This is a genomic window from Nonomuraea bangladeshensis, assembly GCF_039529455.1.
GTDB lineage: Bacteria > Actinomycetota > Actinomycetes > Streptosporangiales > Streptosporangiaceae > Nonomuraea > Nonomuraea bangladeshensis.
Window position 1 is genome coordinate 57,672 of sequence record NZ_BAAAMV010000023.1, and the last position, 56,281, is coordinate 113,952.

The window sequence follows — 56,281 nt, forward strand, 5'->3', positions numbered from 1 at the left end:
GTGGCCGGCGCCCAGAAGGTGGTGCCGGATCTGGAGACGGCGTTGCGGCGGGTCCGCTCCTACAGCCTGCCGCGCGAGCACCGGCGCCTCCAGGAGTTCGGGCAGTCGTCGTTCATCGGCAAGATCCTCATCGTGGAGCGCGAGGCCCTGCCGGAGCGGACCACGGTCGTGCTCGTGCGTGAGCCGATCGGGTTCTGAGCGCGCACGGCGGCCCGGCCGCCCGGCGCACTCGTACGGCTGTCCCCTCCGAGGACAGCTCACCCGGACACGCGCTCGACGGCCATTCCGAAAATCCTACCTGTTTGATTGGTTATTCTGGGCGCACGAACGGTAGGAGGTCCGATGCCCAAGGCATATGTGTTCACCCAGTACGGCGGCCCGGAAGTGGAGGCGTTCGCCGAGGTCGAACGGCCGGTCCCCGGTGCCGGACAGGTCCTGGTCGCGGTACGGGCGGCCGGGGTCAATCCCGTCGACTGGAAGAGGCGGACGGGCTACCGTCCGCCGGGCGCCCCGGCCGCGGACTTCCCGGCCGTGTTCGGGGGCGAGGTCTCAGGGGTGGTCGAGCAGGTCGGGGACGGCGTCGAGGAGTTCGCGGTCGGTGACGCGGTCTTCGGCAACCCCGTCAGCGGCGGCTACGCCGAGTACGCGCTGCTTCCGGCCGGGCTGACCGCGCGCAAGCCCGACGGCCTGTCGTTCGCGGACGCGGCGACACTCCCCATCGCGGCGGCGACGGCGTACGACGGCGTGCATCAGCTGGCGCTCCCACCCGGCGCCACCTTGCTGATCACCGGCGTCGGGGGCGGGGTCGGGGTGGCGGCGGCGCAGATCGCGCAGCACACCGGTGTGAGGGTGATCGGCACCGCCGGCGCCGGCAAGAAGGACTTCGTCGAGGCGCTCGGCGCGGTCCACGTCGAGCCGGGGCCGGATGTCGCGGACCGGATCCGGGACGCCGCGCCGGAAGGCGTCGATGCGATCTTCGACCTGGTCGGCGGCAGCGCGCTGGAGGAGGTGGCCGGTGTCCTGGCGGATCGGTCGAAGCTGATCACCGCGGCCGATCGGGAGACGGTCGCGCGGCTCGGCGGCTCGCCGGTCCGGCGGGCCCGTGACCGGACGGTGCTCGACGCGGTTGCGAACCTGGCGGTGGAGGGGGTGCTACGGCCGTTCGTCACCCAGACCTTCCCCCTTGCGCAGGCACCCCAGGCGTTGCGCACGGTGGAGGGCGGCCACGCGCGCGGCAAGATCGTGATCGAGCTCGGCGCATGAGCGGTGCCCGCGCAGGGCTCCGCGGCCGGAGTCGTCGTGGGTGAGCAGGAGCCCGGCGAAGTCGTGCTCGCCACGCAGGCGGAAGCCAGGCCTGGCCACCGGACGACTCCGCGGGTCAGGCCCGCCCCCGATCGGCGAGGCCGCCCTTCGCCCCGGGAGTCAAGCCCGGCCAGGACGCGCGGCGGCACTGCGCCATGGTGATCCCATGACCAGCGAGGTCAGGTTCGAGCCCGGCCTGTACCAGGGCACCGCCGGATATTACGACCGGTTCCGGCTCCCCTATCCCGGCCCGATGCTGGCCGACCTGGCCCGCCGGGCAGCCCCGTCAGGCCGCGGACGCCTGCTCGACCTGGCATGCGGCACCGGCCAGCTCGCCTTCCCGCTGAGCGGCCTGTTCGCAGAGGTCTGGGCCGTGGACGCCGAACCCGGCATGACCGATGTGGTCCGCGCCAAGGCGCTCGCCACCGCCGCGGACCACATCCAAGCGATCACCGCGAGCGCCGAGGACCTGCGCGCCGAGCCGGGCGGCTTCGAGCTGGTCGTCATCGGCAACGCCTTCCACCGGCTCCGCCGCGAAGAGGTCGCCGAACGTGCCCGCGCGTGGCTCGGACCCGGCGGCTGCCTGGCGCTGTGCTGGTCGACCTCCCCCTGGGCCGGTCCCCGGGAATGGCAGCGGGTGCTCGCCGGCATGCTGCGCACCTGGCAGAACGCCCTCGGCGCAGCCGAGCGCGTCCCGTCCGGCTGGGATCAGGCGCGGCGGCGGCTGCCTGACCACGAGGTGCTGTCCCGCGCCGGGTTCGAGCCGGCCGGACGCCACGAGTTCCCCGTCGAGCACCGCTGGACGATCGCCGAACTCGCCGGACACGTCCGATCGACCTCGTTCCTGCCGCCCTCGGTGCTCGCCAGCCACGCCGCCGAGTTCGACGCCGGCCTCACGGCTGTGCTCAGCCGTCACACGGCCGACGGCCGTCTCACCGAAACGGTCAGTTTCGCCTATGAGCTGGCCCGCAAGCCGGATTCGGAGTGATCTCCCGCTTCCGGCACGTTGGCCGGGTCGCCACGACGGCCCGCCCCGGACGCGCAGGGCGGGCACGGCGGGCACGGCGGCCCGATCCCGGAGGCGGCTCCAGTGACGAGCACGACCGGCGCTTCCCCGTCACGAGATGATCGCCTGCGACGTCGCGGGCAGCACCGGCCCGATCGCCCGCCGGGCGCCCGGGGTGCGTCCGTGTCCCCAGCCGATCTGCCGGCGGTATCCGCCCAGCAGCCCCCGCTCGGTCAGTTCCGTCACATCGGGTGGCTCCGGGAGTGGGTGCGCGGCCGGGGCCACGTAGAGGGCGTCCACCGGGCAGTACGCCTCGCACATGAAGCATGTCTGGCAATCGCCCTGCCGTGCGATCAGCGGCACCCCGTCGTCCCCGCGCACGAACACGTCCGTCGGACAGGCCTCGATGCATTTGTCGCAGGCGATGCACCGGTCGCGCAGGACGATCTCGATCATGACGCCACCGCCAGGGGCCACCTGGTCTCCGGCAGCACCCAGATCTCGTCGAGCCCGCCGGAGATCAGCCGGTGGTGCTGGGCGGGATCGGAGCCGGGGTGGTCGGCGCGCTTGTGCATGCCGCGGCTCTCGGTCCTGGCCAGCGCGCTGGCGTACATCCACCGGGCGTGGGCCGCCATCGCGGCGGCCGAGCGGGCGCGCGCGGCGTCAGGGCCGCCGGCCCGCAGGCCCTGCCTGGCCCGCTTCCAGGTCTCGTCGAGCGCGGCCAGCGCGGGCGCGAGCCGGTCGCCGTGGCGCAGGTAGTTCTTCTCGTACGGCAGCACCTCGGCCTGGACCGCCTCGATGATCTCGCGGTGCCCTGCGCGGTCGCCGCCCGTCGGCCGCAATCCGGCGCCGCCCGCCCCGCGCACGGCTCGCGTGGCCGCCCGTGCGCCCAGAGCGCGAGCGTGACGGGCCGCGGACTGCCCCGCCCAGGTGCCGGACGACATCGCCCAGGCCGCATTGTGGCTGCCGCCGCCGGTGAAGCCACCGCAGATCGGTTCCCTGGTGGCGGCGTCGCCGGCCGCGTACAGGCCGGGGACGGAGGTGGCGCAGTCGTAGCCGGTCAGGCGGATCCCGCCGGTCCCGCGTATGCCGGAAGGACGCTGCATAGCGCTCGGCGTTGGCGACCAGCTCGTCGGTGATGCTCATCGGACCTCCCTGTACCGGTCCTCCCACCATTACCTGCAATTCCGACATGGTAAAATAGGGATTCGCGCGAAGGGTGCCCCCGCAGGCGGCGTTCTACGATGGCATGGTGAGTCATTCCGACCGGGCGGCACTGGCCCGGCTCGAGGTAGCGGTGTCGGCTGTGGTGCGGTGGAGTGAGAGCAGGCCCGTCAAGGCCGAGGTGGCACGTCGCTCGGGGTGCGATCTTTCCGGCAGCGAACTGCGCCTGCTGGAGCACTTCGACGTCGCCGAACCTATGCGCGTCTCCGACATCGCCGAGTGCCTGAACATTGACATGTCGACGGTCTCGCTACAGCTACGCAGGCTCCGCGCCGACGGCCTCGTCACACGGATCCCAGACCCGAACGACCGCAGGGTCAGCCTCATCGCCATCACCGACGCAGGCCGCGCCGCCGTGGCCCAGGTCCGCGCCACGCGGCGCGACCTGCTCCAGGACATCCTCTCCGGCACCGACCCGGCCGAGCTCGACCGAGCCGCCGACGTCCTGCTGCGAGTGCAGGAGCACATGCTCGACGGCATGCGCGCCACGCTTGGTCTCACCCATCCTCACTGACCCGGACGAACGGGACCGCTTGCGGCCCGGCCACGACAGATGCTTTGATTTCTCAAAGTAAATGAGTGGAGGGGGCTTGATGGCCACAGCAGTGATCACCGGCGGGAACGACGGCATCGGCAGGGCGCTGGCCGACACCTATCTGGAGCGCGGACACCAGGTCCTCGTCATCGGCCGCGACCGCGGGAAGGGCCAGGCCTTCCTCGACGCCGCCACCGGGCACGGCGCGGGCGACCGCGCCCGTTTCCTGCAGGCGGACCTGAGTCTCGTCACCGAGAACGAGCGTGCCCTCGCCTGGATCACCCGGAACTACCCGAGCATCGACGTCCTCGTGCTCGGCGCGCGGTACCACCGCTCGAACCGCGTGGAGACCGCAGAGGGATTCGAGAGCAACTTCGCGCTCTACTACCTCAGCCGGTTCCTGCTCAGCCACGGCCTGGTCGGGCCGCTGAGCCGGGCACCACACCCGGTCATCCTCAACTTCGGCGGAGCCGGCCAGACCGGCCCCGTACGCTGGGACGACCTGCAACTGCGGCGCGACTACCCGGGGACCGGCGCACTGGGCCACAGCGCGAAACTGTGCGATCTGCTGGGCGTCAGCTTCACGCGGATCCACCACGACACACCCATCCGGTACGTGCTCAACCATCCCGGCGTCGTCACCACCAGCTTCGCCGGCGAATACGACCAGGCAACCGCAGCCCAGATAGAACGCCTGAGAACCATCGGCAAGACCACCGCACAGGCGGTCGCACAGATCCTGCCCTACCTCGACGATCCGCCCGCGCGACTGACCGCGGTCCTGGAAGGCGAACGCGTTCCCACCGACACCGGCGCCTTCGACCCCGCGGAGGCGACCCGCCTGCACGAGATCACCCAAAAGCTCCTGGCAGGATTATCGAGCTGCCGCTCAGACCGCGGCTGTCCGCGCCGCCGGCGGCAGCGGCGGGGAGCCGGCGGCGACCAATCCGGCGATCGGTGACACCAGGGTCCTGGTGGATGGCCTGGGCACCAAGAAGCAGGCCCGCGCCGTACGCAGGAAGGCCGGCTTCCTCTTCTCCAACGCCGACTCGCAGATCATCATGCCGGCCGTCGCCGAGGACGTGGCGATCGGCCCGCGTCGGCCCGCGCGACCGCGGCCTGCCGGTCCTGCCCGATGAACACGTTCGGCGTCCACGTCCCCGGGGACAGCCTGTTGCACCGGCTGCCCGCCGGCGCGAAGTTGCTCACCCTGCTCGTCGTGATCGTCGGCGGGGTGCCGAGAGGGCAGCGCATGCCTCTCCCAGCGCGCCTGGCCGGCATCGCCTGCTGAACAGGAGCAGCACGGGGCGGCCGCTGCCGTTCCCGTTCGGCGACCCCCTCGCGGACCACGGGGATCACCTGCCGGCCGAAGTCGATGGCGTCGCCCAGGATGTCGTAGCCGCGGGCCGAGAGGATCTCGACGCCGCCTCCCTGGAGCAGATCGCCTGCGTGGCGGGAGTAGGCTCCGTCCCGATCCCGCCGCCCGGGCGGAGCGGCTGTTCCGGCTCGCCGTGGCGGGCCTGACCCGCAGGTCAGCGCAGCTCGGCGCGAATGACCGGCACCACCTCGGCGAAGAAGCGCTCCAGGTGGCCCCGCGTGGTGGCGGCGTCGGTGAAGAAGAAGCCCTCGAAGCCGACGCCGAACAGGTCGTTGCCGAAGTCGGCGTGCAGGGCGAGCAGCTTGTCGGTGATCTGCGCGGGACTGCCGATCAGCGCCGAGCCGCGGGCGACGAAGTCCTCCAGGCTGTCGTAGGAGAAGCCGTTGCTCGCGGCGACCGGTTGCCGGCGGAAGCGTTCGAACGCCGGGCGGGCCAGCTCGTAGGCGTCCTGGGAGCGGGTGGCGATCACCGGCGAGTGGGCGCCCAGCCCCAGGGGGATCGCCGCGGGGTCGTGGCCGTGGTGTGCCAGCCGCTCCCGATAGTGCCGGACCAGCTCCAGGTAGTGCGCGGCGGGCTTGAAGCCGTTGGCAGAGTACAGCGGGTCGCCGAAGGCGGCGGCCAGCTCGGTGGAGCGCCGGCTGGAGGCAGAGCCGTGCCACACGCGGGGGGCGGGCCGCTGGAAAGGGCGCGGCCGGGTCGTCACCTCGTCGAGAGGCGGGCGGAATCGTCCTGACCAGGTGACCCGCTCCTCACGCCACAGCCGCCGCAGCAGCTCGTACGCCTCGGCGAGCCGGTCCCACTGCTCCTCCTCGCGCGCCCCGAAGAGCTTCAGTGACGGCGCGTCGTTGCCCTTGCCGATGATCAGCTCCAGGCGGCCGTCGCTGAGGTGATCGAGCATGGCGTAGTCCTCGGCCACCCGCACCGGGTCGTTGAGCGACAGCACGGCCACCGTGGTGAACAGCCGGATGGTCGACGTCCGCGCGGCGATGTGCGACAGCAGCACCGCCGGGGACGGGGACAGGAACGCAGGGTTGTGCCGCTCCCCCACGCCGAAGCCGTCGTAGCCGACCCGCTCGGCCCACACGGCGAGCTCGACCGTAGCGCGTAACCGGTCGTGCTCGCTCTCCCCGGACAGCGACAGCGCCGGATCGTTCGACAACAGCGTGCTGGCGAGGAACTTCACGATCGCCCCATTTACTATAAAGTCTACCTGAAATAAGTATTATACGGAGGAGGGGCGACGGAGGACCATCCCGCTCGAAACACAGCTCCGTGCTGTGAGCTGCGGCCGATGCGACCGCAGCACCGCAGGCAGGAAGTGAGCGCGCGCCCTGCAGCGCGGTGGTCTCGGGCCTCGGCGAGCACGAGATCGACGGCGACTTCAGCGGCGACCGCAACTGCACGGATCGACGAACGCCACATCAGCAGACGTCGACGTGAAGTACCGGATCTGGGACGCAGCGATAGAGAACGTCATCCCGCGACGCCGAGCGGCACCAATCGAGCCGACTCATCATCCGTGGGTCGCGGGTTCAAGTCCCACCCTTCCTACTCACCAATACCACGTTCGACCTGGGGTTTCTCGGTTGTCGCCGGCCTCTGATCTCGCTGTTCGTCACCGCGGAGCGCCGAACTGGCGGGCCTGCGGGATGGTCGTGGTGACGTGCAGGACGACGCGGTCGGTCAGGCAGACGTGCTGGTGCGGGACGTCGCCGGGAAACCGGGCGAAGTCGCCGGCCGCCAGCTCGACCTGGTCATCGATGGGCCGGTACGGAGCCGGCCACTGATCGCATAGACGTGGTGCAACGCGCCCAGGGTGTGACCCGGCACAGGGCCGCCGGCCTTGCCGCGCTCCAGCCGCATCACGAGAGTGTGCACGTAACCGGACCCATAGGTCTGATTCAGCATGCGCTCCGACCAGCCGCCCCGCTCCTCCCACGCTGCATCACCCTGGCGTTGCACATAGACCGCGCTGCCCCACTCGGTCAGCAACTGCCGGGGCAACCCAACGGCCGCGCGGCGGAGTTGTCCACGCTGGCCGGGCGGCTCCTGTCCTGAGCCTGCAATGGGGCGGCAAACCCGGTACCTGTCTGCTGACGGAGGCATTCGGCGACCTGGCCGTACCCGAGGGGCTACAGATCGAGGATCAACGCTTCGATCTGCTGCAAGGCACACGGTGCCGCGAGTCCTCTACCGCGTTCCCCGGGGTGCCTGGCCTCGGCAGTGAGCAGTCGCAGCCGTCGACCGCAGCTAGCAGTCGCAGCTGCAGCCGTCGCAACCACAACCGCAACCGCCGTCCTCGCCCGAGCAGCAGGAACAACAATTGCCGCAGTTGCCGCAGCACTCGTAACCGGAACAGTCGAAGCGCTCGCAGCAGGAGCCTTCGCGGTCCTCGTCCCAGGCGGGCCGGTACAGGCCGCAGGTGCAGCAGGTGAACGCGGCGCACGCCAGCGACAGCAGCCCGCCGGGATCCCGCTTCGGCGGCCGTCGTCCCGGCGGTGCGCCGGGATCGCCGGGCGGGTGGCCCGGTGAGTGGCCCGGTGTATGCCCCGGTGAGTGACCGGGGCCGTGCGGTCCTGCGGCGGCTTGCGATCCGGCGGTGGCGAAGGCTCGGGAGACGGCGTTGCCGGTTTCCCGTACCAGCAGGGCGCGGGTCAGGGCCGGGCGAGGCAGGTCGAGCGCGTCCACGGCGGCGCGCAGGTCGGCGTGCGCGGCGTCGCAGTGGCGGCGCGCCTCGGCCAGGCCGGTGCCGGTGGCGGCCAGCGGGTTGTACGCCCCGGACGCCCGGTCGTCGGCCAGGTCCTCCACCGCGTCGATCAGGTGGGCCAGCCTCCCGAACCCGCGACCGGCCGCCTCCAGGGCCTCGCGGTTGTGCGGCTTGCCCGCGAGCACCCCCGTGTGCGCGAACGCCGCCGCAACGGCGTCCTCGGTGGGTCCCGTCAACTCTCGTAATCCGGGGGCCGCGCCGCTGCCCGGGGGCCTCTGGGCGGGGACGCGTTCCAGGAGGGCCTGGCGGGCGGCCGCCGCCGTCAGCGGGGTGGGGTCGAAGCCCAGCGTGCCGGCCGTGGCCGTACCGGCGGAGGACCAGCGGCCCGCCAGACGGGTGGCGCCGGCGGCCAGCGGGCGGCGGGCGTACATGCCGTCGCCGTCCGCCACGTGGTCGTTCACCTTGCCTGCCGCCAGGAGCAGCGACACCGAGGCCGCCAGCCGTACCCCCTCGGACTCCACCACGTCGGCGCCCTTGAAGCCGCGCAGCGCGCACGGGCCCGCCTTCCGGCGCGACGTGGGCGCGGACGTCTGGGCCTCGGTCAGGACGGACACGAGCAGGCCGTCATAGTTGGTCACCAGACGGGACAGGTGTCCGTGCTCGTCGCGGAGGGCCAGGCAGAGTCCGCACAAGTGGCCCATCCAGTCCGCGTAGAGCCCTTTGCACAGGACGTGCCGACACGGGCGGACAATGCCGAACATACGTCCCCTTATGATCACAACGGTGAGCCAACCGTAGCATCAGGCCGTCAACGGCCTGTCGCCGCGCATCGGTCCCGCGCCGCTCCGGCCGGCGGGTGCGCCGGGGTGGCGTCGCGGTCCTGGCCTAAACTCGTCGCCACCATGGAAGTGCCGCGCGATCTCCCCTCCCCCCTCCTCACCGCGTTCCAGGTCGTCGGCCTGCCCTGGCCGGACGTGCGGATCGCGCACTTCGACGGGGTGCTGGCCGAGCTCGGCGAGCGCCCGGAGGCGCAGCTGCTGCGTGAGCACGTCGGCAGGCTGCGGAAGATCCAGGACGCGTTCTTCGAGCACCTGCGCGAGCTGGCCGACGATCACGACGACGACCGCATGTGGCTGATCCGGCACAAGGACGAGCCCTGCGTGACCGGGATACGGGAAGACTGGGCCGAGACCGCGGCGTCGATGCCCGAGTTCCACGCGGCCATCGCGACGTTCGTCCGAGCGCTCCTGGGCGAGCCGCCCGCGGTCCCCGACTACCTGGCGGCCGTGCCCGCCTGGGTGGAGGCGCGCCCCGGACGCGGTATCCGCGACGAGCCCACCGCCGGTCGCGCCCCCGCCGCGGACGCCCTGCTGCGCTGGCGGGAGGACCCCTACGGGCCGCGGATCTGCGTGGTCACCGGCTCGCCCGCCGCCGGCAAGACCCGGCTGCTGTCCTGGTTCAGCTACTCCGGCATCTGGGACTGGTCGGGCTACCCGGGCCCCGGCGAGGCGGCGATCCGCCTGCGCGGCATGGACGTGGACGACGCCGTGGGTGAGCTGGCCGGGCAGTTCAAGCTCGACGGCGCCGACCTGGCCGCCCTCGACCGGCCCGTGCTCGTCACCGTGGCCGACGCCCACCGGAGCAACGATCCCGAGCGCGCGTTCGCCGAGCTCGTCCTTCCCCTGGCCGTCAACCCGCACGTCCGCCTGCTCGTGGAGCTCAGCCACCCGGACGCCGCGGTCGGTCTCGGCCCGCCGGCGTACGTCCTGGACCTGGACGACCCGCGGGCCACCGACCGCGCCGCCTTCACCGCCTGGTACGACGCCGAACGGGCGGAGCGCTCGCCGTTCACCGCCGGCCAGGTCTACCCGTCGCCGGGGCTCGCCGCGCTCGCCGCCCGGGCCGGGGGCGCCGACCCGGGCCCTGACCTGCCGATGGACGTACGGGTGACGCGTGCCTGGCTGGACGGTCTGTCGCCGGAGGCCCACGCCGCCGCCGGCACGCTGGCCCTCGCCTTCGCCCCGATCGGCCCGTACACGTGGCGGTTGCTGCACTGCGGCCGGCACCGCGACGATCCGGAGGCCGCCGCCCGCGGCGTGGCGGAGGCCGCGGACCGGCTGCCTCTGGCCGAGCCGCGCCTGCCCGCGTACGCCATCGGCCTGCCCTCCCTGGCCGAGGCCGTCGCCCCGCCGGCGGCGGCGCACGGGGAGCTGGCCGCCGTCATGCGCGGCTGGCCGGTCTCGGCCGAGCTGTCCCCGCCCGCGTACGTCAGCAAGCACCTGGCCCATCACGAGCGCCTGGCGGGCGGACCCGACGCCATCACCCCGCTCCCGCTCCGCCGCCCGCCGACCAGGGTCACGCGCGAGCTGCTGGAAGACCTGTACGGCCCCGAAGGCGTCGTCCGGCCGCACGACGACGAGATCCACCCCGCGATCACGCACGCGCCCACCCGCCGCTTCCTGGCCGAGGTCGGCCTGCCCGTGGACGGCCTCAACCAGCCCGGCTGGACGGGCGAGCATCGCCGCTTCGCCGAGCCCTTGACCGAGTTCTGGCCCGACAGCGTGGACGAGCTGCGCGCCTGCTCGGGCCTGCCGGACGAGCTCGGCGCGCTGTTCATGCTCGACGGGCCGGGCACCTGGTATCTCTTCCTCGACGGCCGCACCGGCGAGGTGTACGAGGCGCACGAGGAGCTGGACGCCGCCCGCGTCGCCCACCGCGACGTCGAGTCGTACGCCTACTTCGTGTACGTCATCCACCGGGAGCGCAGGCTGTGGTGCGAGGGCCGCGACGCGCACCGCGAGGCGGCCTACTGGTGCGCCGACGACCTGGCGCTGGAGCTGAACACGTACGAGCCGGAGGCCATGGCGGGCGACGACGCCCTCTGGCCGCCGACGCTGGAGGACTACACGCTCCTCACCTAGACGTCGCGCGAGTCGATCTTCGGCCGGAAGGAGGATGGACGCGTCGGAAGCGCCCCTATACAACGGAGATCGCGACGCGAGAACGCGTCGCCTCCGCCTACCGCCGATAAGGATTGCGATGACCTCCATGGCCAGACGCCTCACCATGCTGATCGCGGCAGCGGGGGTGGCCGGCGCGACTTTGGCGGCAGTGCCCGCCGGGGCCAGTGCCAGCCCCGACAGTTTCAATGACGGCATGGGGTGCTATGCCGTGTTCGACACCGTCTACAAGCGGTTCCACTCGCTGGGTTTCAACGACGACTACTCCACCAGGATGGCCGAAGCCGCCTTCAACAACTGCCAGTCCGCGACCTGACGGTCGTGTCCCCCGGGCTGGGCCTGCTGCGGCCAGCCCGGGGACACGTGTCTCAGATCTTCGACAGCACCCGGTCGGTGACGAAGCAGAGCATGCCGAATTCGTGCGCCCTGCGATAGGCGAACTCGGTGAGCTCCTCGTCCTCGGCGTAATCGAGGGCGTACACGTCGATGTCCATGCCGAGCAGCCGCTCGGCGTATTCCGCGTGCACTTCGAGCACGTCGTCCGGCCACGGCCCGTACGACTCGGTGTCCACCCACCGGGCGGAGAACGACTCGAAGAGGATGCCGTCCACCAGGTCGGCGAGCTGCGGCAGCAGCCCGAACCCCCGGTTGGCCAGCAGGTAGTCGGGCTTGGCCTCCTCCCTGATGGCCGCGATGAGGTAGAGCAGGTGCGGCAGGTCCTCGGGGTAGTTGAACTCGATGTTCAACGTGTCGAGGAACAGGCCGCTGAACCCGCCCGCCATCGCGCTCGTGGCCTGGCCCACCACATGCGCCACCCACCCGGGGTGGCCTGTGTACACGAACGCGCCGCCCCAGTCCGGGTTGCGCTCCTCACGCTGCCACGGCGCCGGCGGGCCGACGTCCTCGGTCAGCGACAGGTAGCCCAGCGTCTGCACGCCGCGCTCGCGCAGGAGGTCGAGCTCCTGCCTGCTGTAGAAGTCCGGCTGGAGCACGACCTTGTCGAACCTCGACAGCCGCTCCAGCTCCCCCGCCCCGTAGTAGAACGCGATGGGCTCCCTGGTCATGGCTTCCACGATTCCTGGTACCAGGCGAACGTCCTGCGCACGCCCTCCTCCAGAGCGACGCGCGGCTCGTACCCGGTCAGCTCGCGCAGCAGCGTGAGGTCGGGGCAGCGGCGTGCGACCGAGCCCACGGGCGCGGGCACGTCGTCGACGGCGGGGCTCACCTCGGCGATCCGCAGGACGAGCTTGGCCAGGTCGCCGATGTTGGTCTCGGAGTCGTTGCCGATGTGCACGATCCTCCCCATGGCGCGCGGCTCGGCCATCAGCCGGACCATCGCCTCGACGGCGTCGTCCACGTAGCAGAAGGCCCTGCTCTGGTCCGCGCCGTAGAGGCGGAACGGGTCCTCGCCGCGCATCGCGCGCAGCGACAGCTCGGGGATGACGTGGTCGGCGCCCATGCGGGGGCCGTAGACGTTGTGGAAGCGGCCGATGACGGCCTCGAAGCCCTTGGCCCGCGCCGTGTGCAGCACGGCCGCCTCGCCGAGCATCTTGCTGATGGCGTAGGTGTAGCGCGGCGAGGCCACGTCCTCGATCACCAGCGGCACGTCCTCGGCCGTGGGCACGGGCACCAGGCCGGTGGTCACGCCGCCCGCGTACGCCTCGCTGGTGGAGGCGAAGAACAGCTTGTCGCCCGGGCGCAGCCAGTCGAGCAGGTGCATCATCGCCAGCGTGTTGACCCTGATCACCCGGGCCGGGTCCTTCTCGACGTTGCGCACGCCGACGACCGCGGCCAGCATGTAGATCTGGTCCCAGCCCGGCTCGATCGCGGCGTAGGAGGCCGGATCGGTCAGGTCGGCCGAGCGCACCTCGACGTCCAGCGCGGTCAGCTCGTCGTCGCGGCGGCCACGGGAGAAGTCGTCGATGACGGTGACGGCGTGGCCGTCCGCGCGGAGCCTGCGGGCCAGGTGCAGCCCGATGAAACCGGCCCCGCCCAACAGCAGGACTTTCATACCGTCGTCTCCTCCTTGGCCACGTAGCCGATTCCGGCGTAACGCACGCCGTTCCTGATGACCGCGGCCTCGTCGAGGATGCGCCACGAGTCGAAGATGACGCGCAGGTCCGAGGAGCCGAGCATGGTCTCGGCCTCAAGGGCGCGGTAGTCGGGGTGGTCGTTGATCACGATCATCGCGTCGGCGTCGGCGAAGGCCTTGTCGAGGCTGACGGGCTCGCCGCCGTACTCGCGGATGACCTCGTCGGAGACCAGCGGGTCATGGCCGCTGACCACGAGGCCCGCGGCCCTGAACAGCGGCATCATGTCGGCGATGGGCGTGCCGCGCATGTCGTCGGTCGCGGGCCAGCCCTTGTAGGCCCAGCCGAGCACCGACAGCCTGACGCCCTCGGTCCGGCCGACCGTCTCGCGCACCAGCTCCACGACACGCTCGGCGACGTGCGCGGGCAGCCGCTCGTTGAGCTTGCGCGCCTGGCCCACCAGGTACGGGCTCCGCGACGTGCTCGCGATCATCAGGTACGGGTCCTTGGACAGGCAGCCGCCGCCCACGTAGCCGGGCTTGGCCAGGTCGGGGCGCGGATAGTCGAGGTTCGTGGCCCTGATGACCTCCAGCGGGTCGAGCCCGTGCTGCTCGGCGATGAGCGCCAGCTCGTTGCCGAAGGCGTAGATCAGGTCGGTGTGGCAGTTGTTGGACAGCTTGACCATCTCGGCCGTCTCGATGCTGGAGACGGGCACGATCTGGTCGGCCAGGCCGCTGAACACCTCGATGCCGGCCCGCAGGCTCTCCTCGTCGAGCCCGCCGATCACCTGGGGCAGCTCGACCAGCTCGCGCAGCGCCTGACCCTGGATGGTGCGCTCCGGCGCCATGACGAGCTTGGCCTTGCCCCAGCGCGCGGTCAGCGCGGGCAGCACGACGGCCCGGCTGGTGCCGATCGGCACCGTGCTGCGCACGACGACCAGGGTGTCGGGCCCGCAGCGCTCGGCGACGTCCTGGGCGGCGTCCGCGAGGTTGCGCAGGTCGGGCGTGCCGGTGGACAGGTCCACGGGCGTCGAGACCGACAGGATCGCCGCGTCGAGCCGCAGGTTCTCGGGCAGCCGGTCGGAGATGAAGACGGTGCTGCCGAGGTGCTCGGCGAAGGCCTCCTCGACGCCGGGCTCGTACACGTGGATGCGGCCGTTGGACAGCGCCTCGACCACCCGGGGGCTGGCGTCCACGCCGTACACGGTGTAGCCCTTGCGGGCCAGGGCGGCGGTCAGCGTCAGGCCCACGTAGCCCATGCCGATCACGCCGACTGTCTTCGGCATCTCAAGATCCTCTCTTAGAACAGGGGTCACTGATCCGGTCGAGCTCGACCGTGGTGGCGTTTCCCGCGATGCCGTGGCGGCCGTAGCGGGCGCACGCCGCAGTGACGTTCACCGGTCGTCTGGCGTAGTCGGTGGCGAGCACGGCCTTGCCCTGCTTGCGCAGGGCGAGGGCGTGCCGCAGGTTCTCCGCGCACCAGTCCTCGGTGCAGGGGTCGTCCGTGGCCTTGAAGAACAGCTCCTCCATGCCGATGCCGTCGATGGCCTGGACGTAGCCGGAGTGGAGCCTCAGCTCCGGGGAGTTCTGGGGGACGACGAGAAAGCCGGGGCGCTGGGCCTTGGCGTATTTGCTGATGCGGACGATCAGGTCCGTCATCTTCCTGCCGAGGCTCCTGCGGGTCTCGCCGGGCGTGCGCTTGAGGTCGATCTCCTCGTACGCCAGCGGGGTGTCCAGGTAGACGCCGTCGAACCCGGCGCGCAGGGCCTGGTCGACGCGCTGTTTGACGACCGTGTCCCACCAGCGCCGGTCCCAGTAGCGCACGAAGCGCTCGTCGGGCCAGTCGGGCCAGACGTTGAGCACCAGGTCCCTGGGCAGGGTGCGGTACTCGGTGCGGAAGGTCTCGATCGAGCCGATCTCGAAGTAGGCCAGGACCTTCTTGCCGCCGGCACGCACCTTGGCGATCTCCGCGGCGGTGAAGTAGCCCTTGATCGTGGCGTCGCGCGAGAGGTCGATGATCGCCAGCTGGTGCGGCGCCCGCGCTATCGCGTCGAGGCGTCCCTTGGGGTAGTCCTGCAGGACGTAGGTGAAACTCCGCACCTCGGTCAGGGGGACCTGCGGTGCGGAGCACGCCAGCGAGCCCAGCACCAGGCCGATGGAGAGCAGGATCCTCACAGCATCGCCTTCACCGAGTCGGCGAGCGGGATGCGCGGGCGCCAGCCGAGCACGTTCCAGGCCCGCTCGATGTCGGCCTGGCTCCAGTCCACGGCCCGCGAGCGGGCGGCTTCGGGCTCGCGCTCGCGCACCTCCCCCATGAAGCCCGACTCGGCGGTCAGCAGCGCGACCGCCTCCCGTACGGCGACGGCACGGCCGCTGCCCACGTTGATCACGCGCTCGGCCGGTTCCGGCGCGAACCCGGCGCGGACCACGGCGTCGGCCACGTCCCGCACGTCCACGAAGTCCCGCATGGCGCCGAGCGGGCCCATGTCGAGGTGGCCGGTGGCGGTCCTCAGCAGGTCGCGGGCGCGGCCCAGCACGTTCTCCCCCGACAGGCCGGGGCCGACCGGGTTGAAGATCCGCAGGGACATCGCGTCGACCTCGCTCGCCCGCTCGACCAGGAGCGTCCCTGCCAGGTGGCTGATGCCGTAGGCGCTGGTGGGCCGGGCGGGGTCGTCCTCGCGCTGGGCGTGACCGTACGGCGCGGGGCCGTATTCGGCGGCCGAGCCCAGGCGGACGAACCTGGCGCCGGGGACGGCGGCGGCGATGGCCTCCAGCAGGACGGCGGCGACCCCGGCGTTGCCGCGCAGGAGCTCGTCGTAGCCGCCCGACATCCTGCCCGTGCAGTTCAGCACGATCGACGGCCGCAGCTCGCGCAGCAGGTCGGCCGCGGCCCGCGGCGTCGCGGTCAGCAGGTCGAGGTCGGCCCGGCCGGGACACAGCAGCCGCGAGACCCGCGGGTCGTCCTCCAGCAGGCGCCTGACCTGGCGTCCGAGGAAGCCCGTGGCGCCGAACAACAGGACCGTACGGCTCATCGCACCTTGTCCCGCGACGGCAGCAGCAGCGGTCTGATCTCCTCGAAACGGGCGTTCGCCTCGTCGTAGTCGTCGGGGCGGCCGATGTCGAGCCAGTAGCCCTCGAACTCGTACACGCCGGGCGGGGTGTCCTGGGCGAGCAGGTCGAGCACCAGCTCGTCGAAGCCGAACGACATGCCCTCCGGGTACTTCGCGATCGTCTCGCGCGACAGCGCGTAGACGCCCATGCTCACCAGATAGCTGAGCAGCGGCTTCTCCCTGAAACCGACGATGCGGCCGCCCTGCGCCTCCAGCACCCCGAAATCGATCTTCACCACGCGCGGCGAGGTGGCCACGGTCAGCGGCGCGCCGGTCTCCATGTGGCTGGTCAGCAGCTCCGCGTAGTTGAGCGTGGTGAGGACGTCCCCGTTCATCACCAGGAAGTGCTCGGGCAGCCGGTCCCTGATCGGGAACAGCGGCCCGATCGTGGACAGCGGCGTGACCTCCTCGGTGTAGTCCACCGTCATGCCCCAGCGCGAGCCGTCGCCGACGAAGGCGCGGATCAGCGGGCTCAGGTGCCCGACCGCGAGCGTGGCCGTGGTGAAACCCTGGCCGGCCAGCTGCTGCATGATGATGTCGAGGATCGCGTACTCCTCCCCGATCGGCACCAGGGGCTTGGGCAACGCGGAGGTGTACGGGCGCAGACGGACCCCTTTGCCGCCCGCGAGAATGACGACGTGCATGGAAAGCCTCCCGGTCGAAGGATCAGCTGTACTGTCTGACATCCCTGAGGCCCTGGCTCATGAGGACGAGAAGGATCAGCAGGAATAGCAACGCGGCGGCGGCGAAGAGAAGGACGTCGGCCAGCGCCGGCGCCCCTGCGGGCAGGAGAAGACGGCCGAGGGGGTGTACGGCGAGCGCCGCGGCCTGTGCCACGCAGAGGGGCACGACTCTGCCCTGGTTGCCCAGCAGGAACGCCAGGAAGTACGCGCCGCCGACGATCACGTGGGCGGCGGCCATGGCGATGCTGGCGTGGGTCAGTTCGTTCTTGCCCAGCAGGAAGGCCAGCGGCAGCACGGACAGCACCGCCAGCCACGCCAGGCAGATCAGCACACCCTTGGCGAGCAGCCATCGGCCGCGCCGGGTGAAGTCGGAGGGGTAGCGGACCTGGCGGATCGCCGCCCTGGTCTCGTCCTCGAACGCGTGCGCCCGGTACTCCAGGATGCCCATGCCGATGACGAGCCCGGCGCCGGCCACGGCGATGTCGGTGCGGTCGAGCACGTACCGGGCCTCGGCCTGCAGCAGGAACACCGCCGACAGCGTGGAGTAGAGCACCCACGGGAGCAGCGCGCGCACGTTCGCGCGGGCCAGCAGGCGCAGCGGCGGCTCGGCGGCGTCCCCCGCGGGATTCCTCGTGAGGGTCAGCCGGAGCGCGCCCGCCACGCAGGCGAGGATGCACGCGAAGCCCACGCCGAGGGTCAGCAGGCCGATGTCGCTGTCGCCGATGACGATGTAGGCGACCCCGGCGACGACGGCCGGCATCATGATCAGCCCGAGCCAGCCCTCGCGCCGGTAGAACAGCAGGATCCCCGAGGCGATCTGGAAGGTCACCTGCATGATGCACAGGGCGATCAGCTCGACGGGACCGTCCCGCAGCCCCGTGATCACGCCGGCCAGCATCGCCACGCCCAGGACGGCCACCAGCATCCCGGTACGCAGCACGCGGCCCGCCGAGCGCACGTGGCCGTGCCCGATCAGCGAGTACGCCAGATGCGTCGCCGCGCCGCCGATCACCCAGCCGAGGCCGGTGGTGAAGACCAGTCCCGGCATCAGCCACTGCGTGCCGACGAGCCCCGACGCGGCGGGCAGCAGGGCCGCGGGCAGGGCGTACAGCAGGCCGTGCAGGATCTGGGCGACCGGCCTGGCCCGCTTGAGGAACCCGGTCGACCCCGGCGGCGGGGCGCCCTTGGACCTGATGTGCGAGTAGGCGGTCTCGGCGAGGGAGAACACGGAGGTGTGGTCGTACAGCTCGCGGGCGACCTTGTCGTTGAGCCCCTGGGACTCCAGCATGGCCGCGACCTGGAGGGGCTCCACGGCGCGGAAGACCCCGGTGCCCATGGGGTCGATGAGGGCGTCGATGTCCCGTGACGACGGCGGCTGGGTCATGCCCGGGCCCCCAGGAGTTCTCTGTAGACCGAACGGTAGTCGTCCAGCGACTGCCGGAGCGTGAAGCGCTCCAGCACGCGGGCGTGCGACAGAGCGCCCAGGTGGCGGCGCAGCGGGGCGTCGAGCAGCAGGCGCACCATGGCCTCGGCGGCGGCGCGGTAGTCGCGCGGCGGCACCACGAACCCGGCCTCGCCCACCGCCTCGGCCACGCCGCCGACGTTGGTGACCACGCAGGGCCTGCCGCACGCCATGGCCTCGACCACGGTGTAGGGGAAACCCTCGGAGATGCTGGTCAGGGCCACGACCTGGCCGGCGTGGTAGGCCTCCACCGGAGAGCCGACCCGGCCCTCGAACGTGGCCGCGCCCTGCAGCCCCAGCTCCTCGATCAGCTCGACGCAGCTCTCGTGGTAGCTCTCGTTGCCCGCCGGCACGCCGCCGAAGATCCGCAGCCGGGCGTCGGGGATCCTGTGACGGACGATCTGGAACGCGCGGATCAGCGTGTGCAGGTCCTTCAGCGGGTCCACCCGGCCCATGAACACCAGCGTGGGCACGTCGGGTTCGCCGGTGGCGACGGGGAACTCCTTCGGGTCCACGCCGTTGTACATGATCCGGATCCGGCTCGGGTCGGCGCCGTTGCGGACCTGCCAGCGCCGGTTGTACGACGAGTGCGGCGCGATGCGGTCGGCCGCGACGTACGCCGCCCCGGCCAGCCGGCGGAAGAAGCTGAGCAGCAGCACCCGCACGGAGTGCGGGACCGGCTCGTTGACGTACTGCAGGTAGCGTTCCCGCAGGTAGACGCCGTGCTCGGAGAGCACGGCGGGCGTGCCGTAGCGCCACTTGGCGCTCATCGCCACGAGCATGCTGAGCCCGTTCATGGAGACGTGCACCAGATCGGCCTGCGGCGGCGGCTCGGCCAGCGGCCGCAGCATGTGGCCCAGCAGGTCGCTGGCGATGACCGCGTCGGACAGGTTGAGCGCGTCGCTCCTGCTCCAGTACCAGGCGTCCATGAGCTGCGAGAGCGACTCGTTGGCCGTGATCGCGCTCATGAGGTCGCCGCCCCAGTCGGCGAAGCGGTACAGCGACTCCAGCACCGACAGGAATTCCTTGCTGCCGTCACCCATGGTGGCCGGCGTGAGCACCATCTCCAGGAAGCGCCCGTACACGTCGCCGAAGCCGCGCCCCGGCGCCCGCGAGGGGCGCCGGCGGCGTCGTCCGGCCCACAGGGGCACGGAGACGACCTTCTCCAGGTTCGGGGGGCGCTCCCAGACCGAGCGTTCCCTGCCGTCCACCGTCAGGGTGACGACGTCCCATCGGTAGTCGGGCATGCCCCTGATGAGCTGGTCCATCCAGACGCTCACCCCACCCATGGCGAACGGGTACGTGCCCTCCGACACGAAGGTCACCTTCATGCGCGCACACTCGCGGTGACGGTGACGGGCACGCCCGCGGTGAGCGTGAGGTGGGCGATGGAGTCGGTGCCGTACGTCGTCGCGCCCGGGGCCGCGGCGTTGGTCGCGAAGACGGTGGCGGCGGCGTTCGAGGTGAACGTGACCGTGCCCGCGACCCGGTCGTAGACGGCGTCCACCCCGGCGAGCCCGGCGAAGTGCTTGGTCCGGTCCTCGACGTAGTGGGCGATGCCACCCCAGTCGGGGGTGATGACGGGAACGTTGTAGTAGGCGTTGTACTTGGCCATGACCGCGTTCAGCCAGTCGAAGACCAGGCTCTTGCCCGACCCGTAGTCACGCAGGTTGCCCTGGTGGAAGGTGTGCGCGTAGATCGAACCCGACATGACGTGCTGCAGCGCCACGTCGCTCTCGTGCTCCAGGACCTGGTTGTAGGTCTGGTTGACCGGCCAGTAGGGGAACTTGCCGTCCGGCCCGTAGTAGGAGTTGTAGAACAGTGTCTGCTCGGCCGGCGTGGTGGTGTGGTAGGCGATGTTGGTGGGCCAGTCGGGCACCACCATCAGCGACGGTTCGAGCGGGTGGTGGATGCCGCAGTTGAAGCAGGACGGCTGGTGGCTGCCGAACGACATGTTGCCGTGCAGGTACTTCACGCCGAGATCCTTGGCGGCCTGCAGCAGGTGGGGGTTGGAGGCGGCCAGGCCGTAGTCCGTGGGCGGGTCGATGTCGTTGTTGACGTCGGGGTTGTAGACGCCGAGGCCGGAGTACTCGCCGGTCTTCAGCACGGTCGCGTCCACGCTCAGGCCCAGCGCGGCGGCCCTGGTGAGGTTGTCCTGGATCTCGGAGTAGCTGGTCGCGTAGTCCGTGAAGTTCATCTTCGGGTGCGAGAACGTGTGGTTGATCCAGGTGAAGGAGGAGGCGCGGCAGCGCGAGTAGCTGGTGAGCCCGTCGGCGCCGAACGGCGGGGTGGAGCACGTCGAGGGGGAGTTCAGCGTCGTGCCCTCGCCGTTGTAGGCCAGGTTCAGCTTGAAGCCCGAGGCGAGCGGGTTGCCGGCGGTGAAGGCGTTCTGCTGGTTGTACGTGCTCACCGCGTCGGCTCTGGTGGTCCGGTAGCCCGGGTCGCTCTCCACGTGGCCGTCGGGGTACAGATGGTCGGTGGAGTTGAACCAGTCGTCCACGTCGGCGTTGAGGTAGTGGCGCTGCTCGCCCAGGAACAGGCCCCTGGTGGCCCACCTGAACAGCCCGTACGTCAGCAGGTCGGCCTGCGGCAGGTACTGGTTGGAGGTGAACGTCAGCGCCATGCGCTCGCGGCCGTCGGTGGAGGTGCTGCGGACGCCGAGCACGTCGGAGCCGCTGGTGATGATCGCCTCGGCCGAGCAGCCCGGGGCGATCGTGCTGCGGTAGGCGTAGGAGAGGGAGATCGGCACGTTCACGCCGGTCTTGAGGTAGTCGAACACGCCCGCGCCCGCCGGGGTCAGCTCGGTGCTGATGGGGGTGTCGCCGATGCCGCCCTCACTGCCCGCGCGCAGGCAGTAGTCCTCCGGCCAGGTGCCGTAGGCGGTGTAGAGGGAGACCTGCCGTACGCTGTAGTCCCGCTCGTAGGCCCATAGAACGTTCCATTCGGTGCTGTCCAGACCGCTGACGTAGTTGGCGCCGTCGAAGTGGAGCAGCGAGCCGTTGGTCAGCAGGACCGCGTTGTACTTTCCCGCGCCGTCGGCCCGCAGCAGGTCGGACGCGGTGAGGGCCTGGGTCTTGCTGAACAGCACGTCGTACTGGGCGCCGACCCGGTCGAGCACGGACTTCCAGGTGGCCACGCCCCAGTCGTCCTGGTCCACGCCGATGACGAGCGCGCGCAGGCCCACCCGGTCGCTGGCCGCGGCGGCCAGCGCGGCGGTGGTCTTCGCCGTCGTGGTGGTGCGCTTGACCGCCACGCCGCCCTTCGTCTTCACCTTCGGCAGCGGGCCCAGCTTGGTCACCTTCGGGCGCTCGACCTTGGCGCGGAGGGGGGCGGCGTGAGCATGCCCATGGTCGCTCCCCGATACGGCGGCCGCGGCTCCGCCGGCGAAGAGACCGGTCACCAGGACAGACGCTCCCGTGATGGCGATCACAGTACGTGACGGCCTACGAATAGTCTGTCGCACACGCGGAAAAATATTCATATATCCCCCCATTCGGCACACAAGCCCCGAATGCATCCCAAGCCTGGCATAGACACCATCAGCCAGGGAAAGTGTGCGGACCTCGCGTTTCACTTCGGTTTCAGCTCAGTTTCCCGACCTAGGCCCCACAGCCGGGCAGGTTGGACTTATGCTTGATCAGCTGAAAAGTCGGGCACATGCAGCCGGGGGGGAGACCCATGCAGTTCGGCATTTTGGGCGCGCTGGAAGTCGTGGACGGGGAGGAGCATTTATCCCTCCGCTCGATCCAGCAACGCACTCTGCTCGCCCTGTTGCTCTGCCATCACGGCAAGGTCGCTCACAGCGACGTCCTGATCGACGCCCTCTGGGGCGCCGAGGCGGGTGACGCCGGTGGCGCGCGCCTGCGCCTGCAGCTGCACCGCCTCAGGCGCACACTGCGCGACTGCGCCCCCATCGTGCACCGTGCCGCGGGCTACCAGCTGCGCGTGCCGTCCGAGGCCGTGGACGCCCGGCGCTTCGAGGACCTGGTACGACAGGGGCGTCAGGCGATCGCGGCCTGGAACGATGCAAGGGGCAGCGACCTGCTGCGGGCAGCCCTCGACATGTGGCGAGGACCCGCGCTGTCCGGGCTGAACGACATCTCGCTGCTCCGCCAGCACGCCACCCGGCTGGAGGAGCAGCGGCTGGCCGCGCTCGCCGACCGCATCGAGGCCGATCTGCGGCTGCGCAGGCACGGTGATCTGATCGCGGAGCTGTCGGAGCTCGTCCGTGAGCATCCGCTGCGGGAGAAGTTCCGCGCCCAGCTCATGATCGCCCTGTATCACAGCGGGCGGCAGGCCGACGCCCTGGACGTCTATCGCGCCGGGCGGGACATTCTCAGCGAGGACCTCGGCCTGGAGCCGTCCCCCGAGCTGCGGCGGCTCCAGACGGCGATCCTGGCCAGGGACGCCTCCCTGTCCCTGGGCCCCCCGCCGCCCGCCGCGCCGGCCGAGAGCGCCAGGCGACGCGTGCACCGCCGCACCGCCCTCCGTCACGCGCCGACCTGCCCCCACTGCGCCAGACGCGTCCGCTGACAGGACCCCTTGACGCGACGCCGCGGCGTCGCGTCGCTTGCGTCGGGGCCGGAGGCTTCAGGTGCGGGGCCGGAAGGACTGCCGGTAGCGGTGCGGGCTGGTGTGCAGCTCGCGGGCGAAGTGCGCGCGCAGGGCGCCGGCCGAGCCGTGGCCGCTGCGGTCGGCGACGGCGGGGATCGGCAGGTCGGTGGTCTCCAGCAGGTGCCGTGCCAGCAGCAGCCGCTCGCGGGCGAGCCAGGCCGCGGGCGTGGTGCCGGTCTGCTCCTGGAAGCGGCGCGTGAGCGTACGGACGCTGAGGTTGGCGTGGCGCGCGATGCCGGCGAGGGTGAGCGGTTCGGCCGCGTGCTCGCGCATCCAGGCGAGGGTCGCGGCCAGGGTGCCGCTCGCGGCGGGGGCCGGTGGCTGCGGGATGAACTGGGCCTGGTCGCCGTCGCGGCTGGGCGCCATGACGGTGGCGCGGGCGGCGCTCGCCGCCACCGCCGCGCCGAAGTCGCGGTGGATCAGGTGCAGGCACAGGTCGAGCCCGGCGGCCACGCCCGCCGAGGTGAACAGCCGCCCGTCCCCCACGTAGAGGGGCTTGGGGTCCACGCGCACGTCGGGGTGGCGGCGGGCCAGCTCGCCCGCCGCCTTCCAGTGCGTGGTGGCCTGCCGCCCGGACAGCAGGCCCGCCTCGGCGAGCACGAACGCGCCGGTGCAGATGGACACGATCCGCGCCTTGCGGGCCGCGGCCTCGCGCAGCAGGTCGAGCACGGCGTCGGGGGCCCGGCGGGTGACGGTGACGCCGGGCACCACGACGGTGTCGGCGTCCTCGGCGCCGTCCAGGCCGTTGGGCGCCTCGATGCGGTAGTAGCCGACGCCGCCGGCGGTGGCGTTCACCGACGGGGTCACCCCGCAGACGCGCACCTGGTAGGGGTAGGCGCCGTCGGGCAGGCGGGCGGTGCCGAAGACCTGGCAGGGCATCGACAGGTCGAAGCCGACCACCCCGTCGAGGGCGAGTACGGCGACGAGGTGCGGGTCAGCGGACATCGCTCAGCAACGTCCCCGAGCGGTTGCGGCAGCTCCAGTGGCAGGGCCGGTCCGGGCAGACGCAGCGGGGCCGCAGCACGAGCCCCGAGCCGCCCTGTCTGGTGGCGTCCACCTCGAACACCTCCCCGATCGTCGCGGGTGTCAGCACGTCGGCGGCCGGGCCGTGCGCCACGAGCCGTCCCTGCCGCAGCACGGCGACGGTGTCGGCGTACGTGGCGGCCAGGTCGAGGCTGTGCAGGGCGGCGAGCACGGTGACGTCCAGCTCCCGGACGAGTTCGAGGAGGTCGAGCTGGTGGCGGACGTCCAGGTGGTTGGTCGGCTCGTCCAGGACGAGCAGCCGGGGCCGGTTGGCCAGGGCGCGGGCGAGCAGGACCCGCTGGCGCTCGCCCCCGGAGAGCTGCCCGACGCGGCGCCCGGCGAAGGCGGCCAGGCCGGTACGGTCCAGGGCCTCCGCGACCGCGGCGTGGTCCTCGCGGCGAAATCGGTCGAAGAAGCCCAGGTGCGGCGTGCGGCCCAGGGCGACGGTCTCGGCGACGGTGAACTCGAAGCCGGTGTGCTGCTCCTGCATGAGCACGCCCACGCTGCGTGCGGCGTGCGCGGGCGGCATCGACCACAGGTCACGGCCGCCGAGCCGGACGGTGCCCGACCCCGGTCGCACGGCACGGTAGACGGTGCGGAGCAGGGTGGACTTGCCGCTGCCGTTCGGCCCGACGAGCGCCGCGAATCCGCCCGCGGGGACGGTCAGCGACACGTCGTGGACCACGGTCCTGCGACCGAGGGTGACCGATACGGCGTCGAGGTCGAGTCTCATGAGGTCTCCTGGGCGGCCAGGCCGCGCGCCCGCATGACGAGCAGGAAGCACGGCACTCCGAGGAACGCGGTCAGCACGCCGATGGGCAGCTCGGCGGGAGAGATCAGGATCCGCGCCGCCACGTCGGCCCACAGCAGGAAGAGCGCGCCGAGCACCACCGCGACGGGCAGCATGCGGCGGTGGTCGGCGCCGACCAGCATCCGGGCCAGGTGCGGCACGATCAGGCCGACGAACCCGATCCCGCCGGACACGGCGACGACCGTGCCGGTCAGCAGCGTGACGAGCAGGAGCAGGTACCAGCGCTGCCGGCTGGCGTCGAGTCCCAGCGCCGCGCCGGCCTCCTCGCCCAGCACCAGGGCGTTGAGCCGGCGGGCCCGCGCCAGCAGCAGCCCCGTGGCCACGCCGACGACGATCGCGGGCACGGGCAGGGTGGCCCAGTTCGTGCCGGACAGGCCGCCGAGCAGCCAGAAGATGATCTGCTGCTGGGCGGCGGAGCTGTCGGTACGCGCGAGCACGAACGAGGTGATCCCGGCGAACAGGTGCCCGAAGGCGACGCCGACCAGGATGAGCCGCACCGGCAGCAGCCGGCGCTGTCTGGTGGACATCGCCAGCACGATCCCGATCGCGACGGCGGCGCCGGTGAACGCCGCCGCCGGCAGGGTGAGCGCGCCGAGCACGGCGGTGCCGGTGGTCAGCACCAGCACGGCGCCGACGGAGGCGCCGTGGGACAGGCCCAGCAGGTACGGGTCGGCGACCGGGTTGCGGACCACGCCCTGCACGACGGCCCCGGCCAGCGCGAGCCCGGCGCCGGCCACCGCGCTGAGCAGCACGCGCGGGAAGCGGATCCGCCAGACGATGAGGTCGGCGGTGGCCGTGCTGTCGCCGCCGCCGGTCAGGTGGTGGACGAGGATGCCGGCGACCTCTCCCGCGGGCACGCCGACCGCCCCGAACCCGGTGGCGGCCACCACCGAGACGGCCAGCGCCGCCGTGAGCAGGGCGACCAGCGCCGGGTACGGCACAGCGGCGACCCGCGCGCTCAGCCTGCCGGCGATCGCGGTCATCGGCCGCCCGCACGCAGGTCGGCGGCGAGCTGTTCCAGCGCGTCGAGGTTGAGCGGGCTGGGGAAGGAGACCAGGTACTGCGAGGTCGACAAGACCCTCCCCCGCTTGACGGCCGTGGTCCCGGACAGCAGGGGGTTCCGCCTGACCTCGTCCACCAGCTCCCGGCCCTTGACCTTGGCGAAGTTGTAGTCGGTGAGCACCCAGATCACCTCCGGGTCCCGCTTGACCACCTGCTCCGGTGAGACGTCGGCGTGCATCGCGTGGACGTCGGGGAAGAGATTCTCGCCGCCCGCCAGCGTGAGCAGGGCGTGGGCGATCGTGCCGGTGCCGGAGGTCTTGATCGGCTGCCCGGCGACCGGGTCGTCCTGCACGATCATGACGCGCGGCCTGGCGCCGCCGGTCCTGACGGCGTCCTGGCGGGCGCGCAGCTCGGCGATGAGCCGGTCGGCGCGGTCCTGGACGCCGAAGACGGTGCCGAGCTTGCGGATGTAGTCGTAGGTGGGCGCGAGGTCGGCCAGGGCGGGGCCGGACGGGCTGTCGCCGCCGGGCAGGCAGGCGGCCAGTCCCTTGGCGTTCATGGTGGCGAGGTCGGCGTCCTTGGGGCTGCCGGGTGGCCCGCCGAAGGCGGAGAAGGCGGTCAGGACGAGGTCGGGCCGCTGCGCGGCGACGGCCTCGGTGACCGGCACCCGCTCGGCCAGGACCGGGATCTTCGCCAGTTCCTCCCGGTAAGGGGAGGTGTCCACGGTGAACGGGGCCGGGTAGCCGGTGCCGGCGATCTTGCCGGTCAGGCCGAGCCGGGCCATCGTCTGGGCGGCGTACCCGTCGAGGGTCACCACCTTCGCGGGCGGCGCGCTGAAGCTGACGTCCTTGCCCGCGCAGTCCTTGACCACGACGGACCGGCCGGCGGCCGCCGGCCGGACGTCGCCGCCGCAGCCGGTCGCCGCCAGGGGCAGCATCGCGACCAGGCAGAGCGTCAGCCGCCGCCTCATCGTCCCGCGCCCGAGGTGACCGGGTCGCCGGAACGCCACAGCGGTTCGCGGCGCTCGTACTCCAGGATCTGCTGCACCAGCGCGGCGGCCTGCGCGCCGCGGTGCCGCTCGACGAGCCAGATCGCCAGGTCCAGGCCCGAGGTGATGCCACCGGCGGTCACCACGTCGCCGTCGTCCACCACCCGGGCTTTCACGTGCCGGCCGCCGGCCGCCACCAGGTCCTCGACGGCCCGATGGTGCGTGGTGCAGGCCCGGCCGGTCAGCAGCCCGCCCGCGCCCAGCAGCATCGCGCCCGTGCACACGGACGCGAGCACCAGGCCGGGCCGGGCCGCCGCGGCGAGCGCGGCGGGCAGCCGGCCCGAGTCCAGCTCCGCCCGGACGCCCGAGGTCTCGCTCGTGGCGTAGCCGCCGCCGGGCACGATGAGCACGTCGGCCTCCTGCGGCGCCCAGCCGGCCGCGGGCAGGAGCAGACCGCCCGCCGTGGTCACCGTCCGCGGCCCGTCCAGGGACACCAGCCGTACCGTGACGCCCTGCCCGGCGCGGCCGGCCAGGCCCAGCACCTCGTACGGGCCCACCACGTCGAGGTCGTCCGCGCCGTCGAAGACGACGATGTCGGCTCGGATGTCGGCTCGGATGTCGGCTCGCATGCTGCCTCCAGGTTCTCGGTGTCGCATCGCGGGTCCCCATGGTGACGAGACGCCCCCTCGCCTGGAAGTGGCCGGCAGGCCAACGTCCGCCGGCTTCCGGCCACGGCCATGGGCACAAAGGGGCTCGTCCGACCAGTCGTCGCGAAGCCCGCCCCGGTTCCCGGGAAATTCAGCCGTGACGGGTCAGACCTTCTCGCGCACCGCCTCGTCCTCGTCGTCGAGGTGCGCGGTGAGGAAGTCGCCGGTCGCCGGAGGCGGCGCGTAGCGGCGCAGCCGCAGGCTGTTGGTGACGACGAACACCGAGGACAACGCCATGGCGCCGCCGGCGATGAGGGGGTTGAGCAGGCCGGTGGCGGCCAGTGGGAGGGCGGCCACGTTGTAGCCGAAGGCCCAGACGAGGTTGCCGCGGATGGTACGCAGGGTGGCGCGGGCCAGGGTGAGCGCCGTGGGGACCACGTCGAGGTCGTCGCGGATCAGGATGAGGTCGGCGGCGGCCAGCGCGACGTCGGTGCCGTCCACCACGGCCAGCCCGAGGTCGGCGCGGGCGAGCGCCGGGGCGTCGTTGATGCCGTCGCCGACCATGGCCACGCGGTGGCCCTCGCCCTGGAGCCGCGCGATGGTGGCCTCCTTGTCGGCGGGCAGCACTTCGGCGACGACCTCGGTGATGCCGGCCTGGGCGGCGACGGCACGGGCGGTGGTGGCGTTGTCGCCGGTGAGCAGCAGGGTGCGGAGTCCCATGGCGTGCAGGCGGGCGATCGCGGCGGCGGCGGAGGGTTTGACGGCGTCGGCGAGGGCGAGCGCCCCGATGGCCGTCCCGTCGGCGGCGACGAGGACGACGGTGCGGCCCTGGCTCTCCCAGCGGGTCCGCGCGTCGTCGAGGACAGGGGGGATGGCGACGTCGTGCCGGGTCAGCAGCCGGGCCGAGCCGATGAGGATGCGCCGGCCCTCGACGGTGCCCTTCGCGCCCAGTCCGGCCAGGGCGGTGAAATCGTCCACCTCGGGCAGGTCGCCGAGCTCGGCGCGGGCGTGGGCGGCGATGGCGGTGGCGACGGCGTGCTCGGAGGCGTCCTCGACGGCTCCGGCGTAGCGCAGGGTGTCCTCGCCGACGAGGTCCACGACGCTCATGCGGCCCTGGGTGAGGGTGCCGGTCTTGTCCAGCACGACGGTGTCGATGACCCGCGCGGACTCCATGGCCTGATGGCTCTTGATGAACACGCCGAGCTTGGCGCCGGTGCCGGAGGCGACCTGCAGGGCGGTGGGGATGGCCAGTCCGAGCGCGCACGGGCAGGCGATGATGAGCACAGCCAGCGCGGCCGTGACCGCCTGGTGGGTCTGGCCGCCGGCGAGCAGCCAGACGGCCAGGGTCAGCGCCGACAGGACGAAGACGGCCGGGACGAACCAGCCGCAGATCCGGTCCGCGAGCCGCTGCACGGCGGCCTTGTCGGCCTGGGCGTGCTCGACGAGCCGGATCAGCGCGGCGAGCTGGGTGCCCGCGCCCACCTGGGTGGCGCGGACGAACAGACGTCCGCTGAGGTTGACGGTCGCGCCGGTCACCGCGTCGCCCTCGCCGACCTCGACGGGCACCGGCTCGCCGGTCATGGCGCTGGTGTCGATGGTGCTCTGCCCCGACTCGATCCGGCCGTCGGCGGCGATGCTCTCCCCCGGCCGGACCACGAACACATCGCCGGTGCGCAGGTCCGCCACGTCGATGCGGTACTCGTTGCCGTCGGCGCGCAGCACGCTGACGTCCTTGGCGCCCAGCTCGGCCAGGCGGCGCAGCACCGCGCCGGAGGAGCGCCGCGCCCGCGCCTCCAGGTACCGCCCGGCCAGCGCGAACATCGTCACCCCCGCGGCGACGTCCAGGTAGAACGCGCTGTCCGGCGCGGACAGCGCCGCCCACAGGCCCGGCCCGGCGGGTCCGGCGTCGATCGGGAACAGGATGACGTACACCGACCAGAGGGTCGAGGTGATGACGCCGGTCGAGATCAGGGTGTCCATGGAGGTGGCGCCGTGCCGGGCCGCGCGGAAGGCGTTGCGGTGGAACGGCCAGGCGCACCAGGTGACCATCGGCAGCGTCAGGCCGATCAGCACCCACTGCCAGCCCGCGAAGTGCCACTCCGGGACGAACGCCATGCCCATCGACAGGTCCATCAGCACGAAGGCCAGCCCGACGGCGACGATCATGCGCCGGCCCAGCATCCGCACGCGCCGGTCGTCGGTGTCCTCCGGCGCGGCCGGCGCCCGCGGGCTGACCACCTCGGCGCTGTAGCCGGTGCGCTCGACCGTCCGGATCAGCTCTTCCACCGGGACGCCGCCGGCCTCGATCGTCGCCTTCTCGGTCGCGTAGTTGACGCTGGCGCTCACGCCGTCCATCCGGTTGAGCTTGCGCTCCACCCGGGCGGCGCACGAGGCGCAGGTCATGCCGCCGATGAGGAGCTGGACGGCCTCCGTTCCGAGACCGGCCTGCCCTGGTTGTGCGGTGCGTGTTGTCATTGAGGACTCCGAGTTCTGTGGGTTCACCGGAGCCGTCGGACGGATCGAGGCGGAAGTTCCCTCGACCTGCGTCACAGGATGGTCAGGCGGCCAGCCAGGACGCGGAAAGCTGGTGCCGGGCCCGGGACACCCTGGAGCGCACCGTTCCCACCGGGCAGCCGAGCAGTTCGGCGGCCTCGACGTACCGCAGGCCCACGACCTGGGTCAGCACGAAGGCGCGGCGCCGTTCCTGCGGCACCTCGGCCAGCAGTTCGGCCAACTCCACCGCGTCCTGCGAGCCGGGCAGGTCACGTGGCTGGCACCGCTCCACGGCGGCCTGCCAGTCCGCCAGGTCCGCCACCACGGGCCGGGCCCGCGCGGCCCGGAAGCGGTCGACGACCACCCGCCGGGCGATGGACAACAACCACGCTCTGGCCGACGATCTCCCGGCGAAGCGCGGCAGGCTCCCCAGGACCCGGACGAACGTCTCCTGGGTCAGGTCGTCGGCCGACTGCACGTCGGTCAGGTAGGCAAGGAAACGGCGTACGTCGGCGTACACCGCCTCGGTGAAGGCCGCGACGTCCGCGGGCGCGCCGTCGCGGGCGGCCAGCGCGAGCGCGGTCAGGCGCCGATCGTCGTCGGCGCGTTCATCAGCGACAACAGGATTCACATCGATCACTCTCTGGTCTGGTGTTTCCGGCATGGAGAACTCCCGTTTCGGGCGTACGACGACCGCCGGGCGGAGCGCATCCGTCCGGTGAAGGGGAGGAACGAGAGGTTCAGCCGGCCGGTGGGGCGCGCCCGCTCAGCGCGTGCTCCAGCACCGCGGAGCGAAGAGGCGCGGGCTCGACGGCGCGGACGACCACCGTCCAGTACGGCGTGCGGTGCGCCCCAGGCAGCAGCACGATGACACGCACCCCGAGGTGCCGCAGCAGCGCCCAGAGCACCGCCTCACCCCGCGCCAGCCAGAGCGCCGTCATCAGGGTCGCCAGACCGTGGGAGACCAGCATCCCCACACCCGGTACGAGCCCGGAGTGCGCATGCCCGCCGGGCACACCCGGCAGCCCCGGCGGCGCGAACGAGAACAGCAGGTGCAACGCCACCTGCACACCCGCGAGAAGGAGGAAGACGGCCGGCCCGCCTCGCTCCCGGCCGGTGGCCGGCATGGCGGCGACGAAGGAGACCGCCATGCCGGCCACCGCCATGAGGGCGGTCACCCTGCCGCCCCCGAGCAGGTGGGCGAACGCGGACAGCGCGCAGCACACCACGGCGAAGGCCGTGGTGCGCAGCAGGCGGAACATCACTCCAGCGGGCATGACTCCGGCTGTCGTCTCAGGGCGGCGAGCCGGCACCGGCACGGCGGCCGATGCCGCCCGTGTCGATGCTTGGGGAAAGGTCCGCCCCGGCGAACGGGCCGGGGCGGGCGTCAGTGCGCGTGCGCGGCCACGGGCGGCCCGCGCCGCAGGATCGCCCGTACGAGCTCAGGCCCGCGATACGTCCCCGCCCCGGCCACGAGCACGACCGCGACCGGCGTCACGAACGGCTCGACCACGCCGGCGAGCAACCGCCGCAGCTTCGGCAGCGGAGCCGTCCCCCAGAGCCGGACCATCAGCCAGAACGCGCTCTCCCCGCGATACAGCCACCATCCGCTCATCACCGCGATCACGAGGTGCGCCACGGCCATGCCGGCGCCGGGCGTCCCGGTGTGCGCATGCCCGGCGGCGGTCACGGTGACGCCGGCGCTCCTGGTGAACAGCTCGTGCAGCAGGATCTGAGCGGCGGCCGTCGCCGTGACGACGGTCTCGGGCCCGCGCGGCCGTCCGTTGAGCACGAAGGCGAGGGCGAAGGCCCCCAGCACGCCGGCGAGCAACGTGGGCACCGCGGCCGGAACGCCTCCGGCCAGGACGTGACCGCCCGCGGACACGACGACGCACACCGCGGCGAAGACAGCGGCGCGCGCCACACGCGAGACCCGTCGGAGGGCGGACACGGCACTCATCCTTCCAGCCCGGCGACCCGGTCGGGAAGGCCGCCCCTAACGGCCCTGAAGGCGCCGCTGCTTCCTGCGTTCCCAGGTGTTGGGGTGCCGGATGACCACGCCGCCCGCGCCGCCGGTGCCGGAGAGGCGGATCAGCGGGGTCCTGGGGAGGCGCTGCGGGGTGGTCTTGTCCTTGAAACCGCCGAGGCCGCCCTCCATGCGGGACGTCTCCGCGGCCCAGCCGTCGGGGATGATGATCGTGACGCCGGCCATCTGGCCCTGCGCCTCGATGTGGACCTCGGGCAGCCGGCATTCGGTCTCGGTGAAGTCGAGCTTGACGGCGCCCATGCCGCCGTACACGGTGATGCGCGGCGGCACGTCCCAGCGTCCCGAGCGGGTCAGGCCGTGCATGCCGCCCTTGAGGACCAGCGGCTCCTGGTTCACCGGGACGTCCGGCGGCAGGTCGGCGGTGAGAGGCGCCAGGTCGGCGTACGTCTTGGCGTTCAACGCCTGCTCCAGGCGGGCGTCCAGCTCGCTGAGGTCGAGCCGGCCCTCGGCCGCCGCCGTGTTCAGCCGCTCCACCACCGCTTCACGCTCGTCGTGCGAGACGCGCCACCCATCACGGCCGACTGGTTCCGGAAGCCCATCGTTCATGCCCCAATGATAGGGAGATATGGGGAAAGCAGGCCGTCCGGGCTGGCTGTCGCCGGCCAGGGCGCCCTGGAAAGCGGGCGCATGAATTCATTCCGCTAATTCGTGAATTATTTCCGGCGTGCTAGATTCGGGATGCTGGAAATATAAAAAGAGCATGAATTCCTGCCGCTTGGAGAAACATGGAATCGCTGGTCGTCGAGCGGATCGAGGTATTCGTCGTGGAGCTGCCGTCCATCCGGTCGTTCAGCATCTCCGGCGGAAACGTCACCACGGAGGGAAAGCCCGCCGAACGGGTTCTCGTCAAGGTGACGGCCGGCGGGGTGACCGGCTGGGGAGAGGCGACGCCGACCCCCGCCTGGACCTACGAGACCGTGGAGTCGATCTCGACGACGATCGCCCGCTATCTCGCTCCCGCCCTCGTCGGACGCCCCGCGTGGGACCTGGACGGCGCCTGCGCGGTCTACGAGAAGGTGATCAACAGGGGGCTGACGATCGGGTCGCCCATCGCCAAGTCGGCGCTCGACATCGCGCTGCACGACCTGCTCGGCCGGGCCCTCGGCGTCTCCGTCGGCGTGCTGTGGGGCCAGCGCCGCCTCGACCGGATCACGCTCGGCTGGATCGTGGCCGGTCAGACGGCCGACGAGGTGCGGCAGGCGGTCAAGGAGGGGCGGGCGCACGGCTACGGCGCGTACAAGGTCAAGGTGGGCCTGCACGACGAGGCGACGGACCTGTCCGTCGTCGCGGCGGTCAGGGAGGCCGCCCCGGACGCGCCCCTGTGGGTGGACGCGAACCAGGCCTACACGGTGGACGGCGCGCTGCGCATGGCGCGGCGGCTCGCGGACCTGAACGTGTCGGCGTTCGAGCAGCCGCTGCCCGCCAACGACGTCACCGGGCTGCGCCGGCTGCGCGACCACAGCCCGCTGCCGGTGGCGCTGGACGAGAGCCTGCGCCATCCGTCCGACCTGGCCACGTTCGTGAAGCTCGACGCCGTGGACATCGCCATCGCCAAGGTGCAGCGGTCGGGCGGCCTCACGCTCTCCCGCAGGTTGTGCCAGCTCGCCGAGGACGCCGGGCTGCGGATCATGGGGTCGGGGCTGACGGACACCGACCTGGGGTTCGCCGCCTCGCTGCACCTGTTCGCCGCCTTCGGCGTGGACACCCCGGTCGATCTCAACGGCCGCCAGTTCGTGCGCTCGGCGTACGTCGGCGGCGAGACGGTGAAGGTCACGGGCGGGACGGCCCTGGTGCCCACCGGGCCCGGCCTCGGCGTCGAGGTGGACGAGGACGCCGTCCGCGCCCTGTCCACGGCCCACTGGGCCATCTGAGAACACGAGCCCGGGGCGGGGAATCCCCCACCCCGGGCTCGCCGGCTCAGCGGAGCCAGTCGTCCAGGTGCGCGGCGACGAAGTCGTCGTCCACCAGCCACGGGTAGGCCGCGCGCACCCGCGCGATCTCCCCGGCCTGCCCCGGCGACAGCCCCTCGTCCGGGTCGAGGCACCAGGTGCCGGCCATGAGCCCCTGGCCGCGCAGCACCTCGTGCACCCCGGCGATGCAGCCGTGGAAGCCGCCCGCCACGTCGAACACCGCGCCGTTGGCGTCGGTGAGGTCGGCGGCGCGGGCCAGCAGGGACCGCAGGACGTCGTCGTCCCCGGCCCAGGCCCGGCGCACCTCCTCGAACATGAGCACCGCCGCCCGCGTCCACACCGCCCACTGGCCGAGCAGCCCGCCGACGACGCGGCGGCCCGCGACGGGGGTGAGCAGGTCGGCCAGGATGTTGTCGTCGTTGCCGGTGTAGAGCGCGATGTCGTCGCCCCGCCCCGAGGCCGCCACCGCGTTGACCACGTCGACGGTGCGGTACCGGTCGAAGGGCGCCATCTTGATCGCCACCACCGACTCCTGCTCGCTCAGCGACCTCCAGAACGACGGGCTGAGCCGCTGCCCGCCCACCGCCTCCTGGAGGTAGAAGCCGACCACCGGCAGCACCTCGCCCACCGCCCTGGCACGTGCCAGCAGCTCCGGCTCGCCCGCGCCCGGCACCTTCGGCGACAGCAGCACCGCGTGGTAGCCCAGCGAGGCCGCGAGCTCGGCCTCCGCCACGGCCTGCGCGGTGTCGCCGCACGCCCCCGCGACCAGGACGAAGGGCCGCTCGGCCTCCTTGGCCACGACCTCGGCGGCGAGTTCGAGCACCGGCCGCAGCAGACCCGCCTCGCGGATCGCGAACTGCGTCGTGTGCACCGCCACGGCCGCGCCGCCCGCTCCCGAGGCGAGGTAGTAGCGGGTGAGCGCGCGCTGGCGGCGCTCGTCGAACGTGCGGGCGGCGGTCAGCGCCAGGGGGTGGGCGGGGATGACCGCGCCCTCCCGCAGCAGGTCGATCGACATGTCAGAACCTCCCGTCGCGTACCGCGAACTTGGTCGGCTTGCCCGACAGGGGCAGCCCGCGCGACAACCAGCCGGCCTGCCAGCGGATCAGCGTGTCCAGCGGCACGTCCGGGTAGCCGAACAGGCCGTGGCAGACCGAGGCGTCGCTGAGCAGCGCGGTGCCGCTCTCGCTGCCGGCGAAGGACGCCTTGGTCCCCAGCGCGGCCGCCAGCCGGGTCGCCGTGCGCCGGACCGACGCGGTCTCCGGCCCGGTCAGGTTGATCGTGAACGGCTCAGGGGCGCGCGCGTGCCGCAGCGAGCGCAGCGCGACCTCGTTGGCGTACCCCTGCCACACGACGTTGACGTGCCCGGTGGTGACGTCGACCGGCTCGCCGGCCGCCACCGTGACCGCGAGGTCGGCGAGCACGCCGTAGCGCAGGTCCACCGCGTAGTTGAGGCGCAGGATCGAGACGCGGGTGCCGTACGCGGCGGCGGCGTGCTCGAAGACGCGTTCCCTGCCGAGGCAGCTCATCGCGTACTCGCCGACCGGTTCCGGCCGGTCGTCCTCGGCGCTGCCGCCGGAGGCCACGTCCACCAGCGGGTAGACGTTGCCGGTGGAGAACACCGCGACCGACGAGTCCCGGTAGCGCCGGGCGACGGCGGCCGGCAGCGCCGCGTTGACCGCCCACGCCTGGTAGGGCGCGGCCGACGTGCCGAACTTGGCCCCCACCATGAACACGACGTTCGCCGCGTCGGGCAGCCCGTCGAGGTCGTCGCCGGCGCTCAGGTCGTGGGCGACCACGTCCACGCCCTCCTCCGCCAGCGCCCGGGCCGCGCGGCCGTCGGTCCAGCGGGACACGGCGTACACGCGGGCCGAGCCCCGGCCCGCCGCGTCCAGCGCGCGCCTGGCCAGCCTGACCAGGCTCGGCCCCATCTTGCCGCCCGCGCCGAGCACGACGAGGTCGCCGTCCAGCGCGCCGGCGTCGGCGACCAGCGCGGCCGAGGGGGTGGCCAGCCGGTCGTCGAGCTCCCGTTCAGAGGTGAACACGTGCCGCTCCTTGGTCGTACGGCCGCCGGTACGCCACACCCAGCCGGTCGAGGAGCGGCAGGTGGGCGGTCAGCCGCCGGGTGAAGTCTCCGAGGTCCCGGCCGGAGGACCAGGCCGCCTCGGCGACGGCGCACAGCCGGGGGAAGGCGTTGTAGTCGAAGCGCTCCCTCGTGGGCAGGTACTCGCCCCAGAGCTGCGCCTGCAGGCCGAGGACGGCGTCGCCCGCGTCGAAGCCGTACACGGTCTCCAGCGGCAGCGGCCCCGAGATGCTGACCGGCTCGCCGGGGGCGTCGGACTCGGCGTAGTCGAGGTAGGTGTGCGTGTGCGGGGCGGCGACGACGTCGTGGCTCGCCCGCGCGGCCGCCTCGATCCGGTCCACGCCGCGCCACGCCATGATCACCATGTCCTCTGGCGGGTCGTGGTCGAGCATGTCGTCCCAGGCCACGGCGCGGCGGCCGAGCCCGCGCAGGTGGTCGGCGAGCAGCCGGCCCCACCAGCCGAGCAGCGCCTCCGGCCCGTCGAGCCCGGCGCCCGCCACCCGCCGCGCCGCCTCCGGGCTGGTCGCCCAGGCGTCGCCGCGGACCTCGTCCCCGCCGATGTGCACGTACGGGGAGGGGAAGACGTCGCTCAGCTCGTCGAGCACGTCGCGGGCGAACGCGGCGGCGCGGTCGCTCACGTTGAGCACGTGCGAGGAGATGCCCCACGTGGTCCGCACCTCGACGGGCTCCGCGGACGGGTGGCCGAGCCACGGGCAGGCCGCGATGGCGGCCTGCGAGTGCCCGGGGAACTCGATCTCGGGGACCACGGTGACGCCGCGCGCCGCGGCGTACTCCACCAGGTCGCGCAGCTCCCGCTGGGTGTAGAAGCCGCCGTGCGGGGTGCCGTCGGACCTGCCCTCCCGCGCGTGCCCGGCCGGGGACTCGGCCCGACGGGCACCGACCTCGGTCAGCCGCGGGTAGGCGCGCACCTCGAACCGCCAGCCCTGGTCGTCGGTGAGATGCAGGTGCAGGACGTTGAACTTGTGCAGCGCCAGCAGGTCGACGTACGCGCGCAGGAACGACACCGGACGCCACCAGCGGGCCACGTCGATCATCACGCCGCGCCAGGCGTACCTGGGCACGTCGCGGACGGTGCCGCAGGGCACGCCGCCGGGCGCGTCGAGCTGGCGCAGCGTCTGCACGCCCCAGCCGAGCCCGGCGGCGCCCGCCGCGGCGATCACCGCGCGGTCCGGGGTGACGGTGAGGGTGTATCCCTCCGCGCCGAGCGACGGGTCGGCCACCAGCTTGAGCACGACCTCGCCGGGGCCGTCGCCGCGGGTGTCCAGGCCGAGCAGGTCCCGTGCGAGATCGGCGCGCGGGCCGCTCACCCGGGTGCCCGGGCCCAGCGGGAACCGCCCCTGGTCCGTGGCCGCCGATGCGACCAGGGGGATCATCGCCCGAGCACCTTGCGGAAGGCGGTCAGGGCCTCGCCGATCGGCGGCGCGTCGGGATACCAGGCGAGCTCCCATTCCAGCGCCAGGTGGCCGGCGTACCCGATGCGGCCGAGCTCGGCGAGCACGCCGGGCACCCCCACCGCGCCCTGGCCGGGCAGCACCGGCGCCAGGTCGGCGGGCGAGGCCGCGTCCTTGATCTGCACGTGCCGCAGGTACGGCGCCAGCGCGTCCGCGGTCGCGGCGGCGCTCTCGCCCGCCCGCCACGGGTTGACCACGTCCCACAGCGCGCCCACGCGCGGCGAGCCGACCCCGGCGAGCACGCCGGCGATCGCCTCGCCCGTCAGGAACACGTCGTGCGTCTCCAGCAGCACGTCCACGCCGTTGTCCGGCAGCCGTCCGGCCACGTCCGCGAGCCTCCGAGTCGCGGCGGCGGCCGGGTCGTCCTGCCCTTCGACGCCGCCGAAGACCCGCACGTACGGCGAGCCGAGCGCTTCGGCGATCTCGACGTGGCGCAGCACCTCGGCCACCGGATCGCCGTCCGGCCTGGCCACGCGGGTGTAGGAGCACACGGCGACGATCTCGATCCCGGCGCCGGCGAACGTCCGGGCGATCGAGCGCAGCTCGGCGGCGGGGGTGTCCGGCGCGACGATCTCGCCTTCCGCGCAGCGCAGCTCGACGGCGGCGCAGCCGTACCGGGAGGCGGTGGCGATGACCTCCTCGGCCGGGGCGCCCGGCATGCCGAGCGTGCTGAAAGCGAGCGGGTTCATGACTGTCCCTTCACGGTGACGGTGGAGCCCAGGCGGGCGGACTCGTAGACGGCCAGGGCGACGTCGAGGACCGACAGGGCGTACTCGGCGGTGACCTCGGGAGCGGTGCGGGCGGCGCAGGCGCGCGCGAAGTCGGCGAGCTGCGCGGCGAACGCCGTGGCCATCTCGCCGCTGCCGGGCGCGGCGACCTGGGTGGCCACGCCGCCGCGGAAGGACCAGACGCCCTCGCCGCGGCTGATGCGCAGCGCGCCCTCGCCGCACACGATCTCGGCCTCGTCGGTGAACGGCAGGCCGGTCCCGGTGACGGAGATCGTCGAACGGGTGCCGTCGGCGTGCCGGGCCAGGGCGACCGCCTCGGTCTCCACCGACTCGCCGGCGGGCCCGGCGACGTGCGCGGTGACCTCGACGATCGGCGAGCCGACGAGCATCTGCAGCTTGTCGATGCTGTGGGTGCCGACGTTGAGCACGATGCCGCCGCCCGCCATGCCGGCGTCGAGGAACCAGCGGGGACGCGAGGGGTCGCCGTAGTCGGCGGTGCGCCGTTCGGAGGCCACCACGACCTGGCCCAGCTCGCCCGAGGCAAGGAACCCGGCCGCGGCGCGCAGCGTCGGGACGAAGCGCAGGACGTGCCCGACCGCGAACACGACGCCGGCCGCGCGGCACGCCTCGATCATGCGGAGGGCGTCCTCGCGCGTGGTGGCGATCGGCTTCTCCACGAGCACGTGCAGCCCGGCCGCGGCGGCGTCGAGGGTGATCGGGGCGTGCAGCGCGTGCGGGACGGTGATCACGACCGCGTCGAGGCCGCCGGCGTCGATCATCGACCGGTGGTCGGTGAAGACGCGGGCGCCGGCTTCCGCGGCCAGCTTCTCGGCCGCCTCGGCCCGTACGTCGCACACCGCGGTGACCTTCACCTGCCCGGCGCTCTGGCGGGCGGCGGCCACGTGGAACTCCGCGATGGTGCCCGCGCCGATGACGCCCAGGCGCAGCCCGGATGTTGTGGTCACGATTTCCTTTCTGACGGGGAGGGGGCCTGTCAGCCCTTGAGACCCGCGGACATGGTTCCGCGGACGAAGTAACGCTGGGCCAGCACGAACACGATCAGCATCGGCAGCAGGCTCATCATCGCCGCCGCCGTCACGAGCTGGTCGTTGCCGACGAACTGCCCCTTGAGGCTGAGGACGCCGACCGGCAGCGTGTAGTTCTCGGGTGAGGTGAGGTAGATCGTGGGCTCCAGCACGGCCTTCCACGACGTGGTGAAGGTGAAGACCGCGAGCGTGGCCAGGGCGGGCTTGGCCAGCGGAAGGTGGATGCGCCAGAACACCTGCCAGGGGTTGGCCCCGTCGAGGCCCGCCGCCTCCTCGAAGTCCTTGGGGATGCCGAGGAACGTCTGCCGCATCAGGAAGATCCCGATGGGCGTGGCCAGCCAGTACGGCACGATGAGCGGCAGCAGCGAGTCCAGCCAGCCCAGCGAGCGGAACAGCAGGAAGTTCGGGACGATCGTGATGACGGTCGGCAGCATCATGGTGCCGAGCGCCATGGTGAGCAGCGCCTGCTTGCCCGGCAGGCGCATCCTGGCCAGCGCGTGCCCGACCATGGCGCTGGTGAGCACGTTCCCGACGACCGCGAGCACGGCGATCACGACGCTGTTGACCAGGTAGAGCCCGAACGGGGCGCGCCGCCACACCTCCGCGTAGTTGTCCCACTGGACGGGGTCGGGGATCCACACGGGCGGGACCTGGATGTACTGGGCGAAGCTCTTGAGCGAGTTCCCGAGCGCCGCGACGAAGGGCAGCAGCATGACCGCGGCGCCCGCGAGGACCAGGACGTACGAGAGGGTCTTACGCATAGTGCACCCACCTGCGCTGGAGCCGGAACTGCACCAGGGTGAGCGCGAGCACCAGCACGAACAGCACCCACGCGATGGCCGAGGCGTAGCCCATCTGGAAGAACTGGAAACCCTGGCGGTAGAGGTAGAGCACGGTCAGCTCGCTCGCGCCGTGCGGCCCGCCCTCGGTCATCACGAAGACCTGCTCGAACGACTGCAGCGTCTCGATGGAGGTGAGCACCAGCACCAGGAACGTGGTGCCGGAGATGCCCGGCAGCGTGATGTACCGGAACCGGTTCCAGGCCGACGCGCCGTCGATCTTCGCGGCCTCGTAGCGCTCCTCCGGGATGGCCTGCAGGCCCGCCAGGAAGAGCACCATCATGTAGCCGACGCCCTTCCACACGGCGACCGCCGCGAGCGTGGGGATCACCAGCGCGGGATCCTGCAGCCAGTTCTCGGCGGGCAGCCCGAAGAGGCCGAGCACCTGGTTGGCGATGCCCGTCTGGGGGTTGAAGACCGCGTCGGCGACGTAGGCGACGACGACCCACGAGGAGACCACCGGGACGAAGTAGGCCGCGCGGAACAGGGCCATGCCGCGCAGCCGCTGGTTGAGCGCGATCGCCAGCGCCAGCGCCAGCGCCGTCTGGACGGGCACGAACAGCACCGCGAAGTACGCCGTGTTGCCGAGCGTGCGCCAGAAGACCGGGTCCTCGAAGAGCCGGGTGAAGTTGCCGAACCCGACGAACCTCGGCGGGGACATCAGGTCGTACTCGGTCATGCTGAAGAACAGCGAGGCCAGCAGCGGCCAGGCGGCCAGCGCGACCAGGTGCAGGAGGTAGGGCGAGGCGAACGCGAAGGCCCAGAGCCGCTCCCCCGCGTGCCGCTTCCGGGCGGGCGGCCGCTCGGCGGCGGCCGTCCGCTCGGTACGCCTGGCGAGCAGCGTCACTGCGTCTTCCCGGCGTAGAAGCGGTCGATGACCTCCTGGGCCTCCTTCTGCCCGGACTGGAGGGCGGCGGCGACGGGCGTCGCGCCCGACAGCGCCTCGTTCATGCGCTTGGCCAGCGCCTCGGTGTACTCCGACCACACGGCGTTGGTGCCGAGGTCGGTGGCCGCGTCGAGCGACTCCAGGAAGACCGGGCCGCGGTCGGGGGCCAGGGCCGTGGTGGCGACCTTCTTGTTGATCGGGATCGCCTCGCCGAGCTCGGCCCACTTGCGCTGCGGGCCCTCGCCGGAGAAGAAGGTGATCCACTTCCAGGCCGCGTCGTTCTGCGCCGGGGAGGCGGCCTTGCTGACCACCCACGAGTTCACGATCGCGACGTTGCCGCGACCGGCCGGGCCCTTCGGCAGGGGCGCCACGCCGAAGTCGACGCCGGCGCTCTGCGCGGGCAGCGTGCGGGCGTAGATGCCGTACGACATCGCGACCCGGCCGGTGGCGAAGAGCGTGTGCACGACGCCCTTGCCCATGGCCTCGGTGGTGACGTAGTCGGGGGCGAAGCCGTCCTTGCCCATGGCGCGCAGCATCCAGTCGAGCCCGGCCGTGGACTGCGGGCTGTCGATGACGACCTTGCGTCCCCCGTCGGTGACGACGTCGCCGCCGAACGCCTTGACGATGGGCCACCAGCTCTCGGTGAAGCCCGGCGAGTACGCGCGGAAGCCGTAGACGTCGGGCTTGCCGTCGCCGTTGGTGTCCTTGGTCAGCTTCTTGGCCGCCGCGGCGAGGTCGTCGTAGGTCCAATCGGCCGTCGGCTCGGCGACCTTGGCCTCGGCGAACATCTTCTTGTTGTAGAAGAGCACCGGGGTCTGGGCGCCCTGCGGGAAGCCGAAGACCCGGCCCTGGGCGTCGCGGTTCAGCTCGATGCCGGAGTAGTCGGCGGCGTTGACGCTCTTCACCCGGTCGCTCAGGTCGGCGAGCGCGCCCCGGGCGGCGAACTCCTGCACGAGCACGCCGTCCGACAGCCACACCTGCGGCGCCTGGTTGCCGGCGATCTGGGTGCGGAGCCGTTCGAAGAACTTGACGTACGGCGCGACCTCGAGCTGCACCTTGATCGACGGGTTGGCGGCCTCGAACTCCTTGACGAGCTGCCGCATGGTCGTGTCGGCCGGGTCGCCGGCGGCGGCGTAGAAGCCGAGTTTCAGGGTGACGGCGCCGGAGTCGTCGGCCGAGCCGCCGCACGACGTCGTGCCGGCCACGGTGAGGACGGCCACCGCGGCAGCGGCGAGCACGCGCACTCTCATTGGGTCCTCCAAAGGAACGGAGAGGGGGGAGGGGGTGAGGGGGGACGCCCGGCGGCGTCAGGAAGGGACGCGGACCTCGACCAGGCTGCCGGAGGCGGCTCCGCAGGAGGCGCGCACGGCCAGGCGGGGCTGCAGGACGACCCGGCAGACCGGCGCGGCAGGGCCGAGCTCGATCCGGCGCAGCAGCAGCTCGGTCGCCATGCGGCCCACCTCGGCCTTCGGCGGCGAGACCGCGGTCAGCGGCACCTCCGACAGGTCGGCGACCTCGTCGTCGTAGGCCACCACGGCGATGTCGTCGGGCACCGTGAGGCCGACCCTGCGCAGATAGGGCAGGAGGGCGGTGGCCTCGCGGTCGCCGAGGCACACCACCGCGCGCACCTTCTCGGCGACCAGCGCGTTGGCGTAGGCCAGCATGTCGGGGCCGGTCCAGACGGGCTGCCGGGCCACGGCCTCCGGGATCTCCGGAAGCCCGAGGTCGGCGACGGCCTGCCGGTATCCGGCGAAGACCTGTTCGGAGCTGGCGGTGCCGATCCTGCCGAGGTAGCCGATCCGGACCCGGCCGAGCCCGCTGAGGTGCTGGACGGCCGCGTAGCCGCCGCCGTGCACGTCGGTGCAGACGTAGGAGGTCGGGTCGGCCGGGCGGGGGTCGGCCGGGCGGCGCTCCACCAGGACGTACGGCACGGGCAGCTCGCGCAGGCGGGCCAGGTGGGCGTCGGGGTCGGCGGCGAGGTGCAGGTTGGGCACCAGCAGCAGGCCGGCCACGCCGACGTCGACGAGCTGCTGGATCTGCCCGGCCTCGACGTCGGGGTCGTAGTTGGAGCAGGCCAGCACGAGCCGCACGCCGGCGGCGGAGGCCGCCCGCTCGATGCCCTGGACGACCTGCGGGAAGTAGTAGGTGTTCGACGGGACCAGCGCGCCGATGAGACGCGGCCTGGCCCCCGTGGTGACGGAGCTGGTGACGAAGGTGCCCGACCCCTGCCGGCGCCGGACGAGCCCCTCCTCGACCAGGAGGTCGACGGCGCGGCGGACGGTGTTGACCCCGACCGAGTAGGTCTGCGCCAGCTCGGACTCGGTCGGCAGCCGGGCTCCGACCGGATAGCGGCCCTGCACGATCTCCTGCCGCAGGCGGGCCGCGAGGGTGCGGAATCGCCGACCCCTTGGGAGGGAATTCATTCCTTCAGGTGGCTCCATGACCGGATTCTTCTCGGCATATTGCAGCAATGTCAACCCTGAATTCACTCCGTTATTCACGTCATATCAGGAATGAATTCACGCTTACCAGCGGGCGGTGACGGCCTTGTCGCGGTCGTAGGCGGCGGCCCAGTAGTGGCCGGGGGCGGTGAGGCGGTGACCGGCGAAGCCGACCTCGCCGGTCGGCAGCTTCAGCGCCTCCGAGGTCGCGATGGCCCAGCCGTCGGCGCCCGCGGTCACCGTCACGTACCGGCCGGCGGAGAAGGTGAAGCGCCCGCGCACGGTGGCGGCCACCGGCTGCCCGCTCTCCTTGTCCACGACGCGCAGCCGCACCTTGGCCGCGCCCGCCTCCAGCGTCACCGCCATCGACTCCACGACCATGGGACGCAGGTCGGTGGCCGCGGTCGTCACGGTCACCGGATCGGAGGCGGGCCCGCGGTGCCCGGCCACGTCCACGGGCACGATCCGATACCGGTAGGTGGTGCCGGGCAGCAGGCCGGTGTCGGTGTGGCTGAGCCCGCGCGCCTTCCCCGCGAGCGTGCCGGGGCCGGGGGTGAAGCCGGGTTCGGTCGACCGGTGCACCTCGTAGAAGTCGACCTCGGTGTCGTCGTACGCCCGCCCGTACGTCAGATCGACCGTGGCGTGGTCGAACGCGACCGCCTCCGGCGGCGAGGCCACGCCCGTGGGCGGCCGGGAGTCGGCGGGCGGCTCGGGCCAGCGGGCCGAGGGGCCCCAGACCGTGGGCAGCTCGCGGTAGGAGTCGTAGTGGTGCAGCGCGATCCCGGCGAAGGCCGGGCTGCCCGAGAACGCCTGGCCGACCTTCGCCAGCTCCGCCTCCAGCGCGTCCCTGCCCTCCTCGCGGAAGGTGATGGTGGCCGGGTCGCCGCTCGTCGCGATGTCGAGGGTCTCCACCCCGACGACCACGGAGAGCGGCTTGCCGATCCGCTCGGCGTAGGCCAGCTCGCCGGCCGCCTGGGCGATGATGCCGGCGCTGCCGTCCGCCTGGTCGCGGTAGTCCATGATCGCTATGTAGTCGCTGAGGTCCTGGACGTGCTCGGCCAGGGTGCGGGTGGTCCCGCCGTACGTGATGTCCGTGCAGCAGGCGGAGGTGTCCAGCCAGCGCGGCACGGCGGGGCCGAACAGCAGGGGCTGCCCCGACGCGTCACGCCGCGCGATCATCGCGCGGAGCGTGTCCAGCCACTGGATCTGCAGGTCGGGCTTCGAGCTGGTGAACCACGGCAGGATGTACGGCTCGATGTCGACGTTGATCCCGTCGAACCGCTCGGCCGGCCTCGACGACAGGTTGTAGTCGAGGACGCGCTCCATCTCCCCCACGGCGCGGTCGCGGTAGCGGGAGAGCGTCCCCAGATAGGGCGGGCGCGTCCCGCCGGCCACGGTGGCGTGCACCTTCATGCCCCGGCCGTGCGCCCAGGCCACGAGGTCGCGCAGCTCAGGACGCGCGTCCTCGATCATGTCCCGTCCCATGTACGTGTCCACGCCCAGGTACATGGTCGAACCGGGCGGGAGGACCGTCTCCAGCAGGCGGCGCGAGCCCGGGTTGAGCACCAGGTTGTAGCTCGCCTTCTCCCAGATCCACATCGCCCGGTCCTGCCGGTGCGGCTCCGGACGGCGCTTCTTCGCCGCGCCGAGGGCGACGTACCGGGTGGCCGACCTGGTGACGTGGCCGCGCGCGTCGGTGGCCTCCGCCTCCAGGCTCGCCATGACGTCGCCGTACCTGGCGGGGTTCACCAGCGTGACGTAGCGGCCCGCGGCCCCGGCGGCGCGCTGCCAGGGGCCGCCGTTGACGCGGACCCGTACCGAGCGCACGTCCTTCCCTGCGACGCGCACCCGGACGGGTGTGGGCCGGGTGAGGCGCGCCCCGTCGGCCGGCTCGGTGATCTCCACCTCCGGCTTCGCGGCCCGGGGGTTGTCCACGCGCAGGGTGAGCGGCGGCGACCAGGTGCCGTACCGCGTCTGCGCGACCGTCGCCTTCGCGTAGACCTCGATCTCGCCGTTCATCTCGCCGACGTCGAGGTCGTGGGTCCAGGTCCCGGTGTCGTCGGCGTCCGGGTCGCTGACCCTGGCCCGCTCGATCCGCTCCCCGTTCACCACGAGGGACACGTCGTACGCGCCGGTGAAGCGCCCGGCCAGCCGTACGACGCCGGGCCCCGACTCCGAGGAGTCGATGGTCACCGACGGCGGGTCGGCCGCGCGGGCGGCGGCCGGGACGGCCCCGACGAGCGGCACGGCGAGCGGCACGGCGAGCACGAGCGCGCCGGCGGTTCTCCACAACGCAGCGGGCACGGAAGCCACCTCCTTTGGGAATGAATTGGTGCCGGAAACCGCCTGTTCCCGGCGCCCGATTCACGAGATGGCCGAAACGATAGCCCCGAAAGTGTTGGGGAAAAATGGCATGTATTCCGTCCCCGCAGGGACGAGCCGGAGCCGACCGCCTGCCCCGCTTCGCGTCCGGCTCCGTACAGCCGGACGCGAAGCCGCGGAGACGTCAGGAGATGGTGAGCGTGCCGTTCGCGTTACGGGCGCACGTGACGATCGTGCGCGGCGCCGCGGCGACCGCGCCGGCCAGGCACTGGCCGAGGACCGTGTGGCCCGCGGCGTTGGGGTGCCACGACTCCTGGCAGGTCTGGAAGTAGGTGACGCAGGTGTTCGCCGCCCGCTGGATGCCGATCTTGTCCCAGCCGGACAGGCTGGTGATGAACGTGCCGGACGGCCCGTCCTGCACCCGGACCGGCGTGGCGAGCGCACCCGCCGGGCTGCCGGGGTTCTCGCAGAGCCTGGCCCCGTCGAAAGCCCGCTGGACGTCCAGCACGCGCAGGTCGGCGGCCGGGCGTTCGGCTGCCAGCGTGGTGTACGCGTTCCTGACCAGGGAGCCGAGGTTCTGGGAGAACACGTGCCCGGGGGCGAGGCTCGCCCGGTGGATCGGGCACCCGGCGGCGTAGCGCTCGGCGCCGAGGGCGCGGAACTTGTCGCGGGTGTCGGCGCGGCCGTCCTCCTCGTGGTACTGCTGGGCGAGCTCGGGCGGCAGCGGGTTGGTGTAGGTCTGCAGGATCACCTGGTGGGCGCCGTCGGCGTCGACCTGGGCGAGGGTGTCGAGGATCTGGCGCAGGGCCGCGGTGGTCTCGGCGGTGGCGGCGGCGACCTCGGCGTCGGTGGCCAGGTCCGCGGCGGTGCAGGGCTGCTGCGGCACCTCGCCCTTCAGATAGGCCCAGAACTCCCACCAGCCCGTCCAGGCGTCGGCGATGAAGCGGTTGGCGCACAGCGTGGCCACGTCGCCGAAGGTGAACTGGGTGTTGTTGGAGCCGAGGCCGACGAGCACGACGTCGATGTCGTGCGTCTGGGCGACGGCGCGCAGCTGGTCGAGCTGCGAGGCGACGGCGCGGCCCTCGGCCCGGGCGCTGGAGGGGGCGGCGATGTCGGCGGGCTGGGCGCCGGAGCACGCGAGGTTGAAACGTTGCTGGATGCCCGGGAGCGACGCCGTGAACACCGAGGCGTTCGCCGACCGGTGACAGAAGTAGGCGTTGCTGTTGGCCGCCGACCAGCCGGGGAAGGCCTGCGCCGTGCCGGAGGCGTCGACGACGGGCAGGTAGTCCCCCGCGCCCTCCCCGCTGACGAAGCTGTCACCGAGCACGACGGCGGCGGTGGGCAGAGCCGCCTGCGCCGGCCCGCTCTGCACGGCCTGGATGCCTCCCGCGCTCGCCAGGAGCATGACTACCGCGGCGGCACGCTGAAGTAACCCCATAACCACCTCATTTCCTACTAAATGCGTACGAAATACGCATGGATGGATCACAACATGCCGCACCGGCGCCGTCAACATGACCGTATTCGTTTCGCAATATTCTGAAAGCTTGCAAAGCCGCTTTCACTCAGCGAAGCGAGGTCGGCCTTGCTCCCACGCCTTCGGAGCCAGGAAAAGTGCCCGCAAGAACTACAGCGCCATATCAGGATAAATCGCCATATTGTACGCATACACCGACATTTACCCCACAAAAGGCTGCAAAGTATTGCACGACCCTTGCTCGCCGAGTAACTTCCAGGCAACACCGAGGAAATCCGAACGCGGAGGTTCTGATGGTGCCCCTCCCCCACCGTGATGCCAGAGCGCCGCCGGCACGGCCACGAGCAGCCTCGAAAGCAGAACGGGCCGGGTGTTGGCCCACCCAGCCCGTTGATGGGACCCCATCCTCACGTTTCTGGAGATCCCCGTATGAAACTCTACAAAGCATTCGTCGCCGCCGCATTAGCGGCGGCGAGCGGCGTCGCCGTGCCCGTACTGAACCAAGCCCCCGCCCGCGCCGCCTCCGACGTCGGCGTGATCGCCAACCTGTGGAACTGGAACTGGAACTCGGTGGCCAGGGAGTGCACCGAAGTGCTCGGCCCGGCCGGGTACGGCGCGGTGCAGGTGTCGCCGCCCCAGGACTCGATGACCAAGGGCGGCACGGTCTGGTGGGACATCTACCAGCCCGCCCGCTACGAGCTGACCAGCAAGTTCGGCGACGAGGCCGCGTTCAGGCGCATGGTCGACACCTGCGGAGGCGCCGGCGTGAAGGTCCAGGTGGACACGGTCATCAACCACATGACCGGCCAGGGCGCCACCAGCTACGGCGGCTACACCTTCAGCAAGTACGACTACCCGGGTCTCTACTCCTCCCAGGACTTCCACCAGCCCACCTGCCAGATCGACCAGGGCGACTACCGCAACGACGCCTGGCGGGTCCAGAACTGCGAGCTGGTGAGCCTGTCGGATCTGAACACCGGGTCCGAGTACGTCCGGGGCAAGATCGCCGGCTACATGAACAAGCTGACCTCGCTCGGCGTGTCCGGCTTCCGCATCGACGCCGCCAAGCACATCAACCCCGGCGACCTGGCCGCCATCAAGGCCAAGCTCGTCGGGTCGCCCTACATCCACCAGGAGGTCATCCAAGGCGACCAGGAGGCCGTCCAGCCGAGCCAGTACACCGGCGTCGGCGACGTCGACGAGTTCGTCTACGGCCGTAAGCTGCGGGAACAGTTCACCGGCCAGATCAAGAACCTCCGCACGTTCGGGGAGAGCTGGGGTCTGTCGGTGCCCAGCGACAAGGCCGTGGTGTTCGTCGACAACCACGACACCGAGCGGGGCGGCTCCACGCTCACCTACAAGAGCGGCGACACGTACAGGCTGGCCAACCTCTTCATGCTCGCCTGGCCGTTCGGCACCCCTCAGGTGTACGCCTCCTACACCTGGAACAACAGCGAGGCGGGCCCGCCCTCGGCGGGCGGCGGCTACGTCACCGACGTCAACTGCTCCAACGGTCAGTGGACCTGCTTCGACCGGCAGGTCTCCGGCATGGTGGGCTTCTACAACGCCGTCAAGGGCGCCGGCGTCGCCAACTGGACCGACAACGGGAACAACCTGATCGCCTTCAGCCGCGGCGACAAGGGCTGGGTCGCCATCAACAACGAGGGCGGCGCCGTCACCCAGACCTTCACCACCGGCCTGCCCGCCGGCACGTACCCGAACGTGGCGGGCACCGGCACGGTGACGGTCGACTCCAGCGGCAGGGCGACGGTCACCGTGCCCGCCAAGAGCGCGGTCGCTCTCCACACCGGCTCGGCCCCCCAGCCGAACGACAAGCAAGCCACCGTCTACTACAGGACGGGCTGGGCCACGGCCAACATCCACTACGGCATCAACGGCACCTGGACCACCGTCCCAGGAGTGCCCATGGAAACGGCCTGCACCGGCTGGAAGAAGAAGACCATCACCCTCGCCGACGCCACCAGCCTCAAGGCCGCCTTCAACAACGGCTCAGGCACCTGGGACAACAACAACGGCAACGACTACACCCTCAGCACCGGCACCTCCACCGTCAAGGACGGCATCGTCACCGCCAACGCGACCAACCCCTGCGGGAGCTGATCCCCCGTGCTGCCCCCCGTCCCGCCTGTTCCACAACGGGCGGGACGGCGACGCCTTCGAGGCGTACGACCGCCCGCTCCGCCCTCGGCATCGGCTCCGTCGCGGTAGAGTCCTGGCGGACTTTCTTCGAGGTGGGCGGCACGTGTGAGCAAGGCCAATGAGCTGATCGGCGCGGCGATGGAGGCTCTTGCCGCCGAGGATCAGGCGGCCTTCGACGCCGCCACCGCCTTCCTGGCCGACCGCGACGACGCCGATCGCGTGCTGGTGGAGGCCGTGACCGGGGCGATCTCGACGCTGTGGCGCAACGGCTGGCAGCCGGCCGACGTGGTCAGGGTCGCGGCCAGGCGGCTGACCGACTGGCACGGGCGGGCGGCGGCCGACCTCATCGCCTGGGAGATGCGGGCCTACGCGCCGGCCACCGTGGACGAGCGCTGGCGCGACCAGCTCGCCCGCCTGGAGGCCGCGGTGTGGTGGAAGGGCGGCTACCTGGCGGCGCGGCAGGCGCGCGACCGGGCCGGCCGCCTGGTGACCGTCTCCGGCGTGCTGGAACTGCTGGCCTTGCTGACCGGGCTGCCCCGGCTGGAGACGTTGAGCCCGCCGCCCGGGGCCGCCCGCCGTACGGTCCAGGCACGCGCGCACGCGGTCAGCGAGAAGACGCTCACGCGGGTGCGGGCGCTGCTAGCCAAGGCGGAGTCGACCGCGTACGAGGCCGAGGCGGAGACGTTCATGTCGGCGGCGCAGAGCTTGATGGCGAAGTACAGCATCGACGCGGCGATGCTGGACGCGCAGCCGGGCGGCGGTGACGCCCCGGCGGGCATCCGGATCGGCATCGACGCGCCGTACGAGCAGCCCAAGGCCGTGCTGCTCAACCTGGTCGCCGAGGCCAACCGGTGCCGGGTGATCTGGTCGCAGGAGCTGGGGTTCGCCACCGTGATGGGGTTTCGGGCGGATCTGTCCTGGGTGGAGATGCTGTTCACCTCGCTGCTGGTGCAGGCGCAGACCTCGCTGGTGAACTCGGGCACCAAGAAGCACGGCAACGGCCGGTCGCGGAACAAGACGTTCCGCCAGTCGTTCCTGTCGGCGTTCGCCTCCAGGATCGGGGAGCGGCTCGCCGAGGCCACGGCGGACGCGGTCGCGCGGGAGAGCGCCAGCCGTGGCACCGACCTGGTGCCGGTGCTGGCGGCGCGCGAGCAGGAGGTGGAGCAGGCGGTCGAGCGCCTGTTCCCTAACCTGGTCTCGCACGCGATCCGCACGTCCTGGGACCGGGAGGGCTGGGCGGCGGGCCGTACCGCCGCCGACCAGGCCAGCCTTGAGGCACGGGAGCGATGACGCGCCGGATGAGGTGATCGTCCAGTGGCGGCCGCCGTCAGGTGCTTCCGGTCGCTGCGTGTCGTCGATATACGCCCGGCGGCATTCCATAGGCGGAGCGGAATGCCCGGTTGAACGCCGCGGCGTCCGCGAATCCCCATCGTGCGGCGATCTCGGTGACGCTGCGGCCGGCGTGGCGGCCGTCGGTCAGGTCGGCGCGGCAGCGCTCCAGGCGTTGCCCGCGGATGTAGCCACCGATGGTCTGTTCCTCCTGCCGGAAGATGTGGTGCAGGTAGCGCACCGAAATGTGGTCACGGCCCTGTTCGAGCCACATCGTCCCTGTGCGCACCAGCGTCAGCATCCACAGCTCCGGATCGGAGCGCCGGACGAGCCGGGCGGTGCGCGTCGACCGCATGCCGTCGCAGCGCGGTGACGCCACCAGGGCGGCCCCGAGCGGCAGGAGCGACACCGAGGCGTGGAAGTCGGCGGTGTGGTCGCTGCTGATCTCGGTGGGGATCAGCTGCCGGGCGGTCAGGTCGCACCACCAGCCGAACCGTTCGGCGGCTGGGACGTCCGCGCTGCGCAACTCGATCACACCGCACCCTCCTCATGCGATTGCGCTCCACGACAAGAACTACGCACTGACAGTCAATAAACGCTGGCTATTCCGCTTATACGATGCTTGCGATTGAAGGCCGAAGAGCCCGATCTTCGCACAAGTCGGAAGGAGTAGGTGCTCGCCGTCCAGTCACTTCCCGACCAGGAGGATTCATGAGCAGGGCACAGAGATCAGGACCGGCGCTCTCAGCAATGGAATTCTCCGCGACAAACGGCATCACACGTGGGGCAACACGCATTTGAGAGGCGCACCACGCCCGGATGACAGGAACCGTCACGTGAGAGGCAGCACACTCCTGCCGGAGAGGTCCACCGTTGGTTGAGCACCACTCGCCTGGCCGTGGCGGCGGGCGGCATCTCATCGAGGAGGTATTGGGCGACGCGCATTTCCTCATCCATGCCGACCCGGACGAGGTGCTGGCCCTCGCGTCGCGGGCGGAGGGGGCCGAGGCGCGGTCGGTGGCGGCGGTCTACCGTACGTCCGCTGGTTGGCACCGTGGACTGAGGCCCGGCGCGCGACGCCAGGTTCTGGCCGTGGACGCCGCCCGATGGCAGGCCGGCGACCTTGGTCACCGGCTCGCCGAGGTGCCGGACGAGCGCGGCGCGGAGGCTCCGTTCCGCGTCGAGTGGGCGACGGGCACGTCGTTGGACAGCGCGCTGCTGTGGTCGGCCGAGCTGCCGGGCCACGTAAGACTGGGGCCGGCGACGGTCCGGGCGATGGCCACCGGCGGCTCGCCGGGTCATGACGTGGTGACCGTCGCGTCCCGCGGGCGTGAGGGCTGGGTCTGGGACCTGGGATCGGGCAGATGTGTCGGCAGACCGGTGTTCGGCGACGGCGGGGTCCACGCCCTGGAGATCGTGGTGCTGGACGGTCGCCGATCGCTTGTCATCAGTGGATACAGCATCGTCGACGACCTCCTGCGGGCGAGTGTGTGGGTGATGGACCTCGACTCCGGGCAGCGCGTCGGCGCACGGATCGTCACCGGGCACGTGAGCGATCCTCTGGCCGTCACCACGGTGGAGGGCCGTCCGGTCGTGATCTCCGGCGGATCGGCGGTGAGAGCGTGGGACCTGCTTGACGGTCATCCATTGGGCACCCCGTTCGAGGCGCACCTCGGTACGAGGGCGGTCTCGATCACCACGACGACCCTGGACGGCCGGTCGGTCGCGATCATCGGTGACGACGACGGCCGCTTGCACGTGTGGGATCCCCTCGCCGCAAGCAAGGTCGCGGCCTCGATCACGACATCCGGCAAGCCGGAAAGCCTGCTCGCCTTGTCCCTCAACGGTCGTCCCGTCGTGGTCTGCGGGGGCCACGACGGTCCGGTCGAGGTCCGGGATCTGCGCGACGGGACGCTCCTCCGCGAGCTGCTGCCGCGGGGCCTCCTGACGAGCGGCAGCCGATCGCTCGCGTACGGGGAACTCGGCGGCCGCCCGATCCTGGCCGCGGTCGACCGCGCTGGGCGCGTGCGTGTGCTGGACGCGGCCACCGGCGAGCCGCTGTGCGTGCCCTTGCCGCCGGGCCGCGCGAAACCTGACGCGGTTTGCGTGGCCGAGGCCGACGGCCGTGTCGTCGCGGTCACCAGTGGCCTGCAGTCGTCGGTGGTGCGGGCCTGGGACCTGACCGCCGCATGTGCGGCGCCTGCCGCCGGGCGACCGCGCCGCCTGCCGGGCGAGGTCACGGGCTTGGTCGTCGGCCAGGTCGGCGGCCGCGAGGTCGTCGTCACGGCGCACCACGACGCCTGCGACAAGGATGATCCCGGGCGGGGCGAAGGGCATCTGTGCGTCATCGACCTGGCCGACGGCACGTTCCTGGGTCCCCCCATCCCCACCGGACCGGGACAGGTCCGGCTCGCCCTGGCCGACCTCGACGGCGATCCCGTAGCGGTGATCAACCGCAACCGACGATCGGCTCCGCGGCTGCTGCGCCTGCCCGGCGGTCAGGCCAGGGACGTCGCCTTCAGCACGCCGCACTACGAGCAGGACCATCACGGCCGCATCACCGCGGTGGTCACCGGCCACCTGGGCGGCCGTCCCGTGGTGGTGACGGGCGGACGCTCCAACCAAGCGCGGGTGTGGTTCATGGACGACGGCTCCCTGGGCACAGCCATCACCGGGCGCGGCGATGAGCACGCCGGCGTCACCGCCGCCGTCATCGGCTCGCTTCGAGGCCGCGCCGTGGCGGTCACCGCCGGACACGGGTTCGGCGCGCCCGAGATACGGGCGTGGTGGCTGTCCAGCGGCCGCCCGGTCTGCCGACCGGAGACCGGGCACAGCGGAACGGTGAACGCCATCGCGATCAGCGCACTCAACGGCGTCCCCGTCGTGGTCACCGGCGGCACGGACCGTACTGTCCGCGTGTGGGACCTGGACAGCGGACAGCCGGTCAGGCAGCCCTTCGTCGGGCATACGGCGCCAGTGCTGGCCCTGACGGCGACGGAATTTGCCGGCCACCCCGTCGTGGTGAGCGGCGGTGAGGATCACACGGCCCGAGTGTGGGACCTGGACAGTGGCCGGCAGCTGCGGCGGGCGGATCTCCCGGGCGCGGTGTCGCACGTGGCCGCAGCGTCGTCGGACGGCCGGCTGATCGTCGCGTTCGGCGACGACCTGGCGGTCCTGGCGCTTCGGCCCTTGGCGGCGGAGAGAGAGCCGGAAGATGTCGCGTAGAACTTCGCGCCGCGCTGCGATCCCATCGCAGAGGCCGGGCCGACGAGCCCTACTTCCGCCACCCGTTGGTGGTCAGGCTCGGGTCGGCGGCCGCGTTCAGCAGCCGCCGGGCCCAACCGTAGGTCATCGGCAGCCAGTTGAAGTCGTGATCCGGTCCGACGATGCCGGCCAGCTCGATCAGCTTCATCATCTCCACCACGGCGGCGAGCGGCTTGGCCACGTGCCACGCGCTGCGCATCCGTTCCGGGGCGACGGCGCCGGACCAGGCGGCGAAGTAGGCGTCGAGGTAGCTCGCGGCGTCCGGCTCGGACGTGTCCAGCAGCCACGAGGCCAGATCGAACAACGGGTTCGTGATGGTGGCGAAGCTCCAGTCGTGCAACAGGATCTCGTCCTCGCGTACGACCACATTGCCCGGGTGGAAGTCGCGGTGGACGATCGTCGCCGGAACGGCCGCCTCGTCCAGGCGCTCGGCGCACTCGACGAGATACGGCGTCAGCGCCTGAAGCCGATCGGCCTCCTCGCCGCTCAGCGCCCGGCCCAGATTTCTCGGCCGCTTGGGCGCCCGCCAGAGGTCGTCACGGGCCAAGGTCGACCGCACAGCGTCGGCCAGCGCAGCCGGGGTGAGCCGGGCACATCCCGCGTCGGTCAGCTCGTCCACGCGGCCGATGGTCTCTTTCTGCACCATGGCCAGCTGTGCCAGGCAGGCACGACGCTTCTCCACGGAGACCGCCCAGCCGTCCACGCCGCCGAAGTCCTCGGCGAGCCACCAGCGATCATCGCGTGACATCGCGGTGATGGTGGCGAACGGCGCGATGCGCAAGGACGCCAGGTAGCGCGTGATGTCCGGTTCGCGGGCCAGCCTCGGCAGGACCGCCTTCAGGTAGAGGTCCCCACGGTCGGTCGGCGTGCGGAGCACGGCGGACATGCTCCAGTGCTTGATCTGCCGGCTCGGCCCGAGCCGGGCACGACCAGCGGCCTTGAGCTCCTCGTCGATGTAGGACTCGGCTCGCTCGAACCAGCCGGGCCGGAACCAGTCGGAGACCGGCGGCCGGGATCGCGCCGCCCGGCGATCGAGGACGGGGCTCTGCCCGGTGACCGCGTCCTGCCCGTGCCAGGCGAACCCGTCGGCGCAGGCCGGGCGTGCCCCGCCCGCCGCCAGCAGCACCACTGTCGTGAAGTCCAACGGCTCCAGGACCACCGTGCTCAGCCCGAGCTCGCGACGGACGCGATCGGTCAGCTCGCTGTCCATGGGCGGCCACCTGGCGTCGAAGCGCATCCGGGGCAGCGCCGGATCGCCGCCGGCCATGTCGCACAGCACGGCACCGTCCTGGTCGACGACGACCAGCACGACTTCCACGGATTCGGACGATATGAACAACCCTCCCAGTGTCGGGGGCCGTACGGGGCAGCGTTGCGGAGCATGTGCTCTGCTAAGCTCCGAGGATGGCCCGGCCGCGCACCCATGATCTCGATCAGCTGCTGGACGTCGCCGAGCGGCTGGTGGCCGACCACGGCCCCGAGCGGTTCACCGTGCGAGGGCTCGCGGCCGCCTCCGGAGTGTCGAACGGAGCCATCTATCACGCGTTCGGCTCCCTGCCCGTGCTGCTCGGGCGGCTGTGGCTGAGGGCCGCGGGAGAGTTCCTCGACCTGCAGACCGAGCTCGCCGACGCCGCGTACGAAGCCGGCGGCCCCGGCGCGGCGACCGAGGCGGTGGTGGCCGCGGCGGGGACGCCCGCGGTGTTCGCCGACCGCCGGCCCGCCGCGGCCCGCATGCTCATCTCGGTGCGCCGCGACCAGCTCCTCGGTCCCGAGGTGCCCGAGGAGCTGACCGAGGCGATGTTCGCCCTGGACAAACGGCTGGTGGCGCTGCTGATCCGCCTGTCGCAGGGGCTCTGGGGCCGCGCCGACGGGGCCGGCGTCGAGGTGATCACGGTGTGCGTGGTCGACCTCCCGACGGCGCTGTTCCGCCGTGCCCTGACCGCCCCGACCGCCGACGGCAGGCCCGTGGTCACGGAGGACTGCCGTGAACGCCTGCGCACCGCCGTCCGCGCGGTCCTCACCCTCCCCCCTCCTCCACCGAACACGCGGCCTGCCCCGGCGAAGCCGTCACCGCCCCGCTGAACCAGACGGGTACGGCCGGCGGTCGCGCCAGCGGGCCGCGCTCAGGCGGTACAGCACATGGCGGCGGAGCCGGTGACCGGGCGGCAGGACCGGATGGTCGAAGTCGCCGGCGGTGTCGTGGATCATGCCGAGGCGTTCCATGACGGCGCTGGAGCGCGTGTTGACCGTCGCGGTGAAGGAGACGACCTCCTCCAGGCCGAGCCGGTCGAAGGCGAAGTCGAGCG

The 56,281-nt window shown here is 72.0% G+C and carries 53 protein-coding genes (2 of these 53 only partly in view); 16 read left to right on the forward strand and 37 right to left on the reverse strand.

What is annotated here, in order from left to right; genetic code table 11:
• The 3 genes from ABD292_RS46975 to ABD292_RS46985 form a co-directional block, all read left to right on the forward strand.
• A protein-coding gene (locus ABD292_RS46975) for an LUD domain-containing protein (RefSeq protein WP_344219648.1) crosses the window boundary here: on the forward strand, positions 1-198 show its 3' portion. The gene continues 429 nt to the left of window position 1, outside the view; 198 of the gene's 627 nt are visible here — the last part of the coding sequence; the start codon falls outside the window, past its left edge; its stop codon occupies positions 196-198.
• Positions 199-342: 144 nt separating this feature from the next.
• Positions 343-1,263 carry an NADP-dependent oxidoreductase gene (locus tag ABD292_RS46980; protein WP_344219650.1) on the forward strand — a complete coding sequence of 307 codons (921 nt, stop codon included), beginning with the start codon at positions 343-345 and terminating at the stop codon, positions 1,261-1,263.
• 205 nt (positions 1,264-1,468) lie between these two features.
• Positions 1,469-2,290, forward strand: a complete 822-nt coding sequence (locus ABD292_RS46985; RefSeq protein ID WP_344219652.1) for a class I SAM-dependent methyltransferase — start codon at positions 1,469-1,471, stop codon at positions 2,288-2,290.
• Between the two features lie 129 nt (positions 2,291-2,419).
• Here ABD292_RS46985 and ABD292_RS46990 read toward each other — a convergent pair whose 3' ends face one another.
• Complete coding sequence (locus ABD292_RS46990; RefSeq protein ID WP_344219654.1) at positions 2,420-2,764, reverse strand: 4Fe-4S binding protein; 345 nt, start codon at positions 2,762-2,764, stop codon at positions 2,420-2,422.
• A complete protein-coding gene (locus tag ABD292_RS46995) occupies positions 2,761-3,414 on the reverse strand; it encodes a hypothetical protein (RefSeq protein WP_344219656.1) in 654 nt (217 codons plus the stop codon). Before ABD292_RS46995 ends, ABD292_RS46990 begins: the two co-directional genes overlap by 4 nt.
• 113 nt (positions 3,415-3,527) lie before the next feature.
• Here ABD292_RS46995 and ABD292_RS47000 point away from each other — a divergent pair, with 113 nt between their 5' ends.
• From ABD292_RS47000 to ABD292_RS47015, 4 genes are all read left to right on the forward strand, one after another.
• Positions 3,528-4,046: a MarR family winged helix-turn-helix transcriptional regulator gene (locus ABD292_RS47000; RefSeq protein ID WP_344219658.1), complete on the forward strand. Its 519-nt coding sequence runs from the start codon at positions 3,528-3,530 to the stop codon at positions 4,044-4,046.
• 91 nt (positions 4,047-4,137) lie between these two features.
• Complete coding sequence (locus tag ABD292_RS47005; protein ID WP_344219660.1) at positions 4,138-5,028, forward strand: SDR family NAD(P)-dependent oxidoreductase; 891 nt, start codon at positions 4,138-4,140, stop codon at positions 5,026-5,028.
• Positions 5,029-5,041: 13 nt separating this feature from the next.
• Positions 5,042-5,206 carry a hypothetical protein gene (locus ABD292_RS47010; RefSeq protein ID WP_344219662.1) on the forward strand — a complete coding sequence of 55 codons (165 nt, stop codon included), beginning with the start codon at positions 5,042-5,044 and terminating at the stop codon, positions 5,204-5,206.
• Positions 5,203-5,358 carry a hypothetical protein gene (locus tag ABD292_RS47015; protein ID WP_344219664.1) on the forward strand — a complete coding sequence of 52 codons (156 nt, stop codon included), beginning with the start codon at positions 5,203-5,205 and terminating at the stop codon, positions 5,356-5,358. The genes ABD292_RS47010 and ABD292_RS47015 overlap by 4 nt, the downstream gene beginning before the upstream one ends.
• A gap of 241 nt (positions 5,359-5,599) precedes the next feature.
• Here the strand turns inward: ABD292_RS47015 and ABD292_RS47020 are convergent, their stop codons facing one another.
• Positions 5,600-6,628 carry an LLM class flavin-dependent oxidoreductase gene (locus ABD292_RS47020; RefSeq protein WP_344219666.1) on the reverse strand — a complete coding sequence of 343 codons (1,029 nt, stop codon included), beginning with the start codon at positions 6,626-6,628 and terminating at the stop codon, positions 5,600-5,602.
• Positions 6,629-7,108: 480 nt separating this feature from the next.
• On the opposite strand from ABD292_RS47020, the gene ABD292_RS47025 reads away from it, so the two are divergent.
• Complete coding sequence (locus ABD292_RS47025) at positions 7,109-7,240, forward strand: hypothetical protein (RefSeq protein ID WP_344219668.1); 132 nt, start codon at positions 7,109-7,111, stop codon at positions 7,238-7,240.
• A 455-nt stretch (positions 7,241-7,695) separates the two neighbouring features.
• On the opposite strand, the gene ABD292_RS47030 is transcribed toward ABD292_RS47025, so the two are convergent.
• Positions 7,696-8,913, reverse strand: coding sequence for a DUF5685 family protein (locus ABD292_RS47030; protein WP_344219670.1), 1,218 nt, complete (start codon positions 8,911-8,913; stop codon positions 7,696-7,698).
• Positions 8,914-9,054: 141 nt separating this feature from the next.
• On the opposite strand from ABD292_RS47030, the gene ABD292_RS47035 reads away from it, so the two are divergent.
• Entirely contained in the window at positions 9,055-11,073 is a 2,019-nt protein-coding gene (locus ABD292_RS47035; RefSeq protein ID WP_344219672.1) for an SUKH-4 family immunity protein, read from the forward strand.
• A 118-nt stretch (positions 11,074-11,191) separates the two neighbouring features.
• On the forward strand, positions 11,192-11,428 hold the full coding sequence (locus ABD292_RS47040) for a hypothetical protein (RefSeq protein ID WP_344219674.1): 237 nt from the start codon (positions 11,192-11,194) through the stop codon (positions 11,426-11,428).
• A gap of 52 nt (positions 11,429-11,480) precedes the next feature.
• On the opposite strand, the gene ABD292_RS47045 is transcribed toward ABD292_RS47040, so the two are convergent.
• The 9 genes from ABD292_RS47045 to ABD292_RS47085 are packed head-to-tail and all read right to left on the reverse strand — an operon-like array spanning position 11,481 to position 21,796.
• Positions 11,481-12,176, reverse strand: a complete 696-nt coding sequence (locus ABD292_RS47045; protein ID WP_344219676.1) for a hypothetical protein — start codon at positions 12,174-12,176, stop codon at positions 11,481-11,483.
• Entirely contained in the window at positions 12,173-13,123 is a 951-nt protein-coding gene (locus ABD292_RS47050; RefSeq protein ID WP_344219678.1) for an NAD-dependent epimerase/dehydratase family protein, read from the reverse strand. The genes ABD292_RS47045 and ABD292_RS47050 overlap by 4 nt, the downstream gene beginning before the upstream one ends.
• Positions 13,120-14,427, reverse strand: coding sequence for a nucleotide sugar dehydrogenase (locus ABD292_RS47055; RefSeq protein WP_344219680.1), 1,308 nt, complete (start codon positions 14,425-14,427; stop codon positions 13,120-13,122). Before ABD292_RS47055 ends, ABD292_RS47050 begins: the two co-directional genes overlap by 4 nt.
• Before the next feature lies 1 nt (position 14,428).
• A complete protein-coding gene (locus ABD292_RS47060; protein WP_344219682.1) occupies positions 14,429-15,316 on the reverse strand; it encodes a glycoside hydrolase family 191 protein in 888 nt (295 codons plus the stop codon).
• The gene (locus ABD292_RS47065; RefSeq protein ID WP_344219684.1) at positions 15,313-16,173 is read right to left on the reverse strand and encodes an NAD-dependent epimerase/dehydratase family protein; all 861 of its coding nucleotides are present in this window, start codon (positions 16,171-16,173) and stop codon (positions 15,313-15,315) included. Before ABD292_RS47065 ends, ABD292_RS47060 begins: the two co-directional genes overlap by 4 nt.
• Positions 16,170-16,895: a sugar phosphate nucleotidyltransferase gene (locus ABD292_RS47070; protein WP_344219686.1), complete on the reverse strand. Its 726-nt coding sequence runs from the start codon at positions 16,893-16,895 to the stop codon at positions 16,170-16,172. Before ABD292_RS47070 ends, ABD292_RS47065 begins: the two co-directional genes overlap by 4 nt.
• A gap of 22 nt (positions 16,896-16,917) precedes the next feature.
• Positions 16,918-18,318: a hypothetical protein gene (locus tag ABD292_RS47075; protein ID WP_344219688.1), complete on the reverse strand. Its 1,401-nt coding sequence runs from the start codon at positions 18,316-18,318 to the stop codon at positions 16,918-16,920.
• Positions 18,315-19,727, reverse strand: a complete 1,413-nt coding sequence (gene pelF, locus ABD292_RS47080; RefSeq protein WP_344219690.1) for a GT4 family glycosyltransferase PelF — start codon at positions 19,725-19,727, stop codon at positions 18,315-18,317. Before pelF ends, ABD292_RS47075 begins: the two co-directional genes overlap by 4 nt.
• Complete coding sequence (locus tag ABD292_RS47085) at positions 19,724-21,796, reverse strand: Agd3-related carbohydrate deacetylase (RefSeq protein WP_344219692.1); 2,073 nt, start codon at positions 21,794-21,796, stop codon at positions 19,724-19,726. The genes pelF and ABD292_RS47085 overlap by 4 nt, the downstream gene beginning before the upstream one ends.
• A 278-nt stretch (positions 21,797-22,074) precedes the next feature.
• Here ABD292_RS47085 and ABD292_RS47090 point away from each other — a divergent pair, with 278 nt between their 5' ends.
• Entirely contained in the window at positions 22,075-22,929 is an 855-nt protein-coding gene (locus ABD292_RS47090; protein ID WP_344219694.1) for an AfsR/SARP family transcriptional regulator, read from the forward strand.
• A 57-nt stretch (positions 22,930-22,986) separates the two neighbouring features.
• Here the strand turns inward: ABD292_RS47090 and ABD292_RS47095 are convergent, their stop codons facing one another.
• From ABD292_RS47095 to ABD292_RS47140, 10 genes are all read right to left on the reverse strand, one after another.
• Positions 22,987-23,955: a GlxA family transcriptional regulator gene (locus ABD292_RS47095; protein ID WP_344219696.1), complete on the reverse strand. Its 969-nt coding sequence runs from the start codon at positions 23,953-23,955 to the stop codon at positions 22,987-22,989.
• Positions 23,945-24,766: an ABC transporter ATP-binding protein gene (locus ABD292_RS47100; RefSeq protein ID WP_344219698.1), complete on the reverse strand. Its 822-nt coding sequence runs from the start codon at positions 24,764-24,766 to the stop codon at positions 23,945-23,947. The genes ABD292_RS47095 and ABD292_RS47100 overlap by 11 nt, the downstream gene beginning before the upstream one ends.
• Positions 24,763-25,827: a FecCD family ABC transporter permease gene (locus ABD292_RS47105; RefSeq protein ID WP_344219700.1), complete on the reverse strand. Its 1,065-nt coding sequence runs from the start codon at positions 25,825-25,827 to the stop codon at positions 24,763-24,765. The genes ABD292_RS47100 and ABD292_RS47105 overlap by 4 nt, the downstream gene beginning before the upstream one ends.
• The gene (locus ABD292_RS47110) at positions 25,824-26,816 is read right to left on the reverse strand and encodes an ABC transporter substrate-binding protein (protein ID WP_344219702.1); all 993 of its coding nucleotides are present in this window, start codon (positions 26,814-26,816) and stop codon (positions 25,824-25,826) included. Before ABD292_RS47110 ends, ABD292_RS47105 begins: the two co-directional genes overlap by 4 nt.
• Positions 26,813-27,463, reverse strand: coding sequence for a DJ-1/PfpI family protein (locus tag ABD292_RS47115; protein ID WP_344219704.1), 651 nt, complete (start codon positions 27,461-27,463; stop codon positions 26,813-26,815). The genes ABD292_RS47110 and ABD292_RS47115 overlap by 4 nt, the downstream gene beginning before the upstream one ends.
• A gap of 183 nt (positions 27,464-27,646) precedes the next feature.
• Positions 27,647-29,956: a heavy metal translocating P-type ATPase gene (locus ABD292_RS47120; protein WP_344219706.1), complete on the reverse strand. Its 2,310-nt coding sequence runs from the start codon at positions 29,954-29,956 to the stop codon at positions 27,647-27,649.
• A gap of 82 nt (positions 29,957-30,038) precedes the next feature.
• Positions 30,039-30,605: a sigma-70 family RNA polymerase sigma factor gene (locus tag ABD292_RS47125; RefSeq protein ID WP_344219708.1), complete on the reverse strand. Its 567-nt coding sequence runs from the start codon at positions 30,603-30,605 to the stop codon at positions 30,039-30,041.
• Between the two features lie 109 nt (positions 30,606-30,714).
• Positions 30,715-31,251, reverse strand: a complete 537-nt coding sequence (locus tag ABD292_RS47130) for an MFS transporter (protein ID WP_344219710.1) — start codon at positions 31,249-31,251, stop codon at positions 30,715-30,717.
• A gap of 110 nt (positions 31,252-31,361) precedes the next feature.
• Positions 31,362-31,925, reverse strand: a complete 564-nt coding sequence (locus tag ABD292_RS47135) for a hypothetical protein (RefSeq protein WP_344219712.1) — start codon at positions 31,923-31,925, stop codon at positions 31,362-31,364.
• Positions 31,926-31,970: 45 nt separating this feature from the next.
• A complete protein-coding gene (locus ABD292_RS47140) occupies positions 31,971-32,567 on the reverse strand; it encodes a DUF1707 SHOCT-like domain-containing protein (RefSeq protein ID WP_344219714.1) in 597 nt (198 codons plus the stop codon).
• Positions 32,568-32,746: 179 nt separating this feature from the next.
• On the opposite strand from ABD292_RS47140, the gene ABD292_RS47145 reads away from it, so the two are divergent.
• Positions 32,747-33,892, forward strand: coding sequence for a mandelate racemase/muconate lactonizing enzyme family protein (locus tag ABD292_RS47145; RefSeq protein WP_344219716.1), 1,146 nt, complete (start codon positions 32,747-32,749; stop codon positions 33,890-33,892).
• A gap of 46 nt (positions 33,893-33,938) precedes the next feature.
• Here ABD292_RS47145 and ABD292_RS47150 read toward each other — a convergent pair whose 3' ends face one another.
• From ABD292_RS47150 to ABD292_RS47200, 11 genes are all read right to left on the reverse strand, one after another.
• Positions 33,939-34,946: a dihydrodipicolinate synthase family protein gene (locus ABD292_RS47150; protein WP_344219718.1), complete on the reverse strand. Its 1,008-nt coding sequence runs from the start codon at positions 34,944-34,946 to the stop codon at positions 33,939-33,941.
• A 1-nt stretch (position 34,947) separates the two neighbouring features.
• Entirely contained in the window at positions 34,948-35,973 is a 1,026-nt protein-coding gene (locus ABD292_RS47155) for an NAD-dependent epimerase/dehydratase family protein (RefSeq protein ID WP_344219720.1), read from the reverse strand.
• Entirely contained in the window at positions 35,960-37,405 is a 1,446-nt protein-coding gene (locus tag ABD292_RS47160; RefSeq protein ID WP_344219722.1) for a beta-N-acetylhexosaminidase, read from the reverse strand. The genes ABD292_RS47155 and ABD292_RS47160 overlap by 14 nt, the downstream gene beginning before the upstream one ends.
• Positions 37,402-38,172, reverse strand: coding sequence for a sugar phosphate isomerase/epimerase family protein (locus ABD292_RS47165; RefSeq protein WP_344219724.1), 771 nt, complete (start codon positions 38,170-38,172; stop codon positions 37,402-37,404). Before ABD292_RS47165 ends, ABD292_RS47160 begins: the two co-directional genes overlap by 4 nt.
• A complete protein-coding gene (locus ABD292_RS47170; RefSeq protein WP_344219726.1) occupies positions 38,169-39,176 on the reverse strand; it encodes a Gfo/Idh/MocA family protein in 1,008 nt (335 codons plus the stop codon). The genes ABD292_RS47165 and ABD292_RS47170 overlap by 4 nt, the downstream gene beginning before the upstream one ends.
• 29 nt (positions 39,177-39,205) lie before the next feature.
• Positions 39,206-40,018 (reverse strand): carbohydrate ABC transporter permease, encoded by an 813-nt coding sequence (locus tag ABD292_RS47175; protein WP_344219728.1) that lies wholly within the window; start codon positions 40,016-40,018, stop codon positions 39,206-39,208.
• Positions 40,011-40,943, reverse strand: a complete 933-nt coding sequence (locus ABD292_RS47180) for a carbohydrate ABC transporter permease (RefSeq protein WP_344219730.1) — start codon at positions 40,941-40,943, stop codon at positions 40,011-40,013. Before ABD292_RS47180 ends, ABD292_RS47175 begins: the two co-directional genes overlap by 8 nt.
• Positions 40,940-42,232 (reverse strand): extracellular solute-binding protein, encoded by a 1,293-nt coding sequence (locus ABD292_RS47185; RefSeq protein WP_344219732.1) that lies wholly within the window; start codon positions 42,230-42,232, stop codon positions 40,940-40,942. The genes ABD292_RS47180 and ABD292_RS47185 overlap by 4 nt, the downstream gene beginning before the upstream one ends.
• Before the next feature lie 57 nt (positions 42,233-42,289).
• Positions 42,290-43,405: a GntR family transcriptional regulator gene (locus tag ABD292_RS47190; protein WP_344219734.1), complete on the reverse strand. Its 1,116-nt coding sequence runs from the start codon at positions 43,403-43,405 to the stop codon at positions 42,290-42,292.
• Positions 43,406-43,507: 102 nt separating this feature from the next.
• A complete protein-coding gene (locus tag ABD292_RS47195; protein WP_344219736.1) occupies positions 43,508-45,727 on the reverse strand; it encodes a hypothetical protein in 2,220 nt (739 codons plus the stop codon).
• A 202-nt stretch (positions 45,728-45,929) separates the two neighbouring features.
• Complete coding sequence (locus ABD292_RS47200) at positions 45,930-47,183, reverse strand: SGNH/GDSL hydrolase family protein (protein WP_344219738.1); 1,254 nt, start codon at positions 47,181-47,183, stop codon at positions 45,930-45,932.
• A gap of 468 nt (positions 47,184-47,651) precedes the next feature.
• On the opposite strand from ABD292_RS47200, the gene ABD292_RS47205 reads away from it, so the two are divergent.
• Together ABD292_RS47205 and ABD292_RS47210 are read left to right on the forward strand one after the other, a co-directional pair.
• Entirely contained in the window at positions 47,652-49,343 is a 1,692-nt protein-coding gene (locus tag ABD292_RS47205; protein ID WP_344219740.1) for a carbohydrate binding domain-containing protein, read from the forward strand.
• Between the two features lie 144 nt (positions 49,344-49,487).
• A complete protein-coding gene (locus tag ABD292_RS47210) occupies positions 49,488-50,672 on the forward strand; it encodes a DUF2786 domain-containing protein (RefSeq protein WP_344219742.1) in 1,185 nt (394 codons plus the stop codon).
• A 37-nt stretch (positions 50,673-50,709) separates the two neighbouring features.
• Here the strand turns inward: ABD292_RS47210 and ABD292_RS47215 are convergent, their stop codons facing one another.
• Complete coding sequence (locus ABD292_RS47215) at positions 50,710-51,246, reverse strand: helix-turn-helix transcriptional regulator (RefSeq protein WP_344219744.1); 537 nt, start codon at positions 51,244-51,246, stop codon at positions 50,710-50,712.
• 338 nt (positions 51,247-51,584) lie between these two features.
• Here ABD292_RS47215 and ABD292_RS47220 point away from each other — a divergent pair, with 338 nt between their 5' ends.
• On the forward strand, positions 51,585-53,936 hold the full coding sequence (locus ABD292_RS47220) for a WD40 repeat domain-containing protein (protein ID WP_344219746.1): 2,352 nt from the start codon (positions 51,585-51,587) through the stop codon (positions 53,934-53,936).
• Positions 53,937-53,985: 49 nt separating this feature from the next.
• Here ABD292_RS47220 and ABD292_RS47225 read toward each other — a convergent pair whose 3' ends face one another.
• Complete coding sequence (locus tag ABD292_RS47225; protein WP_344219748.1) at positions 53,986-55,293, reverse strand: aminoglycoside phosphotransferase family protein; 1,308 nt, start codon at positions 55,291-55,293, stop codon at positions 53,986-53,988.
• Between the two features lie 86 nt (positions 55,294-55,379).
• Between ABD292_RS47225 and ABD292_RS47230 the strand changes: the two genes are divergently transcribed.
• Positions 55,380-56,057: a TetR/AcrR family transcriptional regulator gene (locus tag ABD292_RS47230; RefSeq protein ID WP_344219750.1), complete on the forward strand. Its 678-nt coding sequence runs from the start codon at positions 55,380-55,382 to the stop codon at positions 56,055-56,057.
• On the opposite strand, the gene ABD292_RS47235 is transcribed toward ABD292_RS47230, so the two are convergent.
• A protein-coding gene (locus ABD292_RS47235) for a GNAT family N-acetyltransferase (RefSeq protein WP_344219753.1) crosses the window boundary here: on the reverse strand, positions 56,043-56,281 show its end. It continues 367 nt past the right edge of the window; the window shows 239 of its 606 coding nt (coding positions 368-606); the start codon falls outside the window, past its right edge; the stop codon is at positions 56,043-56,045. The genes ABD292_RS47230 and ABD292_RS47235 overlap by 15 nt on opposite strands.

Excerpts from the sequence above, each read along its gene's own strand:
- ABD292_RS46980 (WP_344219650.1), top strand. The coding sequence starts at position 343 with ATGCCCAAGGCATATGTGTTCACCCAGTACGGCGGCCCGGAAGTGGAG.
- ABD292_RS46985 (WP_344219652.1), top strand. The coding sequence starts at position 1,469 with ATGACCAGCGAGGTCAGGTTCGAGCCCGGCCTGTACCAGGGCACCGCC.
- ABD292_RS46990 (WP_344219654.1), bottom strand. The coding sequence starts at position 2,764 with ATGATCGAGATCGTCCTGCGCGACCGGTGCATCGCCTGCGACAAATGC.
- ABD292_RS46995 (WP_344219656.1), bottom strand. The coding sequence starts at position 3,414 with ATGCAGCGTCCTTCCGGCATACGCGGGACCGGCGGGATCCGCCTGACC.
- ABD292_RS47015 (WP_344219664.1), top strand. The coding sequence starts at position 5,203 with ATGAACACGTTCGGCGTCCACGTCCCCGGGGACAGCCTGTTGCACCGG.
- ABD292_RS47030 (WP_344219670.1), bottom strand. The coding sequence starts at position 8,913 with ATGTTCGGCATTGTCCGCCCGTGTCGGCACGTCCTGTGCAAAGGGCTC.
- ABD292_RS47035 (WP_344219672.1), top strand. The coding sequence starts at position 9,055 with ATGGAAGTGCCGCGCGATCTCCCCTCCCCCCTCCTCACCGCGTTCCAG.
- ABD292_RS47040 (WP_344219674.1), top strand. The coding sequence starts at position 11,192 with ATGACCTCCATGGCCAGACGCCTCACCATGCTGATCGCGGCAGCGGGG.
- ABD292_RS47045 (WP_344219676.1), bottom strand. The coding sequence starts at position 12,176 with ATGACCAGGGAGCCCATCGCGTTCTACTACGGGGCGGGGGAGCTGGAG.
- ABD292_RS47050 (WP_344219678.1), bottom strand. The coding sequence starts at position 13,123 with ATGAAAGTCCTGCTGTTGGGCGGGGCCGGTTTCATCGGGCTGCACCTG.
- ABD292_RS47055 (WP_344219680.1), bottom strand. The coding sequence starts at position 14,427 with ATGCCGAAGACAGTCGGCGTGATCGGCATGGGCTACGTGGGCCTGACG.
- ABD292_RS47065 (WP_344219684.1), bottom strand. The coding sequence starts at position 16,173 with ATGAGCCGTACGGTCCTGTTGTTCGGCGCCACGGGCTTCCTCGGACGC.
- ABD292_RS47070 (WP_344219686.1), bottom strand. The coding sequence starts at position 16,895 with ATGCACGTCGTCATTCTCGCGGGCGGCAAAGGGGTCCGTCTGCGCCCG.
- ABD292_RS47075 (WP_344219688.1), bottom strand. The coding sequence starts at position 18,318 with ATGACCCAGCCGCCGTCGTCACGGGACATCGACGCCCTCATCGACCCC.
- pelF (WP_344219690.1), bottom strand. The coding sequence starts at position 19,727 with ATGAAGGTGACCTTCGTGTCGGAGGGCACGTACCCGTTCGCCATGGGT.
- ABD292_RS47090 (WP_344219694.1), top strand. The coding sequence starts at position 22,075 with ATGCAGTTCGGCATTTTGGGCGCGCTGGAAGTCGTGGACGGGGAGGAG.
- ABD292_RS47095 (WP_344219696.1), bottom strand. The coding sequence starts at position 23,955 with ATGTCCGCTGACCCGCACCTCGTCGCCGTACTCGCCCTCGACGGGGTG.
- ABD292_RS47100 (WP_344219698.1), bottom strand. The coding sequence starts at position 24,766 with ATGAGACTCGACCTCGACGCCGTATCGGTCACCCTCGGTCGCAGGACC.
- ABD292_RS47105 (WP_344219700.1), bottom strand. The coding sequence starts at position 25,827 with ATGACCGCGATCGCCGGCAGGCTGAGCGCGCGGGTCGCCGCTGTGCCG.
- ABD292_RS47110 (WP_344219702.1), bottom strand. The coding sequence starts at position 26,816 with ATGAGGCGGCGGCTGACGCTCTGCCTGGTCGCGATGCTGCCCCTGGCG.
- ABD292_RS47115 (WP_344219704.1), bottom strand. The coding sequence starts at position 27,463 with ATGCGAGCCGACATCCGAGCCGACATCCGAGCCGACATCGTCGTCTTC.
- ABD292_RS47120 (WP_344219706.1), bottom strand. The coding sequence starts at position 29,956 with ATGACAACACGCACCGCACAACCAGGGCAGGCCGGTCTCGGAACGGAG.
- ABD292_RS47130 (WP_344219710.1), bottom strand. The coding sequence starts at position 31,251 with ATGCCCGCTGGAGTGATGTTCCGCCTGCTGCGCACCACGGCCTTCGCC.
- ABD292_RS47140 (WP_344219714.1), bottom strand. The coding sequence starts at position 32,567 with ATGAACGATGGGCTTCCGGAACCAGTCGGCCGTGATGGGTGGCGCGTC.
- ABD292_RS47145 (WP_344219716.1), top strand. The coding sequence starts at position 32,747 with ATGGAATCGCTGGTCGTCGAGCGGATCGAGGTATTCGTCGTGGAGCTG.
- ABD292_RS47150 (WP_344219718.1), bottom strand. The coding sequence starts at position 34,946 with ATGTCGATCGACCTGCTGCGGGAGGGCGCGGTCATCCCCGCCCACCCC.
- ABD292_RS47160 (WP_344219722.1), bottom strand. The coding sequence starts at position 37,405 with ATGATCCCCCTGGTCGCATCGGCGGCCACGGACCAGGGGCGGTTCCCG.
- ABD292_RS47165 (WP_344219724.1), bottom strand. The coding sequence starts at position 38,172 with ATGAACCCGCTCGCTTTCAGCACGCTCGGCATGCCGGGCGCCCCGGCC.
- ABD292_RS47175 (WP_344219728.1), bottom strand. The coding sequence starts at position 40,018 with ATGCGTAAGACCCTCTCGTACGTCCTGGTCCTCGCGGGCGCCGCGGTC.
- ABD292_RS47185 (WP_344219732.1), bottom strand. The coding sequence starts at position 42,232 with ATGAGAGTGCGCGTGCTCGCCGCTGCCGCGGTGGCCGTCCTCACCGTG.
- ABD292_RS47190 (WP_344219734.1), bottom strand. The coding sequence starts at position 43,405 with ATGAATTCCCTCCCAAGGGGTCGGCGATTCCGCACCCTCGCGGCCCGC.
- ABD292_RS47200 (WP_344219738.1), bottom strand. The coding sequence starts at position 47,183 with ATGGGGTTACTTCAGCGTGCCGCCGCGGTAGTCATGCTCCTGGCGAGC.
- ABD292_RS47205 (WP_344219740.1), top strand. The coding sequence starts at position 47,652 with ATGAAACTCTACAAAGCATTCGTCGCCGCCGCATTAGCGGCGGCGAGC.
- ABD292_RS47230 (WP_344219750.1), top strand. The coding sequence starts at position 55,380 with ATGGCCCGGCCGCGCACCCATGATCTCGATCAGCTGCTGGACGTCGCC.